This window comes from Paenibacillus sp. FSL R5-0912 (assembly GCF_000758605.1).
In the GTDB taxonomy this organism is placed as follows: domain Bacteria; phylum Bacillota; class Bacilli; order Paenibacillales; family Paenibacillaceae; genus Paenibacillus_AQ.
Genome location: NZ_CP009282.1, coordinates 6,630,707 through 6,688,377 on the forward strand (window position 1 = coordinate 6,630,707; position 57,671 = coordinate 6,688,377).

Consider the following 57,671-nt stretch of genomic DNA (forward strand, 5'->3'; position numbering starts at 1 on the left):
GATCTTTTCGTTACTCATACCGGCATTCTCACTTGTATGCTGTCCAGCGTTCCTTACGGTACACCTTCAACCTACATACAACGCTCCCCTACCCCAGATACAAAGTATCTAGCCATAGCTTCGGTGGTGTGTTTAGCCCCGTTACATTTTCGGCGCAGAGTCACTCGACCAGTGAGCTATTACGCACTCTTTCAATGGTGGCTGCTTCTAAGCCAACATCCTGGTTGTCTGTGCAACTCCACATCCTTTCCCACTTAACACACACTTGGGGACCTTAGCTGATGGTCTGGGCTGTTTCCCTTTTGACAATGGATCTTAGCACTCACTGTCTGACTCCCGGCAAGAAGTTAATGGCATTCGGAGTTTGACTGAGCTTGGTAACCCTTGCGGGCCCCGCACCCAATCAGTGCTCTACCTCCACCACTCCATTCACCGAGGCTAGCCCTAAAGCTATTTCGGGGAGAACCAGCTATCTCCGAGTTCGATTGGAATTTCTCCGCTACCCCCACCTCATCCCCGCATTTTTCAACATGCGTGGGTTCGGGCCTCCAGTGCGTGTTACCGCACCTTCACCCTGGACAGGGGTAGATCACACGGTTTCGGGTCTACGTCCACATACTCATTCGCCCTATTCAGACTCGCTTTCGCTGCGGCTCCGTCTTCTCGACTTAACCTTGCATGTTAAACGTAACTCGCCGGTTCATTCTACAAAAGGCACGCCATCACCCAGTAATAGGGCTCTGACTTTTTGTAAGCACACGGTTTCAGGTTCTATTTCACTCCCCTTCCGGGGTGCTTTTCACCTTTCCCTCACGGTACTGTTTCACTATCGGTCGCCAGGTAGTATTTAGCCTTAGCAGATGGTCCTGCTGGATTCATACGGGGTTTCACGTGCCCCGCACTACTCGGGATCCGTCTCGGAGAGAACACAGTTTAGGTTACAGGGCTTTTACCTCTATCGCGGGCCTTTCCAGACCTCTTCGCCTACCATATTCCTTTGTAACTCCATGTGAGACGTCCCACAACCCCAAGGGGCAAGCCCCTTGGTTTAGGCTGTTCCGCGTTCGCTCGCCGCTACTGACGGAATCACTATTGTTTTCTCTTCCTCAGGGTACTTAGATGTTTCAGTTCCCCTGGTCTGCCTCTGCGTATCCTATGTATTCAGATACGAGTAACTGCGAATTACCACAGCTGGGTTTCCCCATTCGGACACCCCCGGATCAAAGCTTGCTTACAGCTCCCCGAGGCAGTTTCGTTGTTCGCCACGTCCTTCGTCGGCTCCTGGCGCCTAGGCATCCTCCGTGTGCTCTTATTAGCTTAACCGTCACTCCGGTGTTTCGCTTGCCTGCTCCTCTTGTTTTGAATGCTGCTCATGGATTACTCCATTCACCAACACATTCAAAGCCAAAGGTCGCTGCACAATCGAAAACCTTCGTTCTGCACTAATAACTATTTCAACTTGCTTACACAAGTTTCAGCTAAAAGATGTTCTAAAACGCAAATTCGTTTCGGTATCCAGTTTTCAAGGATCAAGGTGCTGAAATTTCGGGACAATCACGACTGTGATGTTCGAAAATTCAGACAGTTTAAAGATGAGAGCTTAAACTCTCAAAACTGACCAACGAGTGAGTAACAGGCCTAAACCTGAGTTTTGGAAGTAATACTTCCGATTTGAATGTTTCCGTTGCAGGAAACGATTCTCCATAGAAAGGAGGTGATCCAGCCGCACCTTCCGATACGGCTACCTTGTTACGACTTCACCCCAATCATCTACCCCACCTTCGGCGGCTGGCTCCCTTGCGGGTTACCCCACCGACTTCGGGTGTTGTAAACTCTCGTGGTGTGACGGGCGGTGTGTACAAGACCCGGGAACGTATTCACCGCGGCATGCTGATCCGCGATTACTAGCAATTCCGACTTCATGCAGGCGAGTTGCAGCCTGCAATCCGAACTGAGACCGGCTTTGCTGGGATTGGCTCCACCTCGCGGTTTCGCTTCCCGTTGTACCGGCCATTGTAGTACGTGTGTAGCCCAGGTCATAAGGGGCATGATGATTTGACGTCATCCCCACCTTCCTCCGGTTTGTCACCGGCAGTCACTCTAGAGTGCCCAGCCTTACCTGCTGGCAACTAAAGTCAAGGGTTGCGCTCGTTGCGGGACTTAACCCAACATCTCACGACACGAGCTGACGACAACCATGCACCACCTGTCTCCGATGCTCCGAAGAGGGGCACTATCTCTAATGCTTTCATCGGGATGTCAAGACCTGGTAAGGTTCTTCGCGTTGCTTCGAATTAAACCACATACTCCACTGCTTGTGCGGGTCCCCGTCAATTCCTTTGAGTTTCAGTCTTGCGACCGTACTCCCCAGGCGGAGTGCTTACTGTGTTAACTTCGGCACCAAGGGTATCGAAACCCCTAACACCTAGCACTCATCGTTTACGGCGTGGACTACCAGGGTATCTAATCCTGTTTGCTCCCCACGCTTTCGCGCCTCAGCGTCAGTTACAGCCCAGAAAGTCGCCTTCGCCACTGGTGTTCCTCCACATATCTACGCATTTCACCGCTACACGTGGAATTCCACTTTCCTCTTCTGTACTCAAGTCACCCAGTTTCCAGTGCGACCCCAGGTTGAGCCCAAGGTTTAAACACCAGACTTAAATGACCGCCTGCGCGCGCTTTACGCCCAATAATTCCGGACAACGCTTGCCCCCTACGTATTACCGCGGCTGCTGGCACGTAGTTAGCCGGGGCTTTCTTCTCAGGTACCGTCACTCCGGTAGCAGTTACTCTACCGGACGTTCTTCCCTGGCAACAGAGCTTTACGATCCGAAAACCTTCATCACTCACGCGGCATTGCTCCGTCAGGCTTTCGCCCATTGCGGAAGATTCCCTACTGCTGCCTCCCGTAGGAGTCTGGGCCGTGTCTCAGTCCCAGTGTGGCCGTTCACCCTCTCAGGTCGGCTACGCATCGTCGCCTTGGTGGGCCGTTACCCCACCAACTAGCTAATGCGCCGCAGGCCCATCCCCAAGTGGCAGATTGCTCCGCCTTTCATTCTCTCTTCAGGAGAGGAAAGAAATTATCCGGTATTAGCTACCGTTTCCGGTAGTTATCCCAGTCTTGAGGGCAGGTTGCCTACGTGTTACTCACCCGTCCGCCGCTAAATTCATTTGAAAGCAAGCTTTCAAATGAACTCCGCTCGACTTGCATGTATTAGGCATGCCGCCAGCGTTCGTCCTGAGCCAGGATCAAACTCTCCAAATTGGTTTTAGAAAGAGCGATTGCTCATTTTGAAACATCTGACGAGAATTTTCATTCTCTTTTTTGGATCTCGCCGAAGCGATCTCCAGGTACTCACTCGTTGTTCAGTTTTCAAAGATCAAGCTCGTTGTCAGCGACGACTACCGCGTCACCAGCAACTCTTATAATATATCACATCCAACCGATCAATGCAAGCTCTTTTTTCAACTTCTTTTCGAGCTCGGCGTTGATGTTTCGCGGCCAGAAATAGAATATATCATGTATAGATTCTTTTTGCAAGCAGTATTTTAAAGGGACATTCATATGTCGAGTGACTCCTACAATAGCAACTCTCTTTATAGTTCATATATTTATCGAATAGCTGAGATTGAAGCCTGAAAGATCCTGCAGTAAGCATATCTATTATATCTGTATCAAACTTTAACCCTACTATCCATCGAGCTTTGCCCCTGAAACAGGAACAGACCCTGTTCATCCCGGCATCTGCCGCTAGAACAAGGTCTGTTGCATAATGCGGAAGAACCCCCTGTATAATTACACCTGTGTATATACCCTAATCTAAACTCAACTTCTGTTGGAGTAATACAACCAGATCCTCCGCTGTATCCCAGACGAGTGGACGGATCTCTTGCAGGTGTACCTGAAGGTTGTTGGCGTCACAGCTCTTAACAGCCCAGATCACCGGAATGCCCCTCCCAAGCGCGTATCCCGCTGTATAATACACTTCAGGAGATTGACCCGTTATATCTGCGATAATCAGCTTGCTGTCCGCAACGGACTCCAAAGAATACGTTTCGCTGCTATATGCTATCAATCGGGGAAGATAACCGTACTGCTCGATTTTGGGCAAAAGCTTCTCCTGCCATTCCTTGCGCAATTCCTCTTCTTCCGGCAGGAGAACGACGCATGGCTTTAATTTCTTACCTCCGCTTGTTGCAGCGGCTTCGCTCCATCCTTGTGCGGTTAATTTAAAGGTTAAGCCTTCTCTTATAAGCAGCTGGTCGCTTCCAAGCTTATCGATGATATAGACCAGCTCTTGCAGGTTGGGAGAGTATGTCAGGTTATAGCTGCTGGAAAGGGGTTGAATAACCACAGGCTCCAACGGCCCTTCGGAATGTCTATACAAATGTTGCAGCAGCCTGTTTCCTTTATCCTCAATAGTCACAGGGATGGCCGGAGAATTCACAATAGAATCCAAATCTCCGGCATTAACACTGACCTTCTCTCCACGGTCTGTCATTTCCCGGATATACGCTGATACCAAATGGAGCATGTCGCGTTTCTGTTGGTGTGATAACGAAAGTATCGACTCATAGCTGTCTCTCAGCAGCTTATAGAACCCCCCGGGTGAACAGGAGCAGTCTTCATACCGATCATAATCGCGTTCAGCTGTAATCGGGACAATCTGATCGCAGAACAAACAGTGTTTTTTGAGCATGACAATTTACCACCTCTTATGAATAGCAATTCTTCTAACCTTACCAAGATTGCCTGGAAAAGTAGACAAGCAGATATTTCCTTTAGGCCGGGAATAACATTACAGGCTTCTGCTAAATCCTCCTAAAGTATAATAATCGGCCTTTGATTCCGTACCTTCTCCAGCACTTGATAAGACTTGCGTATAAGCATTATCTTTCCGAATCTCCTCTATTACAGGTGCTAGAATTACACAAAAAAATCCTGATAATCAAGGTTATCTTGACTATCAGGACTGAAATTTGCGTGCGTATCCAAGAGGCAAACGACGCCAAAGAATCTGCTTCCTAGCTACTGCCAATTACCTCCCCGAATTCACCTCTAACTCCGACCGGATGGGAATACCCATTGCGTGAATATGGTGCTATCGAAAGTTAGTTCTTCTATGTGTTACCTTCAATCAATTCAGTTTGCGGAAAGTGATCCTTCCAGTATTCTTTCATGGTTAAAAGTACTTCAAATTTCATTTTTAAAGTTATACCATAATCAATAAAATCAGTCTTCTTCCAGTATGAATAATTCATAAAAATATATTTCCAGAATTCTTTGATTTCACAATAGAAATCCATTGAGTTGTAGTCCAATATTTCTTTCCAAATAACGAATTGTTGTGTTGGATTCTTATCTTCAAAAATGGTTGATTCAGGGGTAAGCCCTCTATAGTCATAGCCATAAAACACATTGACTAACTTAATCTGACCATCAATATTATTGTTAAGTTCGTCTATATCTTCAGCAGGATCCATAACTCATTATGATTTCTTGATCCTACAATTTGTTCTCCATATCTATCAATAAAAGGGCTGGCAACAATAAACTCTGTTACGAATCCAACGTTGCCTGAGAATTTATCCTTAACATTCCATTCCGCTGCAATCTGGTCTGCATAGGTTTGATTTAAAACTGGATAGAAAATTGGCTGCTCAGGTAACCTTGGAGGAAATCCCCTTAGGTTTAGATCTAGGATCAATTTCATTTCCGCAAGACCGACAGGTCGAAATAGAGTCTTCATATTTATTATCCCCTCAGCTGATTTTCCGATAACCAAAAGTTATGCCATGAGTTTCCTAATCCAAAATCAGTTTTGACATTAGAGCCCATTTGATAATACTAAAAAAAAATTTAAAAAGTCCTGATAAATCAAGGGTTTCTTGACCATCAGGACTAAAATGTTTGTGCCGAATATCGTTACAAATCTATACCAAACTACGATCCAAACGGTGACAAGATGACTTACAACTCACAACATGAGCTGAGTCTACTTCCCGTGACTCCCCCGCTGCCGCATCCCCTCAAACAACAAAATCGTCGCCGCCATCGCTGCATTCAGCGATTCGGCGCGGCCGGCCATCGGGATGATAATGCTCTTGTCGACGAGGGCTGCCGTCTCCGGCGAGATTCCTTTGCCCTCGCTGCCGATCAGCAGCCACTGGCTGCCATGGAAGTCATGGGTGTAGCAGGAATCTTCACCTGTCAGCGAAGTGCTGACCAGCAGCGCTCCGCGTTCCCGCGCCTGAGGCAGAATCGTGCCGAGATCTCCCTCCACCACCGGGAGATGGAACATGGAGCCCATCGTGGAACGGATGGTCTTGGGATTGAAGAGATCGGCGCAGCCTTGGCCGAGGATGACTCCATCCGCACCTGCCGCATCGGCACTGCGGATGATGGTGCCCACGTTACCGGGGTCCTGGACCCCGTCCAGCACAACAACCAGACTATCCGGCTTCGCCAGAATAATCTCCACGCCTTGCTGCTCCTTGCGCACAACGGCAAATACCGGCTGCGGTGTATTCGTGCTGCTGCACTTCGCAATCACCGCTGCCGACACGCCAATTACCTCCATGCCCTGCACGGCTTGAAGCAGAGGCTTCAGTTCGGAAGGCATGCCCTTTTCCAGATCAAAGGCCAGGCATTCCACATCCGCTTCCGCCTGCAGCGCCTCCTGCACCAGATGAATGCCCTCCACAATATATTTCCCGGATTTGTCGCGGTGTTTCTTCTCCTGCAGCCCTGCCCATTCCTTCACCCGCGTATTCTGCGGCGACATAATTTCCATGAGGTCCTACCTTTCTGGTGCTTGCAGATTCCTGATCTTAAGTATGCTAAACCAATCGAGTGTTTTAACTGTAGTTAGTACAACTAAAATTAGCGGTTGGAGTAAGATTCCGCTATTTACGTGATTTTAGTTGTACCCTATTTGCATATAACGGATTAATTCAATTAAAATAACTGCCCAAAATACAATTAACCTTGCCTGTACCTGCACTCAACCATACAGCCCTATTGATAAGCCATTTCCAGCTTCGTCAGGTTGTCCTTGCGTCCGACAATGACGAGTACATCACCTTCAGTCAGACGGTCCTCCGCTCTGGGGGAAATATTCATTTCCTCACCCCGGCGGATGGCCATCACGTTACAGCCGTATTTAGCACGAATATTAAGCTCCTGCAGATTCTTACCGAGCATCGGCCCGGAGACCTTCATGTCCAGGATGCTGTAGTCCGGCGACAGCTCTATATAATCAAGGATGTTCGGCGAGGCCAGATGATGCGCCACCCGCATGCCCATATCCCGTTCGGGGTAAATTACCTTATCCGCTCCGATTTTACTTAATACCTTGCCGTGCAGCTCGCTTTTGGCCTTAACCAGAATTGCAGGCACGCCCAGATCCTTCAGGATCAGCGTGGTTAGAATACTGGCCTGAATATCCTCGCCAATCGCGACAACTACCACATCGAAGTTACGGATTCCGAGTGCACGCAGTGCCTCTTCATCGGTCGAATCCGCGGATACGGCATGAGTAACAATATTCGAAATTTCCTGGGTGCGTTGCTCATCCGTATCAATGGCCAGTACATCAAAGCCCATACCACTGAGCGCCTTGGCTACACTTGAGCCGAAACGTCCCATTCCGATGACGGCATATTGTTTTTTTGCCATAATTGTTGTACCTCCCGCCGCATTTTGCATCTCAAACAGTATAGCATACGTTGTCATAAACTTGAATTTTCAGCGCGGCCGCAGGGCACCTTATAACAAGGCTGCTCACAAACCAAAGCCCACGCTCCCGAAGCCAGTTTTGCAATGCCGACCCAGGGAGCGAATGCTAACTAACTTAAGGAGGCCGATATGCCAGTCACCATTGATTTGCGCCAGGCTATTGTACACAAGATTCACGGACAGACCGAAGAAGGCCTGCGGGAAGTGATCGAGAATTCCGTGGACGGACCGGAAGCCGCGCTTCCAGGACTCGGCGTTGTCTTCGAGATGATCTGGAAGGATCTCGATCCCGCCAAGCAGGACCGGGTGCTCTCCATGCTGCACAGACATCTGGAGAAGCTCACACCAGGATCCATCACCTCCTAAAGAGCTTCACTCCGCCAAAAACCTCCGCAATCCACTGTGCAGCTGCACTATGGAGGCGGAGGTTTTTTATAACAAACAATTGAATAAGCGGTCAGCTTATCCTACTTCAACTGTACATTTCAAGGCGCGGTTTCGAGGAACTTGGCCGTTGGATTCTTCTCCATTGCGGTCCGCATGGCGTATTCATTCTCGAACAGCACCACAAAATTGCCCTTCTTATCAGTAACCAGGGTGGAGTTAATCCGGAATTTGCTTGCGTCCGGCTTGTTGTCATCCACAATCCAGCGCGCGAACTGGTAGCTCATCCGCTGCAGCTGGACATCTACACCATACTCGCCCTTCATCCGGTACTCGAACACCTCGAACTGCAGCTGTCCGACGACACCCAGCAGGATATCATCGAAGTTCACGGTGCGGAACACCTGGATCATCCCCTCTTCGGTCAGCTGGTCAATACCCTTCTGGAACTGCTTCGATTTCAGCGCATTCTTAATGCTCACTTTGGAGAAAATCTCCGGCGAGAAGGTCGGCAGCTCATCGAATTCAATATCCCCTGCCTGACTCAGCGTGTCGCCAATCCGGAAGATACCCGGGTCAAACAGACCGATAATATCACCCGGATACGCCTCTTCAACAATATCTCTATCCTGGGCGAGGAACTGCTGCGGCTGGGACAGCTTGATGTCTTTACCAGCCCGCACATGCTTCACGCTCATCCCGCGCTCGAACTTGCCGGACACAATGCGCAGGAAGGCAATGCGGTCACGGTGAGCCGGGTTCATGTTAGCCTGGATTTTGAAGACATAGCCGGTAAATTTCTCATTTGTCGGTTCAACAGAGCCAGCTGTACTGCGGCGTGGTTCAGGCTTCGGTGCAAGATCAAGGAAATTATCCAGGAAGGTCTGCACGCCGAAGTTGTTGATCGCACTGCCGAAGAATACCGGGGTAATCTCGCCGCGGAGTACTTTCTCATAGTCAAAAGGATCGCCCGCTACATCCAGCAGCTCCAGATCTGCGCACAACTGGTCATGCAGGTACTCTCCGGCCATCTCGCGGATAATCGGGTCACGGTAGCTTTCCACTTTTTGTACTCTGATCACGGAATGATCGTCGCCCTGGAACAGCTCGACCTGATTCTTCATCCGGTCATATACGCCGCACAGCTCACGGCCCATGCCAATCGGCCAGTTCATTGGCACAGAGCGGATACCCAGTACATTCTCCAGCTCTTCCATCAGCTCAAATGGATTGCGGCCTTCACGGTCCAGCTTGTTGATGAAGGTGAAGATCGGAATGCCGCGTTTCGCACAAACCTGGAACAGCTTGATCGTCTGTGTTTCCACGCCCTTGGCAACGTCAATCAGCATGACCGCACTGTCAGCCGCAGTAAGCGTACGGTAAGTGTCTTCACTGAAATCCTGGTGACCCGGGGTATCCAGGATATTCACCCGGTGGTCCAGATAATCAAACTGCATGACGGAAGAAGTGACGGAGATCCCGCGCTGCTTCTCAATTTCCATCCAGTCACTTGTCGCATGCTTGCTTGCCTTACGGGCTTTGACTGTACCTGCTAAGCGGATAGCGCCCCCGAAGAGGAGCAGTTTCTCGGTCAGCGTTGTTTTACCCGCATCGGGGTGGGAAATAATCGCAAAGGTTCTGCGTTTGTCTACTTCACTCTGAAGCTTGTGGTCCGGTGCCTTATTCATTACACATATCCCTTCATATATATATTCATCCATGCTTCTGCTTCAATTACCGGATTTCATCAAATCGGTGCACTACTCATTCGTCCAGATCCTTTCACGTAGAATTCATCGTTACATCGTTGAAGTACGGTTTATAGGATATTTTATGGCGCCTTGCCTAGAAATTCTTTATTTTGAAAGCATCCTTTTTAGTATAGCAAAATCCGGCAAACATTATCTACAAAAAAGCTCCGCAAGTCAAATATCTTGCAATATTATGTACAGAAACTCCGGCTTTGGTGGATATTCGGCTGACTGGTCCGCCGGAAATCCGTTATTCCGCAAAAAGATCCCCCTGCAACGTATGCAGAGGGATCTCCAACAGTTCTCTTATTCAGGGCTTAGCGGTTAACCTGCCAAACCACATTGTCTTCATCCTGGCCGTTGACCGGCCACCAGTGGAAGCCTTCGCCAGCCAGCAGCTGATCGGCTTCGACCGGCCCCCAGGAGCCGGCAGGATAGGAAGCGAGATCGTTACTCTCTTCCTTCCATGCCTTGGCGATACGGTCCACGAAGGACCAAGCCGAGGACACTTCATCCCAGCGGGTGAAGTAAGTGGAATCGCCGCGCGCAGCATCATGCAGCAGGCGCTCATAAGCTTCCGGCGAGTTGATGCCGATCATGCAGCTCTGGCAGAAATCCATCGCCAGCGGCTGAATTTCCGATTCCGAGCCCGGCTTCTTGGCATTGATCTTCACGTAGATGCCTTCCATCGGATTCACACGGATGACGAGCAGGTTCGGCTCCAGATTATGCTTCTGGCCCAGATAAACGTTGGTCGGCATTCCCTTGAACTCGACAACCACTTCCGTGGTCTTCACAGGCAGACGTTTGCCGGTACGAATGTAGAAGGGAACCCCTGCCCAGCGGAAGTTGTCTACAAATACACGGGCTGCGAAATACGTCTCTGTATTCGATTCCGGGTCCACCTTGTCTTCCTGGCGGTAAGCCGGAAGGGTCTTGCCCTTGTAGAGCCCTTGCGTGTATTGACCGCGCACCACGTTCTCGCGAACCTCTTCCGCCGTAGCGTAAGGACGCAGCGAACGAAGCACCTTCACTTTCTCATCACGGATATCTTCAGCCAGCAGACGGCTTGGCGGTTCCATAGCGATCATTGTCAGCAGCTGAAGAATATGGTTCTGGCCCATATCACGCAGTGCTCCGGCATGATCGTAATACCCACCGCGCTCTTCAACACCCACGGTTTCCCCGAGTGTGATCTGAATGTTGGCGATATGCTTGTTGTTCCACAGCGGCTCGAAGAAAGCATTAGCGAACCGGATCACTTCAATATTCTGCACCATTTCCTTACCCAGGTAATGGTCAATCCGGTAAATCTCTTCTTCCTTGAACACCTGGCGGATTTGCTCATTCAGCTGTTCAGCGGACTCCAGATTGTAGCCGAATGGTTTCTCGATCACCAGACGGTTCCAGCCCCGGGTCTGCAGCATTCCGCCAGCCTTAAGGTTGAAGGAGACACTGCCGAACAGTTCAGGTGCGAGCGCCAGATAGAACAGGCGGTTGCCCGGAATATGGAACTTCTCTTCGAGCGCTTCCGTCTGGGCATTCAGCTCACGGAAACCGTCAATATTGTTGATGTCCAGAGACTTGTATTCAAAATGCTGTACGAACTCGTTCCATTCCGCAGCATCTCCTGCCTGGTAGCGGCAGAACTCGCGGATGGACTCCTTCACATCTTCCCGGAATTCATCCTGGGTACGGGGACGCCGAGCCACGCCAATTACCGCAAAATCATGTGTCAGCTTGCCTTCACGGTACAAACTGTAAATCGCCGGGAAAAGCTTACGCCGGGCTAGATCTCCGGTTGCCCCGAAGATAAAGAATACAGCACCGGGTGTATGCAGTGCATCAAGGGTTTGATTTTCAGCCATGGCTCCTCATCTCTCTGTATGTAATATAGTTGACATTCATTCTCAGCGGCGGTCATGATATAAAATACGCATGACGGCGTGATGTCATTTTATCATAATTGCACTAAGGATGCTATCACATTCCTGACAGTTTTTCTCGGGATTTCGTAATTTTCTATTACTCTTTCTTATGCTTTCACATGCTCCCGCTTATACTACCGATATTATACCGCCCCGCCAAAGGCTCCGCAACGTGGAGCCGCTGCGGAGTAAGCCTGGAAATCCCCGGCTTCAGTATTCGATCGTGATCAGCGGGAGTCCAAGGGTCATGCGGTTTCTATCCTCATTCCCGTCTCTGTGCACCGCCAGCTGGAGCGCGAGCTCATGTCCGCCGCTGCTGACGGTGCGCTGCAGGCCGGGCACACTATATGAACGGCTGGATGTAGTCGCATCTGCGTAATTCTCCTCCGCGTGAATGCCGGGGAGCTGCGCTGCAAGGTTCTGCTCTGTGGCCAGCAGCGCAGCCTGCGGTCCGCTCTGTTCCTTGGCCGGAGCCTGGAGCGAGATATTCCACGCTGCAGCGATACCCGCCTGAATCATCGCCTTTCCCGCGTCTCCGGCTGCTGCCGGAAGCTCGGGCGAGCCCAGAAGATCCGCCGTCTCGAAGGTAACGATGCAATAACTCCGTCCGCCGCCGAGCTCGCTCCAGAACAGGGAGATCTTCGTGCCTCCACTGAGTTCCCGATAGGCGCGGGAGGTCATATGGCCATCCTCATCCGTACGGCTGATTTCACCGAGTCCGAGCTTGGCAGCCAGCTTCTGTACCGCAGCTTCAGCCGGCAATCCGCTGCTGTATTCCCCCTGCCACTTCAGCACGAGCCGGAGCGGAGCTCCAGCAGCGGAAGCCTTACTGCCGAGAGAGGCCAGCAGAGCAAGGGAATCCTGAAGTTCCCCGGAAGCCGCTGATCCGGCACCGGCAACCTGGTTCAGACTGCTGCCGGAGAATCCGGCGTCCCCCCCGGCGTTGACCGTAGCTGATACTGTAGCGGATGCGCCAGCAGCACTACCTCCCAGGGCAGTTCCCGCGCTGCGGAAACCGCTGAGCAGCATCGCCACCACACATAACCCGGCCAGCAGCAGCATTCCCTTGCCTTGTCCTCTGTTCCCCATTCCGCATCTCCCTCTCAATCCGTTCTAGTAATCTACTAGACAGGATACCCAGCTTCAGAGAAAGATATACCCCGCTGAGAGAGACTCTCTGAGACTCCCGATCCGGTAGCTGCATAGTTCACTTGGAATGCAATGAGATTCCAATCACTTCCACAGGAGTATTTATTAGTTTATATTTCCATTAATAGAATTCGCATAATATAGATAGAAGAGGTACTCATACAGCATGCTTAAAAAATGGTATCACCGAAACAGCGCTGACTTCCGTCTTGTCAACGATCTGGTTGTCCCCATGCTTTTCCTCCAGATCCTCCAGCTTCTCTTTCAACTCGGCGACCAGGCGATTATCGGCAGGCTTGGCGTTGAAGAATTTGCCGCAGTGGGCATCGCCTCATCTTTTATTTTTCTAATCACCGGAACGATCGGCATTCTATGCGCGGCCTTCAACATCATCGGCGGAAGATTCTTCGGCAACAATGAGATCCCTAAGTTTGGCCAAGCTTTTAATACAAGCATGACAATGTCCATCATTATCGGCATCCTGTTCGAACTGCTGCTGTTAGGGACTGGCAAATGGATATTGGGCACGGTCTATGATCTGAATTTCTTACCTGCCACTCATTATTTGTATATCAGCGGAATGACTATGGGCATGAATATGGTTCTGTTTAATTTCTCAGCCTATTTCAAGAACATCAACCAAGCCAAGCTGTTAACCTTCAGTTTCGTGGCAGCAGGCATCGTTAATATATTCTTCGATTATGTGCTCGTCTTCAGCAAATGGGGCTTTCCTGAGCTGGGCATGAGCGGTGCCGCTGTTGGCTCTGTCGCAGGCTATGGTGCGAGCATTATAGTCTGCATCTATTTTTTCCGCAAAAGCAGGTTATTCAGCTTCTCCCTTCAGATCAGCCGCCCCATCGCCAAGCAGCTGCTGAAGCTCTATTTCCCGATGGCCCTTCAGGACCTTATTGAATACACTTTGTTTGCAATGGGCATCATGGCGATCATCTCCAGAATGGAGTCTGAATTCATCGCGTCATACACCGTTGTGACCACTTTGCTTGAGATCATTATGATTCCGATGTACTGCTTCGCAGGCAGCTGTATGACAATTACTGCCCAGGCCTACGGCAAGCAGCAAGAAGGGTACACCAAATACTCGCATTTGTCGCTCCAGCTAATGTTAATGATCAGCATTCCGCTAACCTTGATCCTGATCTCATTCTCCTATCCGCTGATCACCATCATCACAGACAATGCTATTGTCATCTCCTTTGTCCAGCATGTTCTTCCCCTGGCGCTTGCTCTTAATCTATTGAATGGTTTACAGATGATTATGCGCTCCACCCTGCAGGCGATTGATCTGGAGAAGTGGGTGCTTGTTTACTCGGGGGTGGTGTATGCAGTATCCCTGGTAATCATATATATATTTATCTCGAAGCTTGATTTAACCTGTGTTTATCTCGGGTTTGGGGTAAGTTATCTGCTCTTATCCTTAGGTTATGTATACAAACTGCAAGGACGCGAGCCTTACGCGCACGCAAAAACACTTTCAAGATAATCCCCGTCCTTCCCAGGCCAGGGCTAATTTCTCTTGAAAGTGCGTAATGGCTTCTATGGTCTATGGCTTTATTCCGCCAGTCCATTCTTATATGCGTAAATAGCTGCCTGGGTCCGGTCTTCGACGCCCAGCTTGGCAAGAACATTCGTGACATGGAATTTCACTGTCTTGATTCCAATAATTAATTGATCGGCAATATCCTGATTGGACTTTCCCTGGGCCAGCAGCTTCAGCACTTCCATCTCGCGTTCGGTAAGCTCCTTGTAGGCCGGAGACTCACCTCTGGCATTCGAGCGGAACCGGTTCATCATTTTGGAAGCCACTTGTGATTCCAGCACGGACTGTCCTCTTGCGGCAGCCCGGATTGCATCCGCGACTTCACTGGCCCGCGAGGTTTTGAGCAGATAGCTGAACGCGCCGGCTTCAATGACCGGGTACATTTTCTCATCATCCAAATAACTGGTCAGCACTATAACTTTGCAGTCCGGGTACAGCTTCAGCAGCTGTCTTGTTGTTTCGATCCCGTCCATGCCGTCCATCACCAGATCCATGAGCACCACATCCGGATTATATTCCTGTGCCAGCCGGATTCCTTCTTCGCCGCTTCCGGCTTCACCTACAACTTCAATCCCATCCTCGGTGCCAAGCACCGCAGCAAGTCCGATCCGGACCATTTCGTGATCGTCCACCAGCAGGACCTTGATCGCTTCCGCTTCCTCCATCTCCATGGTTACCCTTGCCCCCTATTCATTGACTACCGGTACGGTAATATCAATCCGCATTCCTTTGCCGGGAGCGGTGATGAACTGGATCGAGCCTCCGATCTCTGTTATCCGCTCCTGCATATTCGAAAGTCCGTAGGATGTCTGCTTGCCCTCATCCAGCTCAAAACCGATCCCGTCATCGCGCAGCGTCAAACGGACGGTATCACCGCGGCGGTGCAGGCGGATCTCCATCTTCTCCGCTTTGGCATGACGCAGCGTGTTCGAAATCGCCTCCTGCACAATGCGGAACAAATGATTCTCGACGCCTTTGAGCAGCTGCACGCCCTGATCCATCTCGAACACAATATCGATCGGAACCTTGATCTTCAGTTCCTTGATCAGCTCCTGCAGCCCTTGCTCCAGCCCCTTACCTTCCAGATATACCGGCCGCAGGTGCAGCAGCAGTGCCCGCATCTCCGACTGGGCTACGGCAGACATCTCCTCAATCAGCGCAATTTGCCGCTGCGCCTTGTCGAAATCCTTCTCCAGCGTCCGGCCTACAGCCGTTGCCGTCATCGAGATCGCGAACAGCTGCTGGGATACGGCATCATGCAGCTCGCGTGCCAGCCGCTGACGCTCCTCGATAATTGCCGTCACCCGGGCTTGCTCGGCAAGCTTGGCATTATTGGTGGAGAGCCGCTGCAGCGTATTCACCTGATTCTCCCATTTGCCGCCGATCCGTCCGAGCTGTTCCCCTAGCCGGCCCAGCTCATCATGGCCCAGATCCGGCATCACCGGGGTGAGATTGCCCTTCTCCCAGGCTACCAGCGTCGCCCGCAGCAGTTCCAGCTTGCGCTTGCTGCGGAAGCCCTGATAGAACCCGTACCCGATGCCGAAGGCCATTGGCAGCAGAATCAGCGTCATTGCCGTTCTCACGCCGACCTTCCAGTACTCAAACGGCTGTAATAATCCATATGTATACATAATGTATGTAATAACAAGCAGCATGATCAAAGAGAACAGAGCCCCCTCGCCCATACTGCGCGTTACCATGTTACTGCTTTTTTTGCCCATGCCCGGGAGCCCTCCCTTCCATCTCTCTGCTCATATGCTGTATGCATCAGGGAAACCGTATGTCCAGATCGCCCATCAGATATGAGATATTGAATTTCACTTTATGCTCGCTGCTGTCGTAGTTGGGTGACTTCCAGTTCAGCCGGTTCAGCATCCCCGTGTCCCGGTGACTGCCGGATTCGATAGAGCCGAACAGCACGAAGGCTTCGATCTCTACCCCGTAATCCTCGGACATCAGAATGTCTACATCGCCAAAAATGCCCTGGAACAGCATAATCGTCTCTTGTTCTTCCGCCATTGCCAGCGAAAGATCCACGTCCGCCTCACCCAGCACATGCCAGGCGCTGAGGCTGCGCATGACCCACGGCGAGAGATCCCAGTCGAATCTGGAAGAGAAGCTTTGCTTCTGCATAAACCCGGCCTTACGCTGCATTCTTTTGGATTTCACAAAGAACATGCCCAGCGAAATCAGGCAGATTCCAAGCACCAGCAGCAGATGGTCCAGCAGCAGCAGCACCGCGCCGATCCCCAGAAGCTTATACCCTTGCTTCACCTTGCCTGACGTTGTCCGGTAGATCCCCAGCAGCAGGAACAGGAGTGCGACCATGGAGAAGAAGCCGATCCATTTGCCAAAAATCATTAAGCAGCCGACACCAATCAGTCCGATGGCAATCAAACGGTTCCGTTTATCCATTCCGCACCTCCTCATCTATAACCGCTTCCCGCTACAAAAGCCATACCGGTATGGAGAATCCATACCGTATGGCTTTACCTTGTTCAGCATATCATACCTGCCTATTCTTTAGGAACAGGCATTATTCTTCTTTTTTATCAAGTGAAGGAGCTGCCGGAGCAGAATTCAGCTTGCTCTTGAGTGCTGCGAGCTGTTCTTCCACTTTGAGCTGCTTCTCAGGATCTACCGGCTTAGCATATGCGGTTGCCGAAGGGCTGTACGGAGCGCGCATAACATCTGCTTCCGCTTCTAGCTGCATGATCTTTTCTTCCATGCGGTGGAATCCAAGAGATGCACTTCCGCTTTCAATGGAATGTACACTGCTGATCTGGGACATTTGCTTCTTGGCTTTAGCCATTTGAGCGCGGGAGACCAGTTCATTACGTTTGTTGCGCAGCTTGTAGAACTCATCCTTCATATCATGAAGCTGCTGCACCAGTTCCTTGGCTTGAACTTCAGCCTGGGCGTGAAGCTCGCTGTATTCAACATGCTTTTGGTCGAAATAAATCTTCTCTTCCAGCAGCTTGCGGGTAACTTCCTCCTGGCCGTTCTTAAGCGCAAGTTCCGCTTGTGCCGCACGTTGTCCGGATACCTTAGCGGCTTCGTCCACACGCTGCTTCATACGGCGTTCATTGGCCATCTGCTTTGCTACCGTTACTTCAGCCTCATGAATCTCAGCCTCCATATCGCGCAGATATTGATTCAGCATTACGATTGGGTCCTCTACCTTATCCAACATGTCGTTTACCGACGCTTTAGTCATATCTTTAATCCGTTTGAATACTCCCATGATTTACACTTCTCCCTTCTCGTATTTAGACAGTTTTTGTTTGAGCTCTTCTACTTCTTTTTGCAGTGCCTTCTTCTCAATATCCTTCATCATGGCATCCAGACCGGAATCGGGAGCCGTGTAAGCGCCCGCTTTGTCATAGCCGGGATTATAGCCCGGCTGTCCGCCGTAAGGGCCATATCCTTGCTGTCCCTGCGGTCCGCGGCCATGCTCAGGTCTTCCTGAGTAAGGACCGCCATACGGGCCGCCCGGCGCACCGGGTCCAGGTCCGAAGGGATTGTACTGGGTAGGCTCCTTGGGAATTACCATTGCTGCGATAAGGTACACCAGGATAGTAGCTCCTCCGCTAAAAGGAATGCTGACCACCAGCAGAATTCTGAACAGTGTGGAGTCGATGCCGAGTGTCTCGGACAATCCGCCTGCCAGCCCTGTCATTACCCTGTCTCTGGTTGAACGGTACAATCGGGTCATAGTACTACTCCTTTCTGCCATCATTGTTCAGCTTCTCCTTCAGGCGGGCCATTTCTCTTTCGAGCACGGTCGCCACCGTCTCACCGGCCTGCACTGCATATTCCTGTCCCATCCGGCGCAAATCGCTCAGGCTTTTGGCTTCCAGCTCCCAATCGGTCATCTTGTCTTCCAGACGGCCGAACATTTTGGGGACATCACCGCCGCCATAAGCACTCGCTCTTTGATTCATTCGCTGCTGCAGCCGAAGTGATTCCATCCGTGCTGCATAGAATTGGCGTTTGCTGTATACCGTCTGATACTCAATTTTGAGTTCATTCAACTGGCTTTCAAGCTCAAAGAGTGATTGCTGGCTGGTTTCCAGCAGCCCGCTGTATTGCTCCAGCTTTTCCTCGTGGATAATTTTCTCCTGTAGTGCCAGTTTGGCGAGATGATCTTCACCGGCCTTGAGCGCGAGGAGTGCCTGCTCTTCACGTTTGTTTCTCATGGCGGTTGCCTGATTCACCTGCTGCTGCAATTGCTTCGTATGGGAAGCGTACTGCTGATACAGCCGCTCTGCCTCCCCTATTTCTTCACGGGTTGAATGTAGAAATTGATCAATCAGCTTCACGGGATCCTGACTCTGCTCCAGGCGTTCATTCAAGTTGGCTACGGTGATATCCCTCATTCTGCGAAAAACACTCATGATTTCCTGTTCCCTCCCTGCTTCTTATTAAGTAATTGTTCTACCTCTTAGTATGTTCTGCTCCGTTTACCCCGGAGTACCGAGATGCCCCACACTACCAGCGCTACACCGAGCAGCGGTCCGATAATCCAGGAAAGCTTGGAGATCAGGGACATGATACCGATGAACAATACTACCCAGCCGATAATTTTGTGTCCGCTCTTAATTCCGTAGTATCCGAGAGCAACCAGCAATACCGGGAACAGGATGCCAAAGATGCCGTGAATCAAATTAGGCAAAATCCCTAACAGCATTACCGCTCCAATTGCAATCAGCACAATCGCAAGTCCGTTACCTTTTCTTTGCATTTTTTCTCACCGCCTTTCGTTGATCTCTTTCTTATATCCTTATTCTAGGGTAAACCGCAGATTTTCAAAACAGACTGTGGACGGTTTTATGTACTGGACCTTAGTCGGGGACTTATGCACGACCGCAGACCGCGGGGTCTTAGCAGATATTCTGCTGGGGATCAGCTTTTGTACTGTCTCTTCCAAATATGCGGCATCATACTCCCTTGCAGGATCTCCCAGTGATGGCCATAATATTGAGATAACGCTTCATCCACACAAAGGAGTTACGCCCATGAAGACACTGCTGATCGTTGAAGATGACCGAAGCCTGAACAAGGGGATCGCCCTGTCCTTGGCTCAAAACGACTTAATTATAGAGCAGGCATATACTGTGGCGATGGCTGATCAGATTATCTCGTCAACCCAGATAGATCTCATTCTGCTGGATGTGAATCTTCCGGACGGAAGCGGACTCGATTACTGCGAGAGAATCCGCAGAACCTCACAAGTGCCGATTATATTTCTGACTGCCAACGACATGGAGCCGGATATTGTTACCGGCTTTGCGCTGGGAGCTGATGACTATATTACGAAGCCATTCAGTCTGATGGTTCTGCGGGCCCGGGTAATGGCCGTCCTGAGAAGGAGCGATGCGCCTGCCAGTGACAGGATCGTTATCGGACCGCTGGAATTTGATTTTGGCAAAATGGAATATTCCAAGAACAGCCGCCCCCTGCTGCTGAGCAAATCCGAACAGAAGCTGCTGCGCATACTGGTAGCGAATAGAGGCAACATTCTGACCCGAGAGCAGCTGATCGACAAAACGTGGAGCCAGGAGGCTGTCTTCGTGGATGAGAATGCATTGACTGTAGCGATCAAAAGATTACGGGCCAAAATTGAAGATGAACCCTCCTCACCCCAATATATTAAGACCGTTTATGGTTTAGGGTATACATGGACAGAAGGGCCGACTCTATGAAGGGACAAGAACGACTGCCGCATACCCGGCTGGTAAATCTGGGGTTTGCTGCGGCTTTTATCATTCTGGTACTGGCTTATGTGACTTGTATTCTATTACTGGATACCACTGGCTCATCCCTCCTCGGACTCTCCCTTCTGTTTATACTCTGCATGCTGATCCTTGGAGGGGCCTGGTCCTGGTCGCTCAGATATCTGGTCATTTCTTTTATGGAAAAGGTAGAAACATTGGTAGACAACGCTACTCTCGGGCGTGAGCCATACTATAATTATGAAGAAACCCTTCTCTCCTCCATAGAACATAAATTAATGCGGTACATAGAGATTGCCAGAGTGAACGGACAGAATATGGAAACGGAAAAGAACAAAATTAAAGAACTGATCTCCGATATCTCTCATCAGACCAAAACACCATTATCCAATATTATGATTTACAGCCAGCTGCTTGAGGAGAATCTGGTGCATGATGAGCATGCGCTCCCGCTTGTTCTCCAAGTTAAAAAGCAGTCGGAAAAGCTCGACTGGCTGATCCAATCCCTGGTCAAGCTGTCCCGACTGGAGACGGGCATGATTTCTTTGCACATGGAGTCTTCTCCTGTGATCCGCGCCGTTTCTGAAGCAGTTTCGCAGATTTTCATCCAGGCAGAGAGCAGCTGTATCACTATCAGTATAAGCTGTGAAGCTCACATCACCGCGTACCATGACTCCAAGTGGACAACCGAGGTGTTATTCAATCTGCTGGAGAACGCCGTGAAATATACAGAGCCGGGGGGCAGCATCCATATCACCGCTGAAGCGAATGAGATGTTTGTACGCCTGGATATCGCAGATACCGGCCGGGGAATCTCCCAGGAAGAGCTGCCCCGAATCTTCAAGCGGTTCTACCGGGGAAATAATGTGCGCGATATAGATGGCGTGGGAATAGGACTATTCCTGGCGCGGGAGATTATCACTGCACAAGGCGGACATATGAAGGCTGCATCTGTGCCCGGGCAAGGCACTGTGTTCTCGATCTTCCTGCCGCTATGCTGAATATGTCCATTCCGTCAGATTTCAGACACTCTCCTGTTAGATTTGTCTGATACCTTGAAGATGTGAATAAGAACATACGCACAGGAGGAATCTAACATGCCTATTCTGCGAATAGAGAATCTCAAGAAATATTATGGAAAAGGAGCGCAGACGGTCAAGGCTCTGGATAACGTATCTATGAATGTCGAGAAAGGGGAGTTCGTGGCAATCGTCGGCACGAGCGGCAGCGGAAAAAGTACACTGCTGCATATGCTCGGGGGTCTGGACCGCGCCACCGAAGGCAAGGTGTATGTCAACGGGCATGATATTTTTCAGATGAGTGATGAGAAGTTAACCATTTTCAGGCGCCGCTCTGTCGGATTCGTCTTCCAGAGCTATAATCTGGTGCCGATCCTGAATGTGCTCGCGAATATCGTCCTGCCCATTGAGCTTGACGGAGGCCAGATCGACCAGGAGTATCTGAACCTGATTATCACGAGTCTGGGACTGCAGGAGAAGATTCGCTATCTGCCTGCTGCACTCTCCGGCGGCCAGCAGCAGCGCGTGGCCATCGCAAGAGCGCTTGCGACCAAACCTTCCATTATCCTTGCTGATGAACCCACCGGCAACCTGGACAGCAAGACCAGCCAGGAGGTGCTTATCCTGCTGAAACAGCTCAGTGTCAAATTCGACCAGACTATTGTTATGATTACGCATAACGAAGCCATCGCCCAGATGGCGGACCGGATCATCCGCATTGAGGACGGCAGGATCGCCTCAGGATTAACGCAGGCACCCGGGGAGAGCCGGTTATGATCGCTACGAACAACCGGAAGACCGTATTCAACCTGGCGATGGCCAGCCTGCGGGCCAACCGGTTGCGAAATTTGGCGGCCATCTGCGCTATTGTGCTGACTACACTGCTTATTACTTCCATTTTCACTATGGCGCTGAGTATCAACCAATCTATGCAATATGCACAGATGAAAACAGCCGGAAGTGACTTCCACGGTGGTTTCAAATACCTTACTCCGGAAGAAGCCGCTACGCTGCGCAAGCATCCTTCAATTAAATTATATGACTACTCGCTTAGTTCCGGCAGGTTGGGGAATACAGAATTTAAGCATGATCCCGTTGAGGTGCTGCAGATTGATCAGGTCTATGCGGATCACAGCTTTATCGTGTTCACAGAGGGAGGATTGCCTACTGGAGAGAATGAGGTTGCCCTGAACACCTGGATTCTGGACAAGCTGGGGGTTCAGCCGGAGCTCGGCAAGGAAATCACGCTGCAGATAGATATTGGTGAGCGGATAATCAGCCAGAAGTTCACTCTGTCAGGCTATTATGAAGCGGACAAGGAGCTTGCGATGGCGGGACTGGCCTTTGTCTCGAAAGCTTTTACCGATAAAAACCTCTCAGACATCGATCCCGTACAATCAAGGGACAGCGGCTCCTACGTTAACACCTCAAATCTGAGTGTCATGTTCAGCAATTCCTTTCATATTGAGAGCAAGCTCAACAAGGTCCTGGCAGACACGGGAATTACGGCTCCTATCGGAATCAATTGGGCTTATTCCAGTGTATCTTTGGCGGAAAATGCAGTGAATATCATTCCATACGCCGCAGTTATCTTCATCATTATGCTTAGCGGCTACCTGCTTATTTATAATATTTTTTATATATCGGTGGTCCGTGATGTGAAGTTCTATGGCCTGCTGAAAATGATTGGCACCACCCCGAGACAACTGCGGAGAATCATCGCTATTCAAGCCAGGCTGCTATACCTCATTGCCCTGCCGTTCGGCCTTGGCTTCGGCTATCTAATCGGCAGATGGGTTACACCTCTGACCACTTCACTATCGGGGGAATTTAAAGGAAGTTCGCTTTCGTCCAGTCCATGGATTTTTGCAGGCGCAGCCCTCTTCTCCTTCCTGACCGTGTGGATCGCAGCGCATAAGCCTGGACGGCTGGCAGCGGACATCGCTCCCGTGGAAGCCGTTAAATTCTCAGGCGTTCAGAATGGCGGAGTGAAGACTCTAAGGTCCTCAAACCACGGCGCCAAGCTGCACCGGATGGCGTTCTCCAATCTGTTCCGGAGTAAAAAGAAGCTGAGCCTGATGTTATCTTCCCTCTTCTTAAGCATTCTGCTGTTTAACACGATATTCACCGTGATCTCCTCCATGGATGTCAATAAGTACCTCAGCGCCTATATTCATGGAGATTATATGATTCACAACAAGGGCATTATCCAGCCGGAGGGGGAACGCTCCGTCAATGAAACAGAGCTGTCCGAGGAACTGTGCGGTCAGCTGAGTCATATAGACGGGGTGAACAGTATCGATAAAGTCTATTATAGCCTGCTCACCGTTCCTCCGGATGATATCATCAGCGCTTCACTGAAGTCGTCATCCAATCCCCAGGGCATCCCTTCCCGGGTCCACACTCAGCTCTTCGGACTGGATTCAGGCTGGTACGATCTCGCAGAACAGGATGTGCTCGAAGGGGAATTCAACCGGGAGCAATTTGATTCCGGGGACTTCATACTGGTGACCCAGACTCTTACAGAGCCAGGCGCCTATGCAAGCTACTATCATCCCGGAGATAGGATCAGCTACCCCGGATTGAAGCAGAGCTACGAAGTGATGGCCGTGCTGAAATATGACGCTTTCTTCGCGGCAACCACCCAAACGTATTTCGGCAACGGCTACAATGCCTTCCTGCCTGCAGCCAAGCTCCGCCAAGCCACTTTGGAGAGCGGGACTCCAGCAGACATCCTCTCGCTTACCCTGCATGCAGATCCCGCCAAGCTTGATGAAACGGGACAATTGCTCAGGGAGGCTATCCGCCCGCTGGATGCTCTGCAGCTGAAATCCAGAGAGGATTACAGGCAGGAGTTAAGCGATAATATCCGTATCTTTGAGATTATCGGCTATGGCCTGAGTCTCGTAATCGCCCTTATAGGTCTGCTGAATTACATTAATTCTGTCCTTACCGGGGTGATCGCCCGCAGGCATGAATTTGCCGTGCTCGAGAGCATCGGGATGACTAAGAAACAGCTCAAACGGATGCTTGTTTACGAAGGCTTGTATACTGTACTGCTCACCGCTCTGCTTACCTCTACTATAGGCGTGCTGCTGACTTACGGGATCGCCAGGAATATTGCCGCGGGCATGGCCTATATGGAATTCCGCATGATGTGGCTGCCGTTCATTCTGGTCATCCCGGTACTGGCTGTCTTGTCTTATCTCATCACAATAAGTGCCTACAGACCGCTCGCACGCAGCCCGATCGTCGAACGGCTGCGTGAAATGGAATAAAGGCATGCTAAACGGGGCTGTCCCATAAGCCATGAAATGGCTGCTTGGGACGCCCCTTGTCTTTGGAGTCAGTTAAACGGTTGTGCTTGTGAGGACGCTCCGCGAACGGACCGTTGCTCCAATCGCTGTTGTGTCCAGATTTTTTGAATTCCCCTAAGCGGTGAAAATCCGGACACAAAGGCGACCGCTACCGCTTTTCCGCAATCAGTCCGTCCTCTCCGCTGGTTTCAGCGGAAAAACCATACTCGAAATCTTCATTGAAATCACAAAAAGAAATCGCCCTTTGGTAAAATGGAAGTACCAGCAACCATTTCAAAGGAGCGATTTCTTTGTACATTCAATATACCATGGACCAACTTTGCCTACCAATGGATTAAGAAGAAGATATCCCGAGCCATCACCTTGTTCGTGTCGTCAATACCGCCGTCAACCGCCTAGACGACGCTATCTTTGCCGCAGCGTACTGTGCGGGAGAACATCCCCTTCATGTGGCTGGCGGGTCGGCAGCATCCAGATTTCCGAACCCTCAACCGGTTCTGTTCCCACACATGAAAGAGATTCTCGAAACCGTGTTTACTGCCGTGTTGCAGTTCTTGGCCGAGGAAAAGCACGTCTCCCTAGATCATTATTTTGTAGACGGGACGAAGATTGAAGCGAATGCCAATCGGTACACCTTTGTTTTGGGGAAAGCCGTTGTTAAGCACAAAGCCAAATTGCAAGAGAAGGTGCATACCCTTTTTGCTACCATTGAGGCTGACGAACAGCGGGAAGAGCAAATTCAACAAGGCAGTGACCTAGCTGAACTCGGCGAAGGAACCGAATGGACCGGCGAGAAGTTAGAAACTGCCATTCAAAAGCTGGAAGCTCAGCTCCAGGAGAAATCGAAAGATAAACCACTGAAGAATAACCGGGGATTCCGGCGTTTCCTGCTTCGAGGGTTGTCAAAAGTGACGCTCGAAATCGGGTGGCTTTTGCTTGCCCATAACCTGCTAAAGCAGGCCACTACGGATCAAAAACGAAAACGAGTCAGTCTCCAATAACCCGGAGACTGACTCGTTTTTTTTCTTTTGCAGCTTTGAAGTGTCAAAAAACCGTCTCATACGTGAACAATATCTTCTTTTGGGATAGCCCCGTTTCAGCAGTTATTTGGCGAAGGCCCTCGACACCCAATCGCCCAGAATATCCTCATCGAGGAAGGGAGCCAGCGGCAGGAGTGCTGCCGCACCTTCTTTTTGGAAGATACGCTCAGCCAGTCCGTTCAGCGCCTCTTCACTGAGGAACGGAGCCAAGGGGAGCAGCGCTCCCGAGCCTTCCTGCTCAAAGACTGCCTCTGCCAGTTCATCCAGTAGCTCTTCTTCGAGGAACGGAGCCAGCGGGGGTAGCGCTCCCGGACCTTCTTTGGTAAAAGCGAGCTTGGCGCATTCCTCCAGCCCCTCCTCACTTACAAACGGGGCAAGCGCCACAAGTGCATGTTTTCCTCCTGCGGCATAAGCTTGCTTGGCAAGCTCGTCCAGCGTTTCCTCGCTCATAAACGGGGCCAGCTTCAGCAGCGGCTGAATCCCCTCCCGCTCAAACACCTCCACGGCGCATTTATCCAGCGTCTCTTCGCTTAAGAATGGCGCCAGTGCCAACAGATCGTCTACTGCCGCACCCACCTTCACATGCTCAAACGCTTCGCCGATCTGTTCATTTTGCAGCAGCGGGGCAAGGTCCGAAAGGTCTTGTGCCGTGCCTTCCCCCCGCTGGAAATAATCCCCCGTGGTCTGATCCAGCACACTTTCGATAATCCGGGAGCTGTGCCCCTGTCCTTCACCGAGGATCTCTCCGATCCCTACGCCAAAGATTTCTGCTAGCTCCGGAAGCTTGGAGATATCCGGCATACTTGCGCCTCTCTCCCAGTTGCTGACTGCCTGATAGCTGATCCCCAGCTTATCTGCGAGCCCCATTTGCGTAAGCCCGGCAGCTCCTCTCAATCTAACGATATTCCTGCCCACCTTCAACATGTCAAACATGCTTCCACCCCTTCGGCTAAGATGACCTCAGTGTACCGACCGCTGCTGTTTTTGTATATCAAGCGCTGCTTGAGTTGCCGCCCGCTGGGGCCTGCCACGGTAAATAGTTACCAGAACGACCGCTGCAATAATGATCACGGCTGCAATCAGTGTATTCAAGGTAAGCTGTTCACCGACCAGCAGCCAGCCAAGCAGTACCGCCACCACCGGATTGACGAAGGCATAGGTTGAGACGAGAGACGCGTCGGCATTCTTAAGCAGCCAGATGTAGGCCGTGTAGCCGATGATGGAGCCGAAGACGACCAGATAACCGAGTGCCAGATACGAGCGCATAGAAATGCCGGAGACATCAAGCCGGGACCAGTCCCCGGTGAAATAGGAGAAAATCATCAACAGCGCCCCTCCCGTCAGCATCTGTGCTGCCGTTGACATCAGCGGGGAATCCGGCATTGCAGCACTGCGTGAATACATCGACCCGACTGCCCAGCTTATGGAGGCTATTAATAAGGTAATAATACCGATCAGATCGGTGGCGGTCCCCGTATCTCCCTTCCCCGGCTGGAAGACCAGCACGGCAATACCCAGCAGCCCCAGTACAATCCCGGCGATGACACCGGTATTCGGACGTTTGCCGCCGCGGCCAAACCAGCCCATCAGCATCATCCAGACGGGAACCGCTGCAACGATCAGTGAAGCGATGGATGAAGATACTCTTTGCTCGGACCAGGCCACCACACCGTTGCCTCCAAGCAGCAGCAAGGCGCCGACAATCGCCGAAGACCGCCACTCGCGCCCGGCCGGACGCTTCGCTCCGCTTAATCTGGCAATACTATAGAGCACTGCACCGGCTGCAAAAAATCTCACTCCAGCCATCAGAAAAGGCGGCATCGTCTCAATCGCAATCTTCATGCCGACATAGGTGCCTCCCCAAAACAAATAAACGCACAATAGTGCAATACCAACCATGTACACCGGATTCACTTTCTTCTTCTGCGGCATACCGCTACACCCCCTTCAATCCGTCCTCATATATAGTAGATAAAATAAAAGTGGTCGAGGTTTCCTTAACGTCAGGAATACGGAGAATCTCGTCAAGCAGGAGCGTAAGCTCCTCCGGCGAGGTCACCCTTACCTTGAGCAGCATGCACCACTCTCCCGCCAGCCGCTGGCATTCGATGATGCTCACACCGGGGATTTGGATGCGGATAATCTGTTCTGCCGCCTCCTTAAAGCCCTGGCTGACCACCTTCACGGAGATCATGACCTTAATCTTCTGGTCCAGCTTGCTCCAGTCCACAATTCCCCTATATCCCTTGATCACTCCGCTTTTCTCCAGCTTGCCGACCCTTTGATGCACAGACGGCCGGGAGATATGCAGCAGCTTGCCGATCTCTTCATGAGACAGTCTCCCGTTCTCTTCCAGCAGCTTTAGAATTCTGACATCGAGTTCATCCACAAGACCGCCTCCTGGGCAAAATTATAGCATGATTTATATGAATAATGACTAATCGTTAGTGTTCATCAGTAGATTCAAACGTTTCGTAAGAAAAACAGGCAATAATATCGTTAATCGTTATAATAACGTCTCAAATCTATCAGGAGAATAACGAATCGTAGGTACGTTGGAACACGCCAAAAGCTCAAGCCATGGACCCTCAGCCGGAGAAGCCTGCTTAGGCCGCTGCTTGAGCGGGATGATGCTCGAGGATATCTGCTGCGGAGCTCCAGATTGGGGCGAAGGCGGAGAGAGCGTACAATAACCAACTGGCTGCATGAGTAAAACAAACGAGTTTGAAAAGGCTGGGTTGTATTGAATTGGGCTGAATCGAACCCAGTTTTCAACCCCAAACTATACTTAACCGGACTGACAGGACCCTATTTTACGAAAAGGACTGCTTTGTCCGGGCAAACGGACTCAGAATCCTCTATTTACTTCCGGGCACGCCAAAACAAGGGTCTTTGAGACATTCGGTGCGACCCCCTTATCCCGGAGTCCTCCGTATAAAATCAGTACTTGTCGTAGACATGCTCTTTATTTCGCTTTTTCTCTCGGCCAGAAGAAGCTGGAGCGGTCTTCTAGAGTCAGGACCCACTCCGCAAAGGTAGCTGGCGGCATGTTACGAAGGCTCGTATGCATTCTGCGATTGTTGTAAAAGTCCATGTACCGGTCCACCGCTTCATAGGCCTCTTCGAACGTGTCGAATGCCTCTTTGCGGAACAAATCCCGATCGATATTACTGTGGAACGATTCAATAAAAGCATTTAAATCCGGCGTTCGAGGCGGAATGCGTTCATGGGTCATTTCCCAGCTTTCACACATGTCGCCAAACAGGTGGCTGACGAACTGTGGTCCGTTGTCGGTGCGAATCACCGGACGTGCGCTGTCAGGGGCGCAGTGTTGCTCCATGGCGCGTCCCAGCGTCTGGCAGGCATGCTTCGCCTCACACGACGATCCCCGGTGGTAGCCGACGATGACACGGGTAAACACATCGATAATGCTCAGGACAAAGAAGTGCCTGTCACGGCCCACCACGTAACCGTACTTAATGTCCATCTGCCAGAGTTGGCCCGCTCCGGTAATGAACCGGTTCTCCGGCAGCTTCCGGGGATGCTTAAAGCGCTTCTGACGCTGGGGCTGCAGGATATCCAGCGCCTGACACAGCCGGTAGCTTTTCTTGTGATTGAGCTTCAACCGGTGCTGGTTCCACAAGCACTTGGCCAGCAGTTTGTACCCGTACACGTGCTCTTCTCCAGCGATTAATTCCAGCAGCCATTCCTGGATTTCCTCGTCGCTAATCTTCTCGCCAGACTCGGTCAAGGAGTAGCCTGGCTGGGGCCTTCCACGCCCCCCTTGAACGGCTGTTGGGGACAGTGACCTGCGTTTCTTACGGTCGTAGTACGTGGACTCCGCTAGCCCTATGAGACGCAGCACTAAGGCCGCTGTATTCCCCTGCTTAATGAACATGTCGGCTACCTCGATTTTTTCGGATAAGCAGGGGTTGGCTTTTTTAGCAGTTCACGGAGAATCTCAATCTCTAACTCCTTTTCGCCGAGCATCTTGACGGCCTTCTCGTATTTCTGCTCCACTTCCAGCAGGCGCTTCAGTTCCTCCACCTGCTCCTGGGGATACGGATGATCTTGTTCCCCATGGGCCCCTCGGTAGTCTCTCACCCACTGATTCACCGTCGCTGGGGTCACCCCATATTTCCGGGCAACCACCGCTGCCTTTATGCCAGACAACACCTCTTGCGCTGCCTTCTCTCTTGTTCCTGTTAGGTGTCCCATTGTGCTCCTCCTCCTCTTGTATTCAGTCTACATTTTTGTGGGGGAGGACTCCAACTTCTTTAGGGGGCTGTGGAGCATTTAGCGGAATCTGAGTCCGCGTAGGCTAAATAACAGGGTATTTTCGCTAAATAGGGGATTGTCAGTCCGGTTCCCGCAGGATATCGGTCTCCCCACAGTTGTGTACCCATGTCACAGATGAACTGGAGACGCAGACCTTCATTGCTCCGTCCGCAGTGACAGTGATCAGCAGTGACAGTGATCAGCAGCTACTTCTGTCCAGCGTCGGCGGCTTACGCATCCCCCGAACTACTTCTGTCCGGGCGCCAGCGGCAACTTTTTAACCGAGCACAGCAGCTACTCCCTGCCCGGCAAGCCGCCGCCGAATACCGTTCCTTCCGCAAGCCCCGACACGAACTGCTGCAGCCAGACATAATATTCAGCCGCATGCTTCAGCTTGTCCAGATCCTTGAGGCAGGCCAGCCGTTCCTCCTCCGGAGTGTCCTCCGCATCGATTAGCGCCTGCAGTTCAGGCACCACCGTCCCCATCGCCTCCTGCATCACATCAATCTCCCGCTGAAGCTTCAGCGTGAAGAAGTTCCGGAAGGCCTGGAAGAAATCAGTCTCCGCCGCATACAGCTCCTTCCGCTCACGCTTCTCCTCCAGCTTCGTAACCATCCGCGAAGCGATCAGGGAGCGGACACCGTAGCTCATATTGCTTTTGCTCATATTCATGACCTGCTTCATTTCCTCCAGCGTCATCGGCTTGTCCTCAAAGAACATAATTCCGTACAGCTGCCCGAAGGAATAATTCGCTCCATACAAATCCATCGTCTGCGCTATCGCATCAATCATCGGGCCGAGCAGCTGCTCCCGTGGCGAACGATGCGGGTTGTCCTCGCCAAATGCGGCCTGCTTCATCAGGGTAGCACCTCATTTTCGCATAGAATCTTCTCTCTACATTACACAAAACTGAAGCTTTGCGGCAGACTTACTACAAATTTTACACAAATTCCGAAGTATGTTTACTCCCGCTTGACCACAAGCCTCGCTCATGAGTGTACAATTTTTTTTGAACAGAGGAGCTGTCCTCTGCATTATACCGCACCAAACAATGTAGATGGAATGGGGTATTGGAACGAAAATGACACGTTCAAAGCTTATTAGCGGCCTTAAGCCCGTGCTATTCACGCTGCCGGCAATGGTCCCGTTCGCCCTGTTCTGGCTGGCACCGCTGCTGTATGTACTGTATCTCAGCTTCACGGAATGGGATTTCATGAGCCCGGAGAAAACCTTTGTCGGCCTGCAAAATTATACCGACCTGCTCAGCAATCCGGCTTTTTACCAAGCACTAAGAGTAACTGCGCTCTTCTGCGCGGGCAGTGTGCTGCCGATCATCCTGCTCGGACTGGGGCTTGCCCTGCTGATGAACCGCAAGCTGAAAGGCTCCGCACTCTATCAGGTGCTGCTGTTCTCGCCATGGGTCACACCTACAGTAGCCGTCTCTATCGTCTGGTCCTGGATTTATGAGCCTGATGTCGGCCTCGCCAATACGGTGCTGAGGTTCCTCGGCCTGGAGCCCATCGGCTGGCTGCAGGATCCCAAGTGGGCGCTGATTGGCGTGCTGCTCGTAACGATCTGGAAATCAGTAGGCTGGGCGATGATCTTCTATCTGGTGGCGCTGCGGAATGTGCCTTCCGATCTGCTGGAAGCCGGGGAGCTTGACGGGGCAAGTCCGGTGCAGAAGTTCCTCCGCATCACGCTGCCGCTGATCTCGCCGACCACACTGTTTCTGTTCGTGGTACAGCTCATCTCGGCGCTTCAGGCCTACGATCAGATTAATGTGCTGACGCAGGGAGGCCCGTCCGGCTCTACCCGCACCTTACTGTATCTGTATTATCAGTCCGCCTTCGAATCGTTCCAGATCGGAGAGGCTTCCACTGTAGCTGTCGTTCTGGTCTTCCTCTGCATGCTGCTGTCGGTGTTCTCCTTCAGCATCAGCAAGCGGACCACCCATTATCAATAGTAGTTATCTTTTCTTATCTTTCGTACAAGGAGGTCTCACCGCTTGCGTATGCTCACACGGCTCAGCGGACCGGCCCGCCAGATTTTTTTCGCCGCGCTTGCTCTGCTGATGGCCTTTCCGTTCTACTGGATGGTTACCAGCGCACTCAAAACCAATGATGAAATCTGGCGTTCCCCGCCCACGCTCTGGCCAGAGGTACCACTCTGGGGGAATTTCGCTGCAGCCTGGAATGAGGCCCCCTTCGCCAGATATATGGGCAACAGCATCTTCGTGGCTGTCTCCATCGTCATCCTGCAGACGATCAATTCCGGGATGATGGCGTATGCGCTGACGCATATGAAGTTCCGCCTGAAGGGTGTTTTTGCCGGAGTTATTCTGTTCGGTTACATGGTTCCGGCTACAGCCGTCTATCTGCCCGGATATCTGGTATTGTCCGAGCTGCATCTGCTGAACTCCTATGCCGGCCTGATTCTCTCTAATTGTGTAAGTATCTTCTCCATCTTCCTGATCAGACAAGCCTTCCTGCAGGTGTCGCATGAGCTGGTGGAGGCAGGTGAAGTGGATGGCGCTTCGCATATGCGGATTCTCTGGACGGTGCTGGTCCCGGTCACTCGGTCATCCTTCGCCGTACTGGCGCTGATTACCTTCATTGATCAGTACAACAATTATTTCTGGCCGATGCTGATTACGAAGGACCCGAGCCTGCAGCTGGTATCAGCCGGTCTGCGCAGCTTCTTCGTGGAAGGAGGTGCGTACGGACTGAAATGGCCGCTCATCATGGCCGCCAGCGCCTTCACAATTGCCCCGCTGCTGCTTGTCTTCCTGCTAGCGCAGAAAACGATTATGCAAAGTGTCAACATGACCGCAGGCTCCAGTAAAGGCTGAAATCTAACACTTCCAAACAAAGAGGAGAATGATGATGAACGTATTCAAAAGGTTGTCTGCAGTATCCATGATCGCCGGACTTTCCATACTCACCGCCTGTGGCGGTAATTCTGCTTCGGGAAATGCTACGGCGGCTAACGGTGCAGCTACAGTACCTGCTGCCAATGCTGCTCCAGCCTCAAGCGCTGCTCCGGTCTCAAACGAACCGGTAACCATTGAATTCTGGTATGGACTCGGCGGCAAGCTAGGTGAAAATATGGAATCGCTCATTCAGAAATTCAATGCCTCCCAGCATGAGGTCATCGTCAAGGGCATTGTGCAGGCAGATTATACAGAAACCGAACAGAAGCTTCAGGCAGCGATCGCTACCGGGCAGGTTCCGGCAGCCGTGCTCTCCTCCAATATAGACTGGGCCCGCAAAGGCTACTTCGCAGCGATGGATGAGCTGATTGCCGGGCAGCCGGATTTCAATCAGGCGGATTTCGTCCAGACCTTCCTGAGCCAGGGCCAGGTTGACGGCAAGCAGTACTTCCTTCCGATGTATGGAACGACGCAGGTGATGTACTACCGTAAGGATGCTTTTGAGAAAGCCGGCATTGATGCCAGCCAGATTAAGACCTGGGAAGACCTCGCTGCAGCTGCCAAGAAAATGACCGTCACAGAAGGCGGCAAAACCAGCTTCTACGGCTGGGAGCCAATGTGGGGCTCCGGCAATATGATTGACGCTGTCCTCAGTAAGGGCGGCAATATTCTCAGTGAGGATGGCAAGTCAGTGACGATCGACTCTCCTGAATGGATCGAGACCTGGGACTTCTTCCGCCAGTCGATTCATGAAGACAAGACTATGCGTATTCACTCCGGTGGACAAGGCTGGGAGTACTGGTACAAGACGATTGACGATGTAATGAAAGGCCAGGCGGCCGGATACACCGGCTCCAGCGGCGACCAGGGCGATCTCGACTTCAGCATCGTCTCCGCGATGGAGCAGCCGGGCTGGGCCGGAGTCGGCGAAGGCAAACCTGTAGCCCAGGCGATCATGGCCGGTATTCCTGCCAAGGCCGGAGATGCCGAGCAGCAGGCCGCTATGAAGTGGCTGGCCTACTTCACAAACTCCGAGAATACCGCCTTCTGGTCAATTAATACCGGATATATTTCCGTACGCCAGTCCGCACTCGAAGATCCGGCATTCGTCACCTTCAGTGAGACTAATCCGCAGATCAAAATCCCGTTACAGCAGGCATCCCACGCCTCCGCTCCTTTCCAGGACCCTACCGGCGGCAAAATCAACGATGCCCTGACGATCGCTGCGGACAAGGTGCAGATTGAGAATATTCCGGCGGCTGAAGCTCTTAAAGAAGCGCAGCAAACCGCCCAGGCGGCGCTGGATAAACTGAAATAACCGGCAATTCAGGCTCTAAACACTTCAGGCAATGAACTATCAGATACAGGAGGACAGCAGCATGCCTACGCTCATCACCCCGCACGGGGAGCATTCCATATCCGCCATCCTGTTCGACAAGGATGGCACCCTCCTGGAGTTCGTCTCCCTCTGGGGCAGCTGGGGCGAGTGTTTCCTCGCCCGGTTCTCCCGGCAGCTCCAGCAGCGCGGCCTTGAATTTCCGGCGCAGCACCTGGCCTCGCTGCTCGGGACCGTTCACGATGTTAACGGCAGAATTATTGATTATGACCGTAACGGCCCCTTGGCCATGGGCACCATGAGCGATCTCTATGCCATTCTGTCCTGGCAGGGTTATCTGCTTGGCTTATCCTGGGCAGAGTCGATGGAACTGACTGACCGCTGCCGCCAGGAGGCGGATGCATTAATGGAGCAGAGCAAGCCAGTGCTCCCGCTCCCCGGCCTGCTGCATTTCCTTGACGAGTGCGCAGCCGAAGGAATTCCGCTGGCCGTAGTCACTGCCGATGAAACCGCAGCGGCGGAGAATCATCTCCGCTGGCTCGGCATCCGCGGGTATTTCAGCGCCGTGATCGGCACAGACCAGGTGGAGCGCGGCAAGCCCTTCCCCGACATGGCGCTGCTGGCCTGCGAACGGCTGGGGATACAGCCGGCCGAAGCTGCCGTGATCGGCGACACGAACGGCGATATGCGGATGGCCAAGGCTGCCGGGGCAGCTGTGGCCATCGGGATTGCCGGCAATGCGGCAGCCGGGACGGCAGCTGCTGCAGCTACGGCCAGAGTAGGTGCAGCCACCAGCCCGGCTGGCGCGAATGCAGCGGCAATAGACCGGGCTGCTGGCAGTAGCCGTGCGGCAGATACACGGCCTGTACGTACTCTTTTGCCGGATGCAGATTGTTTGGTGCAATCTTATGCGGAGCTTGGTATAGGAAGGATAGTTCGATGAGGGCCGAGGGGGCCTTAGCCTGGGTGTTTCTCGCAATGGCAATTGTGTTCGAGCTCTCCGGAACCCTCTCCATGAAACTATCCCACGGCTTCACCCGGCCCTGGCCCTCCGTGCTGATGTTCCTGTTCTACGGGATCAGCTTCACCTCGCTCAATGTTGCCCTTACCTCCATCAAAGTTGGAGTGGCTTATGCGGTATGGTCGGGGGCAGGCATCATCCTGATCTCCGTGGCGGGCGCGCTTTTTTTTGAAGAACGGCTGACCTTCTCCTCACTCTTGTGGGTGACCGTAATCGTAGCCGGCATTGTGGGCCTAAACATCAGTGCCAAAGGGCATTAGGAAGATATTCACACATCATCAAAGGAGGCTCACCCTGCGAATGAACACAAGCGGACATGGCGGACAACCGCCGCTGTTAACCTTCCAGATTATTACCGACACCCACGTCACGGCCGATCCGGCACATGAATACAATCTGAATTTCCAACGGGCACTGCAGGATTTGGCCGTACATGCGCAGGGCAGCAGCGGAATTATGCATATCGGGGATATCACGGATCATGGTTTCGTGGAGGAATATGCAGAGGTCCACCGTATTCTTCAGCTGCATCAGGCATCGCTGTCGGAGATCCGCTACACCTTGGGCAATCATGATGTGGGCCTCGGCCACTGGGAATCCCGCCTGGCGATGTACACCTCCCGTATGGGTATGCCTGGTCCCTATCATGACCATTGGACCGGCGGGTATCATTTCATCTTCCTTGGAACGGAGGAGGGTCTGCCCACGTTCTGTAATCTGTCGGACGAACAGCTTAAGTGGCTGGACCGTAAACTCGGAGAACGGGCACCGGACAATCAGCAGCCTGACGGGCAGATGGAGCTGGAGCTCGGTGCAGCCGCGCCGCCGGATCAGCCGGTCTTTCTCTTCCTGCATCAGCCGCTGAAGGATACGGTGGCCGGTTCACTGGAGTCACAGGAGTGGTATGGCGTTACTCAAGACAAAGAGCTGCGCTCCATTCTGGCGAAGTATCCACAGACGCTGCTCTTCACCGGACATACCCACTGGGAGCTGGAGGCCGGCAATACGATGTACCCCGGCAACGGGGAGATAGCTACCATGTTCAACGCCGCTTCTGTCGCCTACCTCTGGACGAATGCGGATGAGCACAAGACGGGCAGCCAGGGCTTCTATGTGGAGGTCTACGCTGACAAGGTGCTTGTACGGGGACGCGACTTCACTACGGGAACCTGGGTGGAAGCGGCGCAGTATGAAGTTGTTAACACTGTTAATGTACACCGTTAACTCGGAGTATACAGGTACATTGACAATAAGCTATAAAAAAGCAGCCTTCTCCCGTTAGTGGATTAGGCTGTTTGCGTATCCGCATTTATTTTCGGTACATGTCCTCGAGATAGATTCTCTCAAAAAATTTTCTAATCTGTTATTTTTGCAATCAAAACTCAGTAAATATACACTTTTTTCCATATATTTGGATTGAAATGGAACGAAGAAGAGCTATGATTTATTGTACAAATGGAAAAAGAAGGTGATAACCCAAGTTAAACATTGTATCTTTCTTGTACATTGGTTCCCCCAACAATTCAATATTTCAAAGGAGAAATAATGATGAGTATTAAACAGGCAGCAAGAGCAGTAGTTTTATCTGTGATGCTGTTATCTAATGCCTCTCTAGTTTATGGACAGTCTTCACAACCTTTTAAAATTGACCCTTCATTTATAAACACCAAAACGATAGACACCTCTCAGGGCTTTCAAAAGAAAACTAACTCTTTAGATATTCCCGTGTTGAATAAATCTAACACGCTTCCCTACGAAAACCCTAACGATGTTGTTGAAAGAACTAATAAAATATTTTTCAATTCTGATGAAGAATTCACAAAAGCCCGGAATGAGAACAAAACAACTATCTCCATCGAAGCTATTGCAGAAGATAAACAGTCAACGATTCAATTAAACGAAGAAGAATTTGAAAATCAACTTAACATTCTTTTTAAAAGCGAATTAACATATCAAAAAGTTAGTAACCGAACTTATCATATGGATGTTACTAAAGAACAACTGGATATTTTGAAGGGAATGAAGGAATTAAAGTTTGTCATTATTCAATCCAAAAGTGATAAAGGCTCATTTATTGCAGAATCCGCAGGGGAACAGATCATTACTCCTTATTTAAATGCAGCCAGTGAGATTCGGGAGTTACAAAAGCCCGCAGTGATTTCAAAGTAACCGGGGCCTTAGACGGCATGGAGACCACTTATACTAAAAGTGATGTTGTAATTGCTGTTGTCGACACTGGTATTGATGCCAATCATGTAGATTTAGATGGAGGCAAAGTAATAGGATGGTACGACTCCGTTAATGACAAATCCCAACCTTATGATGATCATGGGCATGGTACACACGTAGCAAGTATTGTAGCAGGTACAGGTGAAGGAGATCCTAATATTCAGACTGGTGTAGCCCCAGGTGCTGCTTTAGTAGGCGTTAAAGTTCTCGACAGTAGTGGCCACGGTTCTAACGCCGATATTATTGAAGGATTGTAATGGCTCTACAACAACATAAATTCCTATAATGTAAAAGCTGTTAATTTTAGTATAGGGACTCTAAAATCATATCAAGACGTATCCGATGTAATTACCTGGATCAAAAAAATTGAGAATGCAGGCGTTCCTGTATTCGTTGCGGCTGGAAATTCAGGTCATGGCTATAATGGTACGGTATTTTTAGGTAGATATTACGATACACTTAGCACATACGCCAAATATACATTTACATCCATAGCCAGTATAAAAGACCCTTATGAAGACGGTTGGGGTTTAAGCGTCTTTTCATCCAGAGGTACAGGTAGTACTGGTCCTTATCTTTCTGCACCAGGAGAGAGTATTAGGGCCGCTAAGGCAAACTCTGGAAGTGAATATATCACTATGAGCGGGACCTCTATGGCTACCCCTTTTGTAGCGGGAACCTACGCACTGATGTATGATGCAGCTTATTCAAGAGGAATATCAAGCTCTATTAGTTTTTCTGCATTTGACATGGGTACTCAGGGATATGATAAGTTGTACGGTAATGGTATATTAAATGCCTATGAGTCCATTAAAAATGCTGCCCAAGGACAAGGTAGTTTCAATACTTATCGTTCTTTGATTTCTGTACCCAATGGACATGTGGCTAAAGATTATATCGATGTATATGCAATTAAACAGAATGCAACAAATGCAGATCTTAATGCTACATTGTTGATCATAAACGAGAATAAAGAAAATCTGGATTTAGCAATATGGGAACCGGGGGCTGATCCATACCAAGGTGCTCCTGCAACCTATTACATCGGAGACAACACAGACCTCCCTCAAGAAAATATCAACATAAAGTCTCCTAAGCAGGGTACTTATTATTTGGGAGTGTTCGGGAAAGATCATAGTGCTGACCACACAATGTAAATAACTGGTAATAACATTACTCCTTGATTTTATTAAACGTAAAAATACTCATATTCCACAATGGTATGAAAAAATAATTTTCAAAAAAAAACAAAGCAGCCTCTTCCCATCGAATCATTAGTGGGGAAGGCTGCTTTGTGTATCGGTTATCTATTGCTTTCTCTAATGCATTCTATTCAAAAAGCAGGCAGCGCGATATCCGCGTAATTATCCTCAAGGAACTTCTTCACTTCCGGGCCGCTGATCGCCTTAGCCAGCTTCTGGATCGCCTCGGAATCCTTGTTGTCCTCACGGGCAACGAGCGTGATCGTAAATGCGGAATCCTCACCTTCGGTGATCAGCGCATCCTTCTTCGGGGTCAGGCCGAGCGGGCTGGCATAAGCAGGCGTCATCGCTACCAGATCTGCATCATCCAGCATACGCGCCAGCATCAGCAGATCAACCTCTTCGAACTTAAAGTTCTTGGTATTAGCGGTAATGTCCGCCTGGGTCGCCTGAATGCCTACGCCTTCCTTCAGCGTAATCAGTCCGGCATCAGCGAACATTTGCAGGGAGCGTCCGATATTCGAAGGATCATTCGCCATTACGAGGGTTGCTCCATCAGGCAGTTCATCAATGCTCTTATAGCGTTTGGAGTAACCGCCATAGATGGCATCATATACTGGCTGAACCGCAACGAGCTTCGCATCTTTGCTGGCATTGAACTGCTCCATGTATGGCACATGCTGGAAGAAGTTCGCGTCCACCTCTTTGTTCGCCAGCGCTTCGTTCGGCTGCACATTATCGGACAGCACCACAACCTCCATGTCCACGCCTTCTTCCTTCAGGATCGGCTTCACGATATCAAGGATATCCGTCATTGGCGGAATCAGCGAGGCTACCTTGATCTTCACAGATTCAGTGCTGGTGGCAGCCGGTGTCTCTTCTGCTTCTTTGTTGTTTCCGCAGCCCGCAAGGGCAAGTACCAATACGAGCAGTGTTAATCCGAAGGCAGCTTTCATTCTTGTTGCGGCTCTCTTAACCGTTCCGTTTCCTGCAATTATCGACTTCTTCATTATTATCTCCAGCCCCCATTGTTATATAGTTACTCAGCGTTTATCCAGCAGTCTTGCCAGTGTACTTCCTGTGAACTGAATCAATTGCACCAGCACAATCATGACGAGTATGGCGTAGATCATCACTTCTGTCTCGAACCGCTGATACCCGTAGCGGATCGCGAAATCGCCAACCCCGCCGCCGCCGACCACACCCATTACTGTTGAAAAAGAAATGAAGCTGATCGTAGAGGCAGTCAATCCCAGCACCAGTCCGGAACGGGCCTCCACATACAGAAACTTAAAGATCACTCCCAGTCTGGATGCCCCCATGGATAACGCCGCTTCTATCGTTCCTCTGGGAACCTCCAGCAGAGACTGCTCCACCAGCCGTGAATAATAGGCAATAGCGACGATAGACAGCGGCACCGTTGCCGCCAGCGTGCCAATCGCCGTTCCCACTACCAGGCGGGTGAACGGAATCAGAGCCACTACCAGCAGCAGGAACGGAAACGAACGCACCACATTTACGATGCTGTTCAGTATGAGCGACAAGCTTCTATTCTCATACAATTGGCCTTTGCGGCAAAAATACAGCAGTGTCCCCAGCGGAAGCCCCAGCAGCAGCGCAGACCCCACGGAGATTCCGACCATCACAAAGGTCTCTCCGATCGACTGCCACATCTGATCCTGATACTTCAGCATGCTCTCAAACATAGGGTTCCCCCGTTCTTCCCGTAATCCTCTCCCGGTAGGAGCCCAAATGGCTCCCCGGCGGAAGAAAGCCGACCTCATCCCGGGAAAAGAAATCAACCATCCGCCCGCTCTCCATTACAGATACCTCTGAGCAGATGCTCCGGACGACATCCAGCTCATGGGTAACTATAATGACAGTAACACCGAGCGAATCATTGATGTGGCGGAGTACACCCAGGATATCCGCCGTGGTGCCCGGATCAAGCGCGGAGGTCGGCTCATCGCACAGCAGCAGCTTCGGATTGTTCGCCAGCGCCCGGGCAATCGCTACCCGCTGGAGCTGGCCGCCGCTGAGCTGTGCCGGATACTGATTAGCTTTGTCTGCAAGCCCGACAAACTGCAGACATTCCAGCGCCCGCTTCATCCGTCCGGCACGCGGCACTCCGGCAAGCTCCAGCGGAATCGCCACATTGCGGCTGACGGTGGCATTGCCGACAAGATTGAACTGCTGAAAGATCATGCCGATTCTTTGCCGCTGCCGCCGCAGCTCCTTGTCCGGCAGCTCTGTAAGCAGCTTGCCGTCTACAGTAACCGTTCCCCTATCGGGCCGCTCCAGCAGATTAATCAGCCGCAGAAGTGTAGATTTGCCGGCACCGCTTGCCCCGATAATGCCGTGTATAGCACCCGTCTTCACTTCAAGCGATACATTGTCCACAGCAGTATAAGGGCCGGCCTTCAGAGCGAAGCTTTTGCTAACCTGACTCAGTGATAAAATATGAAGCCCTCCTCAATAGACTGCCTGACCTACAGCTCTCCACCTTCGGCTGTATTGTACTATAATTATTTAAAATCTGTTTTGTTAAAAATCTCTTTAAATAATAAGGCATTTCTTCCGCTGTGTCATCATTTTTCTCAAAATGATTGTTAAGCGCTCCGGAAGAGAAACCCATTATAAGGATGCCCCTGGTCCGTTTGGGATTATTCTTATATATAGCAAAAAAGGATGCGGCCCTAATAGGACCACATCCTTTTTTGCTATTTTACAAGTAAAATCTCCTCCGCTCAGCCAGAAACACGGCTTCATAGCGCTCTGCCTGCAGCTCAAGCAGTTCCGGTAGTCGGATCAGGTAGAGCAGCGCCGTTCTGTCCGCCTATTCCTTCACACTGCCGACATTCAAGCCCACTACAAAGTACTTCTGCATAAACGGATACACCAGCAGGATAGGCACAGAGGCCACGACTGTGATAGCTGCCCGTATAGAGAGTGGTGTCACCATCGCTCTTGCCGAATTCTGATCCATCCCCACCCCATTCTGTACGGTTGGGTTACCGTTGGAATTCATCGTTGAGGACAGCAGCTTCATCAGCTCATATTGCAGCGTACTGAGATTCTGTCTGGATGAGGTATAGATAAAGGCATCGAACCAGGAGTTCCACGCGCCGACAGCCACGAACAGGGCGATGGTCGCCAGCACCGGCTTGCAGAGCGGAAACACCACCCGCATGAATATTCTGAAATCCCCGGCGCCGTCTATCTTCGCCGATTCCAAGAGGCTCTCCGGAATGGTTCCGATATAGGTACGGATGACGATCATATTGAATGCGCTGATCATCGAAGGGAAAATATACACCCAGAAGCTGTTTAACAGGTGCAGATCCTTGATCAGGAAATAGTTCGGGATCAGACCGGCGCTGAAATACATCGTAAGCACAAAGATAACAGTAATCGGCTGACGGAATACATATTCCCTGCGGCTTAAGGTGTATGCAAGCATGGTGGTCAGAAAAATATTGAGTATCGTAGAAATCACTGTACGGGCTACTGAAACCAGGAAAGCGTCAAAAATAGTTCCCGTGGCAAAAATTGCCCTGTAATTCTGAAAAGTCCATTCTCTCGGCCATAAGTAAATACCGCCGCGGATTGTATCGTTCCCTTCATTAAACGAAACAGCTATCGTGTTGATGAATGGATATAATGTCACAACCACCAGACAGACCATAAAGAGCGTATTGAAGGAAGTGAACAGAATCGGCTCAAGCCTTCCGGTACCTAGACTCCTTTTCACCGTATAGCCTGCATTTGGCCCAGGGCTAATGTGTCGGTTATCCATCATTATAACAACCTCTCTTCCCCAAGCCGCTTGGAAATCCCATTAGCCATAAGCAGCAAGGTTACACTGACAACTGTTTTGAAAATCCCGCCCGCAGTGGCGAGTGAATAATTCCCTTGGGCAAGCCCGTATTTAAGCACGAAGATATCTATCGTCTCCGCCCAGTCCACTACCAGCCCGTTGCCGAGCAGATACTGCACTTCAAAGCCTGCTTCCAGGACATGTCCTATGGACATAATCATCAGAATTACAATCGTTGCTTTGATACCAGGCAGGGTTACAAACATCATCTTCTTGTAACGGTTCGCACCGTCAATTTCGGCAGCTTCATAAAGGGCAGGGTCAATGGAGGCAATGGCCGCCAGATAAATAATGGTATTCCATCCTACTTCCTTCCACACATGCGAAGCCCCTACGATTCCCCAGAAATACTTTCCTTCACTAAGCCATAGAATCGGCTCTTTAATCAGATGCAGCTTCATCAGAACGATATTTACAATCCCGTCGTTAATGGAGAGCGAGGTGGCCACAATGCCGGTAACGATAATCCATGACAGGAAGTGGGGCAGATAAGAGATTGTCTGCACAGTCCTTTTCCAGAAGACCTTCTTGATTTCATTCAGCAGCAGCGCAAGCACTATGGCTGTAACAAAACCGAGGATCAGATTGATAAGCCCCATCGCCAGCGTGTTGCGCAGTACACGAATAAAGTTATCATCTGTAAACAGAAACCTGAATTGCTTGAGTCCCACCCATTCCTGTTCACCGAAGGACTTCGCGGGCTTGTAATTCTGAAACGCCATGGTCCAGCCCCAAACGGGAACATAGGCAAAAAGAATAATGTAGAGCATCAAGGGCACAGACATCCAAATAAGCTGATTCTGGTTTCTGATCAAGCGCCAGGTAATCGGCTGTTTTTTCTTCTTTCGGTTCTTCGGATGCCGGACGACAGTATCTATTTCTAGGGTCTCATCCATATTCGTTGTCTCCTACTCCATGAAATTAATTTAGCAAGTGGAAGGCCCTGATCGGCCCTCCACCTTCTGATCCCGGAAACAGCGTTCCGTTATTTACTCCAGTTCTCAATTCTCCACTTAATCTGCTCATTGATCTTGTCTTCATATGCCTTCACATTAGCCTTTTCGATCTGTCCGGTGTAATCGGTCCATACGGAATCGAAATCTGCCGGGTCGGCAAGGATGGCTTTAGGCAGGAACTTGGTCTGCAGTTCATTCAGCTTGGTACTGGCTATTTTGGCATCCGATCCTTCAATTAAGTCGATGGACCAGGCAGGATAATAGACCGGATTGGCAGGAGGCTCACTGAAGAAGTCCACGTAAGAGTCAAAGCCATAGGCATCAAGCACTTCCTTGTCGAAAGGCTTCAGACCTGCTTTGTATTCTTCCGGCTGTGCAGCAGCATCCGTTGAGTTGCCGTCACTGAAGCTTCCTTCTGTTTTGGGCAGGTAATCAAACATCGCTTTGGCTTTGTTGGCCAGCTGCCAGGTGGCATCGGCTGCATTGTCACGCTGTTCCTGGGTTCTCATAAATCTGCCGTTCTCCACGATATAATCTTCGCCTTCCACACCCCAGGAGAACATTTTCTGCCAGTCTTCCTGGATCAGAGTGTCGAGCAGCTTGATGATCTGCACGGCATTTTTGGCATTGATACTGATACCGAAGCCGTTGTTAAGGTTAAGAACGGCAAGATCGCGGTAGTAGTCTTTGGTCGCCTCTTCGTATACGAGCGGAAGACCAACATAGGTGCGTTCAATTTTACCTTGGGTCGTCAGAGAATCCTCAGCAGCGTTGAAGTTCCAGTGCTGGTCGAACATCCCCAGTACGGTACCACTGGATATTTTCGCCATATACTGGTCATAGTTCTGTACAAAGGTCTCTTTATCGATCAGACCCTTCTGGTTGATTTCATTCAGCTTCTGGTAGTATTGCTTCGCATAATCTTTATTTGCAAACACTTCAGCTACGCCGTCATTGACAACCACACCGCCATCATTTGGATGGCCGATCAGATGCTGCGGCGCATTGAACAGACCCCAGTTTTTCCAGTCATAGTTCAGAATTTCGAACCCGATCGTCGGGCTTCCGTCGATTTTAGGATATTTCGCCTTATACTGCTCAATCAGGTCAAAGTATTGATCCAGTGTCTTCACCTGCGGATAATTGAATTCCTTGAGGACAGCTTTTTGAATCCAGAAGGCAGGTCCCGAATACCAGGAGCTGTTGACCTTACCATTGTATACACCGTAGTTAGGCAGGATATAAATATGGCCGTCGTTCGGGTCCTTCATCATGTTCCAGTATTCGGCATAATGCGCTTTCAAATTTGGCGCATGCTCCTCAATCAGGTCTTCCAGCGGAATATATGCCCCTGCTGCTGTAAGCTTGGTATTCCCGGTCATGAGGTCCGGGTAATCCTGGCCGGCAATCATGACGCCCAGCTTCTGGTTAATGTCACCTGCCAGGAATTCCATATCGAAGCTGGCTCCGGTTTCTTCCTTGATCTTCTTGTAAATCTTATTGTCCGGTGTCGGCTGTTGTCCAGCTGCGCCGATAAATACGCTTACCTTAAATGGTTCTATCTTTCCTCCTGTGTTAGCTGAAGCCGTTCCTGCCGCAGTTGTCTCTTCAGCTTTGCCCGCAGTATTGTTGTTGTTGCCCCCGCAGCCGGATAGCGTAAAGCTTAGGGATAACAGAACAATCAGGGAAAACTTGTACATCGCTTTCGACTTGCCCCCCATAAAGCACCTCCATAATGTGTTGGTCTTTAATTTGTAAGCACTTACATGTATGAATTATAGAGGTGATCCGCCGGCTAAAATACGACCGAATTAAAGGTATACCCCCATAAAAGTTTAGAACTTTGCATGGCGGTATTCATTCGGGCCCATGTGCATCTCCTTTTCAAACCGTTTCAAAAACTGACCGTAATTGACATAACCCACACGTTCAGCTATCTCCGAGAGCTTCAGCTTGCTGCCGCGCAGCAGAACCGCCGCCTCCTGAATCCGCAGATGATGCAGCTGCTCATTGAAGGTCATGCCGTTCTTCTTAATCAGCAATTGCCCCAGATAGACGGGATGCAGGAAGAAGACCTCTGCCAGCTTCTGAATGCTCAGACTCTCCTGAAAATGCGCACCGATATACTCATTAATCTCCTGCACAATGCCATGCGACTTTTGATTCTGCTCACGCATCAGGAGATCAATTGCCATTTCACCGCACATTAATAAGCGGCTGAGCAATTCATCCAGCGGGATCATGGCCTGCTGGATCTCCGCGATTCCAGACCCAGCCGTCACCTGCTCCCCGCCTCCGTCCTCCGCCCCGGGCGCGAGCTCGGTGATCCGGTACATGAGATGAATCACAATTTTCCGAACCACCTCCGGCGCCACCTGCTGTGCACGGAAGCTGCAGTCCGCTTCCTCCAGCGCTCTGCGGTAACCGTCCGCATCGAGCAGATTAACAGAATCAAGCAGGGCATCCATTAGCCGGATATGATCATAATGATAGCTGAAGGGATGGCCCTGTATCCCGCGGTAAGCCAGAATCCCGGCATACTCAGGATTATAGAAAAAATGCTGCAAAGCCTCTTTGGCGCTGCGGTAACTCTCAGCAATTCCCGGCAGGGAGTTCTCCGGAGCTCCAATGGCCATATAGATCTGTCTTCTGCCGTATTCCTGCCGGAGGAAATTCAGCCCCTCTTCTATTGCTCCGCCTTCAGGGCTATCTGCCGGCATACCGTATACAATCCCGAGAATGCCCGCCTCCAGATCCATCATCACCATGGCCGGATAGGCAGCCAACTGGGTAGCCGCCCTTCCCCGCAGCTCTGTATACAGCTCCGGGACAGTCTGAATCAGACAAAGATTCCAGAGCCCGACCCCCTGAAAGCCAGGCAGACGATCCAGCAGCTCCTGAAGCGCCGGGTCTGCTTTTTTCCCGTACAGCAGTCCTCTAATCAAGGCCACCGCCTCTTCTTCAGAGGCAATCTCATGAATCATTCTGCGGTTCGCTTCCTGTTCCAGCTCCTGATGAATTTCCCGCAATTCCTCAGCGGCCTCCTCCGGAAAGACCGGCTTCAGCAGATAATGGCTGATTCCGTAGCTGATGGCCGTACGGGCATATTCAAATTCACTGTAGCCGCTCAGAATCACGAACTTGGGTCTGCCGGCATCCTGCTCTTGCCAGGCCTCTATCATCTCCAAACCATTCATGAGCGGCATGTTCACATCTGTAATCACCAGGTCCGGCTCCAGCAGCTTCATCAGCCGCAGCCCCTCCCGGCCGTTGCCGCAGGTTCCGCACAGCTCGAAGCCGAGTTCCTCCCAATCGATCCACAGCTGCATGCCTTCGAGGGCGCTCGGCTCATCATCAACTAATAATACTTTGTATTTCACAGGTTACACCTCGCCTTCCAAGGGATGATTCAACTCCAGCAGCCTGAGCGGAATGCCGAAGGTGACCAAGGTCCCCAGACCCGGTGTGCTGGATATCTCGAAGCGCACCTGATCGGCATAATATAGTTCAAGCCTGCGGTAGACGTTGCGGATTCCGATATTGGTCCCGGAGGAGTCCTCCTTGCGGATGGCATACAGCAGCTCTTTAAGCTTATCCGGCTCTATGCCTTTGCCGTTATCCGATACGCTAATCTGCAGCCGGTTATCCAGCACTGCCGTGCTCACCCGGATAATGCCAAGCCCTTCAATCGTCTGCAATCCATGCTTACAGGAGTTCTCGACCAGCGGCTGCATGCTCAGCTTCGGAATTTTATATTTCAGTGACTGCTCATCAATCTCAAACACATAGTCGAATTTATCCCTGAACCTGAATTTCTCAATTTTGAGATACATCTCGATGAATGTGATCTCCTCCTGCACCGACACCAGGTCTTCCTTCCAGCTGAGCAGCCTGCGCAGCAGCTTCGACAGGCTTTTCACAATATCCGTAACATCGGAATATTTATTCTTGGTGCAGACCACCAGAATCGCATTCAGCGTATTGAACAGAAAATGGGGGTTCATCTGGCTCTGCAGGAAGTTCAGCTCCGCCCTGACGCGCTCCATCTCCAGATTCTTGCTCTGGATCTCCAGCTTATACACATCGTTGATCAGCGAGTGGATTCTGGAGGTCATCCGGTTGAAATTGTGAATTAAGCCGCCAATCTCATCCCGCCCCTCATCGATGGTGATCAGCTCAAACTTCTCGTTAGACACCTTTTGCATATGGCGGGACAGGCGTTTCACCCGGTAATTGTAAGAGCGCAGCATAATATAGATGAACCCGCTGGTCAGCAGCGTAAGCGTTGTTGCCAGCACAGCCGCGTACAGACGTATATCCAGAATCGCTTTAGAAATCCGCTCACCCTGGGTGATCCCGGCAATTCTCCAGCCTTTGAGATAGTTAGCCGTGCCTACAGGTACTATCTGAACATCCTCCTCTTGACCGCTACCCAGCTGATTGAATACAGGATAGGGCTCTTTGGTGAGCCGCTGATAGCCGCTGTCCGCTGACATGACAATCTTGTTCTGCTCATTGATGAGGTAGAGACTTAAGTAATCCTTCTCCCGGACAATAATGTCGTAGATCTCATTAAGATCCAGATCAATGCGCAGCACTTTCTCATACTTATTCAAGTTTCTGTAATTATCCATCGTTTGAACTACACTTAGCGTAGGGATTGACGATGCCAGATTCTTATTCTCACTCGTCCGGTAGGCGGTAACAAACACCTGGGTACTCGCATTCTTCGCCTGTCTATACCAATCGCTGGCCCACACCTTGTCATTCATGACCTGATAATTCCCGCCGGATACAATGGTGCGGTTGTCCGTGTAAATGCTAATCCGCTCCAACTGGTTGTTAACAGGCATGTAGCTGTTCATCCGGTCCCTCAGCTGTTCGTCGAACATACTATAGAATTCTATGGAGTCCGTGTAGGTGCGTTCCAGCATCTCGTACAGATTCTTATCCGTAGACAATGCATAACCGACGGAGACCCCCCCTTCGATGAAATCAAGAATATCCTTACGCGCCCGTTCCAGAGAAATCTCCAGATTCTGCTGTTCTCTGGATTTGATAAGATCCGTAATGCGGTCCAGAAATACAAGATTAAGCACCATGATAGGCAGGAGTACACCGACAATATAAATCAGGTAGAACTTGTAATTGAGCGGGATATCGTTAACAATCGTCGTGAATTTGAATCTTTTTCTCCACATGCCTTATGCACCCGGCTTTCTTATCATTATAAAATTTATAAGATCTCGGGGTCCCCGCAAAGTACCTGAGTAACCTTCGAAGCCAAAGCCCCACTTTGTGGGGTTATCTCATAGCTGCTTGTTCTTATTGGCATTCTTGTAGACTGAAGGTGAAGACCCAACCCTCCCCTTGAACTTGTCGATAAAATAATCCGTATTCGAAAAGCCCACCTGCAGTGCGATATCCGATATCTTGAGCTGGGTGCGCTTAAGCAGGCTCTTGGCCGCTTCAATTCGTTTCTCATTCAGATAATCGCTGAAGCTCCGGCCCGTTTCCTTACGGAACAGTTGGCCCAAATAAGCCGAATTCATATGAAACTGTTTGGCAATATCCTGAAGCTGCAGCTTACTCCGGAATTCAAGATCCACGTACTGAATGACATTATAGATCGTATCCCCCTCATTATCCGCCCGTAATTCAGCCAGATAAGCCGCTGCCTGCAGGCAGAGCTTGTCCACATACAGACTCAGCCTGTAATAATCGGCGAGTCCGCCCAGATCGCCATACTCCGTCCGCATCGCATTCATGATTCGGTCGGGATCTCCCTGCATTTCTGCGATGCTCCGGCATAAGGTCATCTCCAGATGGGCCACCTCGGCCTGGGCTGCATCAATCCTCAGCGGCTTGGCCGTAATGGCAGCGAATGCTTCCCTGACACAACTCTGAATCTGCCCAGTCTCGCCTGCCTTGACCTTCTCCAGCACACAGGTGAAGTGCCCTTCAGCTAATTCCAGGGACTGGCCCTTTGCTCCCAGGTCATTATAGTAGAAGATCCCCCCCTTCTCCCGGCGGCACTTCAATCCCCAGACCTCAAGGCTCTGTGTGTACAGTTCCTGGATAGAGCCCGCCCCTCTCCGCTTGCCGCTGATCAGTACGGCCACAGGTACGCCAAGCTTCTCCGACTGTGCCCTCTGCACCTGGGCGGCGGCTGCCTCAATGGCTTCGGAGGACATCCCCGCACACCGCACAATAAGACCCGGCCTGCCCGCTGGGTCCTGAAAGACATAGCCAAGCTCACCCGGGAATCCTTCCCCATCCCCTTCATTCAGGCTTATTGTGCTTGATACAGCAGCAGTAAGGATACACTGCAGCTCTGTCTCAGGCTGAAGATCCATCAGCCTATCCGCTGCGCGCTCCAGCTCTTCGCTCCATTCCCCCTGAATGAACCGGTTGATCAGATTATGGACCAGGAAGTTCTGCTTCTTGCGGTTCTCACTTCTGGAAGCGATTTCATTTTGGATGATGGCTTTGATCTTCAAGAGCAGCGTCCCGATCTCTTCATCATCGACCGGCTTCAGCAGATAGCCATCCACCTTCTGGCGCAGCGCAGTTCGGGCATAGTTGAAGTCGTCATATCCGCTCAGAATAACGAATCTGGGCGGGTGGTCCATCACTTCCTTCACGGCAGCAATCAGCTCGAGTCCGTTCATTACGGGAAGGTTGATATCCGTAAGCAGCAGGTCCGGCTTATGCTCCTGAATTAACCGGAGGGCCTCCACAGCGCTAAGCGCTTCGGCGCATACTTTGTAACCGGATTTCTCCCAGTCGACCATCGTCCTAAGTCCTTCAAGCACCCACGGTTCATCGTCAACAATCATGACTTTCAGCATGAGCCTCGCTCCAATCCCCGAATCTAAATTTTGTCAGTAAATGAATTACAAATAATGCTAACATACAAGTTCAATGATGTGAATTACAACTTAATCAGATACCGGAGTCATATAAAGTAACATTGATCATTTACTTTTTGCGGATATTCTCTATAATTAGGGTTAATTTTATTGATTATCCGGCATTATCTCACACAGGGAAGTGATATGCTTGACGGTAAACAGTCTTCTATCCTCCAATGAATTCAAGAAGCGCCTCTCCCGCTGCTACAATGAAGTGCATAGGGAACTGTATGGGGTAGGTGTCACACAGCTGAGAATTGATGCCGCCGGCGAATCGATGATCCTCTTTCTGGTGAAGCATCAGCGGGTAACTGCGCTGCGGGCACTGGAAGAGAACTATCCCGAGCTGAAGCAGTCGGTGGATGCTGCGCTCCATCAGGAGTTCAAGCGGATCTTCCGGAAGAAGCTAGCCGATGAGCTGGATTTGCCTGTCACCGGTGTACTCCGGGATTATGATCCGGGCACAGGGTGGGCCAGCACGATCATTATCAGTGAATAACAAGATCCCCCACAAAGTGGGGCTTTGGCTTCGATGAAGCGAAGCATGTACCTTCTTATCCTATAACCGGCTGCATCCGGATTGTATCCTGATGCGCTGACTACGCCTATGGCTCGCCAGATTTCTGTTTACAGACTGAAGGAAGCCGTTGATTAGAGGATCCCCTCTATTTCAGCGGCTTCTTTTCATTTCAAAGGAGCATACGCCATGAAAATTATTGTCGGCATTACCGGAGCCAGCGGCTCCATTTACGCCTACTCCCTGATCCGCAGCCTGCACCGGCTTGGGATCGAAACCTATGTCATCGCCACAGGTGCCGGAGAGAATGTGATGAAATACGAGTGTGGTGCGGATATGCAGGAATTGGCCGGATATGCCACTGTGCTGTCCAATACAGATCTGTTCGCTCCTGTAGCCAGCGGCTCCTTCAAGACAGATGGGATGGTGATTATTCCCTGTTCAATGAATACGCTGGGAGCTATCGCTAACGGCATGGGGGATACACTGCTTAGCCGGGCAGCCAGTGTGGTGCTCAAGGAGAAGCGGCGGCTGCTTATCGTTCCGCGCGAAACCCCGCTCCATCTGATTCATCTGGAGAATATGGTGCGGATTGCCCGGGCGGGAGCGGATATCATGCCCGCTTCGCCGGGCTTTTACAATCATCCGACCGAGATCTGGGAGCTGGTGAACTTCATGAATGCCCGTGTTCTAGACGCGCTGGGGATTGATCATCAGCTGATGAAGCGCTGGGGGGAAGCTTAGGAGGGCTGTGCTGGCCTTCTGCCGAAACAGGGAAGCCCGCAGCCTGTGTGGCATGGCTGCGGGCTTCCCTGTTTTTTTGAGATACAATATTGTAAGAAATAATCCTATTCTCCCAGCTCTGCCCGGATCTTCAGGAACACCTGATAGCTCCGCTCGGCAACCTCCGAAATCGCAATCGGGTGGAAGCCCGGCAGATCCGCGTACAGCAGATCATTCAGCGGTGCGGTCCAACTGGCGGGAAGCCGGGCTGCGCCCAGCTTCGCTCCCATAATGGAGCCGACTGTGGCACCGTTGCAGTCTGTATCCATCCCGGCAGAGACAGAGGTAACCACGGCTTTCTCGAAGTCATTGCCGCCGTATATAAGCGAAGCTGCAACGATAGCGGCGTTGTTATTGGTATGCACCGGGTCATAATGGCTGAACTCGTTCCATAGTGTGCTAACCAGCTCGCGCTCACTGCCTGCCTGCTGTGCGATCTCCATACCCCGCCGCACATCCCGGGTCAGCCTGCTGGTCTGCGGTATCTCGCTCAGCCCAATCTCTACAATCTCTTCATTATCCAGGCCCGCGAACGCAGCAGAGATCATTGCAGCATTGAACATTTCGCCGTAGATCCCGTTCTTCACATGGGAGAAGGAGGCATCCCGCCAGCCCAGCTCCGCCGCAAGCTCGGGGTTCCCGGCCGCGCCATAGGCCAAGGCGTCCGCACGGATGGCCGCCCCGATCCATTCCCGGTACGGATTCAGATGCATGCGCACCCGCTCCTGCCGCAGCGGCCAATCCTCCGGCTTCTCACCGTGCAGATGGGAGGTTTCGCCGGCAAAGTTCATATAGGCCTGTGTTTCTGCTGTACATACCTGGCTGTAGGTCAGATGCCCGTGCCACAGCTTGCCGATATCCCAGGAGTCCCAGTCCAGCCCCTTTTGCTCCAGCAGCATCAGGCCAAGGACGGTATAACGGATATCGTCGTCACTCTCCATGTAGCTGATCTTCTCGCGTGTACTGGTGAAGGACCAGTCGCTCAAGCCCAGGCCGTATTCAGCCTGTGCCGTAGAGTACTCAGGTGTATACCCTGTAATCGGCCAGGCATCGGCACCGCGGAACCACAGCTCGATGTTCTCCCAGCCGGTACGGCCGTCCTTTCCGTACAGATAATCCCAATACTCCAGCGGCTTGCCCAGCGCGCAGCCTACACTCCGGCCAAGCCAGGCTCCATAGAACCTGTCCCTCCACTCTTCCGGTGTCCAATTCACCGCAAGCTTACGCGGACCTCCGGGGCGCAGCCGTCTGATCGATGCCAGATCCGAAGGCTCCTCGTAAGGAAAGTCGGCGCCCACCGGAAGGGCCATCAGCTCCCGGTATACCTCCATGAGCTTGCCCTCATCACTTCCGGCAGCAGCCAGCTTCTCTGCCAGACTCCCTGGCTGGCAGCCTTCCTCTATCCGCTGCTGCAGCTCCAGCCGCACCGTCTCCTGCAGGCGTTCCCAGCCTGCCATCCGCTACAATTCTCCCGCCGCAGGCAGGGACCCGCGGTCTAACCGCTCCAGTGAATCAAACAGCAGCTTGATAAAAGCTTCACGGTCTACACCGAGCAGCACCTCTGTATTGGCAGGCTGCTCCGGCTTCTTGCGCCGGTCAGCTACAGTCATCCCCCGGGTCAGCTTCCCTTCGGTTTCCACTGTTACATGCAGATGCTCCGATTCGAAGAGCTCCGGATGCAGCAGCCAGGCAATCGCGCACGGGTCATGCAGCGCATTGCCGATATAACCCATCTTTTTGCCGTAGATCGAATAGAAATCCAGCAGCTCTCCGACCATTACGGATACGGGTCCACGGGTTTTCAGCTCCTGAATCTCCTCTTCAAATATCGCCGCCTTATCCGTTACATCCAGTCCGCTCATTACAATGGGAATTCCGGATTCAAAGACAATCCGTGCCGCCTCCGGGTCGACATATATGTTGAACTCCGCCGTCCGGGTCACATTGCCATAGGCGAGCCCGCCTCCCATCAGGGAGATCTTCTCAATTCTGTCCTTCACTTCCGGATAAGCAGTAATCAGGAGGGCGATGTTCGTCAGCGGGGCTGTAGGCACCAGGGTAATCTTCTCTTCAGAAGACCGTATAATATCCAGCATGAATTCTACCGCTCCCTGTTCCACCGGCTTGAAGCGGCTCGCCGGAAGCGCGGGGCCATCCATGCCGGACTCCCCATGTGCTGCTTCTCCGGTTACCAGCTTGCCGAGCAGCGGTGCCGCCGCTCCTTTGGCAACGGGAATATCGGCATTTACAAAGCTGAGCACCTTGAGTGCATTATCGGTGATTTTATCCAGAACCTGGTTGCCACCAACCGTGGTAATGCCCCGGATCTCCAGCTGCCCGGGATGAGCCAGCGCAAGCAGAATGGCAATCGCGTCATCATGCCCCGGATCGCAGTCGATTATGATAGGTGTTGGCATCGTTGTCGCTCCCTTGTAAGTTGATTTCTAATCTAAAACGAAATTGAAACTGCTCCTATTGTGGTTGATAGTAACTAGGCTGCCCTCATAGCCTCAACTATTTGGTCGTAGTAGTCTTAAGCTTCTTGTTCTTCTTCCGGGTCTCCGAGACCGCGTATATAATCAGCCCCACTACCGTCGCCACGTAAGGAAGCGTAGCGATCAGCTCCGCCGGAATCTTCAGCACCTGCAGGGCATTGGAGAGCGCATCGGCGGCGCCGAAGAGCAGCGAGGTCAGCGCTGTTCCTACGGTGGTGCTCCGGCCCATGGATTCTGCAGCAATCGCAATCCAGCCCCGGCCGGCCACCATATCACGGGTAAACAGCGACAAATAGCCCATCGACATGTAGGCTCCGCCCAGACTGGCGAAGAAGCCGCTGAGCAGCAGCGCCGTGTACTGGATCCGGACCACGCTGACTCCAACCGACTGGGCCGCATGCGGATTCTCGCCTACCGAGCGGATACGCAGCCCCAGCGGGGTGCGGTTCAGCAGATAATAGACCACAAGCACAGACAGAATCGAGAAGTAGGTCAGAATGTGGTGTCCCGACAGAATCGGACCTAGCACCGGAATATCCTTCAGCAGCGGAATCTGCACACTCGGCAGCACTTTACTCGCCAGGGAGGTCGATGAACCCTTGTCCCCGCTGAGCAGATACAGAATAAACACCGTTCCGCCTGAGGCGAACATATTAATCGCCACACCGCCTAGAATGATATGCGTCTTGAATTTCAAGGTGAAAAAGGCCAAAATCCCGGCAATCAGCGTTCCCGACAATACCGCACCCAGCAGCCCGACCCAGGCGCTATGCGTATAGGCGCTGACAATAACACCGGCCAGAGCCGAGACCAGCATAATCCCTTCCATCCCGATGTTGATGATTCCGGCACGGTTCGAGATGAGTGCTCCCAGTGCAGCGAACAGGATAGGTGTGGTCACACGCAGTACAGAGAAGGCAAAATCCGTCGTCAGAATGACATCCAGCAGACTGTTCATGCTTCCTTCGCCTCCTTCAGCAGCATGCGGTTCTTCCAGAACTTGAGGAACTGCTCAGCCGAAATCAGCAGGATAATCACAGCCTGAATGATCGAGATCATCTCGGAGGGTACGTCGGACAGCCGCGCCATCAGATCGGCTCCAATACGGATATAGGCCAGGAAGAGCGCAGAGACAATGACAGACAGCGGATTGTTCTTGGCCAGCATCGCCACCAGGGCACCATCGAGGCCGTAGCCCGGCAAAGACGTCCACTGAAAGCGGCTGTACATCCCGAGTACTTCCACCGAGCCGCCCATCCCGGCAATAAACCCGGCGATCAGATGCACGAGAATGATAACCTTGGCAGTCTTCATGCCAGAGTACCGGGCAAACTCCCGGTTGACGCCTGTCATCCGCAGCTCATAGCCCCATTTGGTCCGGTAGAGGAACAGATGGGCCAGTACAATCAGCACCAATACAATAATAAGTCCGGTATGAATCCGTGTGCCTGCAAAAAGCTTGCTCAGCTGCGCAGTTTTCTCGAATTTAAACGAGACGTTGGCGAAGGCCTTGGCATCCCGCAGATGATAGTTCAGCAGGTATAGCCCCACTCCGAACAGGATATTATTGAACATCAGCGAAGTCACCAGTTCATTGGCGTTCCACTTCGCTTTGAGAATTCCGGGAATGGCTGACAGCAGCGCCCCTGTGATAGAACCTGCTAATATCGCCACCAACGGATGCAGCCAACTGTTCAGGCTGAGATGAATCGCTAGTACAGAGGCCACGACACCGGAGAAATAAAAGATTCCCTCTGCCCCCAGGTTGAACATATTGGCCCGGAACAGCAGCGAGACGGCAAGGCCGGTGAACATCAGCGGAATGGCCATCTCAATGACATTGCCGATATGCCCCTTGGTGGAGAACGGCTCCAGCAGGAAAATGCCAATCGTCTTGAGCGGCTGGTCACTGACCAGCGAGATGATCAGGAATGCGATAATCAGCGCAATGACAATAACCGCTGCCGTCCGGACCGCCTCAAAGTATTTTGCTCTAAACATGATTTAATGCCCTCCCGGTCTGCTCTTTGTCCTGCCGGTTAATGCCCAGCATATAGAGTCCCAGCTCTTCCTCACTCACGGCAGAAGGATTATCGAAATACGCAACGATCTGCCCCTCGTACATCACAAGGAGACTGTCGCTCAGCTCCAGAATTTCATTCAGATCGGCAGATACCAGAACTATGGCGCATTTGTCCGAGCGCAGCTCCAGCAGCTTCTGATGGATGAATTGTGCAGCACCGATATCGACACCCCGTGTCGGCTGCTCGGCGATCAGCAGCTGCGGATTCGTAGAGCACTCTCTTGCAACGACTACCTTCTGCATATTCCCGCCCGACAGCATGCCGATCGGCTGCTGAGGACCGGAGCAGCGCACTTTGAATTCTTCCACCAGCGAAGACGCCAGAGCAGCAATTCTGGAGCTGTGGAGAAAAAGCCCCTTATTCATGTCCTTCGAACGGTACCGCGTAGAGATCAGGTTGTCGGCAATACTGGCTTCTCCGGCGGAGCCCTGCCGCATCCGGTCCTCCGGGATATAAGATACGCCCAGGCTGCGGATGCCCAGAATATCCAGCCCGCGGATATCCGTCCCTTTTACACTTACCGCCCCACTGCCGGAGACGCCGCGCAGACCGCCGGTCAGCGCTTCAATCAGCTGCGTCTGTCCGTTCCCCTCAACACCGGCAATGCCGACAATCTGTCCTTCACGGACCGAGAAGCTAATCTCTGCGAGGAGTGCTTTGCCCAGACTGTCGGATACACTCAGCCCATCCACCGTAAGCACCGGCTTGCCATGTGGGATAGTGCTCTTGTCGTACTTCAGTACAACATCCCGGCCGACCATCAGCCGTGATATTTCCTGCTCTGTCACCTCGCGGGTCTCGAAGACCCCTTCGCTTCTGCCGCCTCGCATGATGGTGATCCGGTCACATATTGCTTTGACCTCCTTCAGTTTGTGCGAGATGAACACAATCGTGTGCCCCTGCTCCTTCAGCTGCTGAAGCTCGCGGAACAGCTCCTCTGTCTCCTGCGGAGTCAGCACAGCGGTCGGCTCGTCGAGGATGAGGATTTTGGCCCCGCGAACCAGCGCCTTCAGAATTTCCACCTTCTGCTTCATGCCGACCGACAGATCCTCCACCTTAGCCCTGGCGTTTACCGAGAGGTTATATTTGCGCGCCGTTTCCTCCGTCAGACGCACCGCTTCGCCAGCATTGAAGCCCACACCTTTTCGCGGCTCCATGCCCAGCACCATATTTTCGGCCACAGTAAAAGAAGGCACCAGCATGAAATGCTGATGAACCATGCCGATGCCGCGGTCAATTGCGTCCTGCGGGGACTGCAGCTTCACTTGTTCTCCCCGGATATAGACCGCGCCTTCACTCGGCTCCTCCATGCCGAACATGATCTTCATCAGAGTCGATTTCCCGGCTCCGTTCTCACCCGCAATCGCATGGATTTCGCCCTCCCGCAGGGAGAATTCGACATCCTTATTGGCAACAACGCCGTTCGGGTAT

50 protein-coding genes, 2 rRNA genes and 2 pseudogenes (2 of these 54 running past the window's edge) are annotated in these 57,671 nt (G+C 51.5%); 17 read left to right on the forward strand and 37 right to left on the reverse strand.

Annotated elements, in window-relative coordinates:
* The 7 genes from R50912_RS27920 to R50912_RS27945 all read right to left on the reverse strand — a co-directional run.
* Positions 1-1,323 (reverse strand): 23S ribosomal RNA (locus R50912_RS27920); it reaches 1,606 nt to the left of the window's first position.
* A gap of 384 nt (positions 1,324-1,707) precedes the next feature.
* Positions 1,708-3,265, reverse strand: a 16S ribosomal RNA gene (locus R50912_RS27925).
* The 16S and 23S rRNA genes sit together here, the layout of an rRNA operon.
* 550 nt (positions 3,266-3,815) lie before the next feature.
* Positions 3,816-4,700: a hypothetical protein gene (locus R50912_RS35765; RefSeq protein WP_042239572.1), complete on the reverse strand. Its 885-nt coding sequence runs from the start codon at positions 4,698-4,700 to the stop codon at positions 3,816-3,818.
* A 421-nt stretch (positions 4,701-5,121) separates the two neighbouring features.
* A complete protein-coding gene (locus tag R50912_RS35770; RefSeq protein WP_063840084.1) occupies positions 5,122-5,484 on the reverse strand; it encodes a hypothetical protein in 363 nt (120 codons plus the stop codon).
* Entirely contained in the window at positions 5,463-5,750 is a 288-nt protein-coding gene (locus R50912_RS27935) for a hypothetical protein (RefSeq protein WP_063840085.1), read from the reverse strand. The genes R50912_RS35770 and R50912_RS27935 overlap by 22 nt, the downstream gene beginning before the upstream one ends.
* Positions 5,751-5,996: 246 nt before the next feature.
* Complete coding sequence (locus tag R50912_RS27940) at positions 5,997-6,794, reverse strand: TrmH family RNA methyltransferase (protein WP_042239574.1); 798 nt, start codon at positions 6,792-6,794, stop codon at positions 5,997-5,999.
* 224 nt (positions 6,795-7,018) lie between these two features.
* A complete protein-coding gene (locus R50912_RS27945; protein ID WP_156123503.1) occupies positions 7,019-7,708 on the reverse strand; it encodes a potassium channel family protein in 690 nt (229 codons plus the stop codon).
* 159 nt (positions 7,709-7,867) lie between these two features.
* On the opposite strand from R50912_RS27945, the gene R50912_RS27950 reads away from it, so the two are divergent.
* On the forward strand, positions 7,868-8,104 hold the full coding sequence (locus R50912_RS27950) for a small acid-soluble spore protein SspI (protein WP_042139923.1): 237 nt from the start codon (positions 7,868-7,870) through the stop codon (positions 8,102-8,104).
* Positions 8,105-8,223: 119 nt separating this feature from the next.
* Here the strand turns inward: R50912_RS27950 and R50912_RS27955 are convergent, their stop codons facing one another.
* The 3 genes from R50912_RS27955 to R50912_RS27965 all read right to left on the reverse strand — a co-directional run bounded on the left by R50912_RS27955 (position 8,224) and on the right by R50912_RS27965 (position 12,890).
* The gene (locus tag R50912_RS27955; RefSeq protein WP_042243479.1) at positions 8,224-9,810 is read right to left on the reverse strand and encodes a peptide chain release factor 3; all 1,587 of its coding nucleotides are present in this window, start codon (positions 9,808-9,810) and stop codon (positions 8,224-8,226) included.
* A 380-nt stretch (positions 9,811-10,190) separates the two neighbouring features.
* Entirely contained in the window at positions 10,191-11,741 is a 1,551-nt protein-coding gene (gene zwf, locus R50912_RS27960) for a glucose-6-phosphate dehydrogenase (protein ID WP_039307355.1), read from the reverse strand.
* A 270-nt stretch (positions 11,742-12,011) separates the two neighbouring features.
* A complete protein-coding gene (locus R50912_RS27965) occupies positions 12,012-12,890 on the reverse strand; it encodes a YwmB family TATA-box binding protein (RefSeq protein ID WP_042239579.1) in 879 nt (292 codons plus the stop codon).
* Positions 12,891-13,116: 226 nt separating this feature from the next.
* On the opposite strand from R50912_RS27965, the gene R50912_RS27970 reads away from it, so the two are divergent.
* Positions 13,117-14,451: an MATE family efflux transporter gene (locus tag R50912_RS27970; protein ID WP_042239580.1), complete on the forward strand. Its 1,335-nt coding sequence runs from the start codon at positions 13,117-13,119 to the stop codon at positions 14,449-14,451.
* A gap of 68 nt (positions 14,452-14,519) precedes the next feature.
* On the opposite strand, the gene R50912_RS27975 is transcribed toward R50912_RS27970, so the two are convergent.
* From R50912_RS27975 to R50912_RS28005, 7 genes are all read right to left on the reverse strand, one after another.
* Complete coding sequence (locus R50912_RS27975; RefSeq protein WP_042243482.1) at positions 14,520-15,173, reverse strand: response regulator; 654 nt, start codon at positions 15,171-15,173, stop codon at positions 14,520-14,522.
* A 21-nt stretch (positions 15,174-15,194) separates the two neighbouring features.
* Positions 15,195-16,229 carry a sensor histidine kinase gene (locus tag R50912_RS27980; RefSeq protein WP_042239582.1) on the reverse strand — a complete coding sequence of 345 codons (1,035 nt, stop codon included), beginning with the start codon at positions 16,227-16,229 and terminating at the stop codon, positions 15,195-15,197.
* Between the two features lie 46 nt (positions 16,230-16,275).
* Positions 16,276-16,923: a cell wall-active antibiotics response protein LiaF gene (gene liaF / locus R50912_RS27985; RefSeq protein WP_042239586.1), complete on the reverse strand. Its 648-nt coding sequence runs from the start codon at positions 16,921-16,923 to the stop codon at positions 16,276-16,278.
* Between the two features lie 121 nt (positions 16,924-17,044).
* Entirely contained in the window at positions 17,045-17,752 is a 708-nt protein-coding gene (locus tag R50912_RS27990; protein WP_039307345.1) for a PspA/IM30 family protein, read from the reverse strand.
* Positions 17,753-17,755: 3 nt separating this feature from the next.
* A complete protein-coding gene (locus tag R50912_RS27995) occupies positions 17,756-18,223 on the reverse strand; it encodes a PspC domain-containing protein (protein WP_042239587.1) in 468 nt (155 codons plus the stop codon).
* Positions 18,224-18,227: 4 nt separating this feature from the next.
* The gene (locus R50912_RS28000) at positions 18,228-18,905 is read right to left on the reverse strand and encodes a PspA/IM30 family protein (RefSeq protein ID WP_042239590.1); all 678 of its coding nucleotides are present in this window, start codon (positions 18,903-18,905) and stop codon (positions 18,228-18,230) included.
* A gap of 47 nt (positions 18,906-18,952) precedes the next feature.
* On the reverse strand, positions 18,953-19,252 hold the full coding sequence (locus R50912_RS28005) for a LiaF transmembrane domain-containing protein (protein WP_042239592.1): 300 nt from the start codon (positions 19,250-19,252) through the stop codon (positions 18,953-18,955).
* Positions 19,253-19,526: 274 nt separating this feature from the next.
* On the opposite strand from R50912_RS28005, the gene R50912_RS28010 reads away from it, so the two are divergent.
* The 5 genes and pseudogenes from R50912_RS28010 to R50912_RS36090 form a co-directional block, all read left to right on the forward strand.
* The gene (locus tag R50912_RS28010; RefSeq protein ID WP_042239594.1) at positions 19,527-20,213 is read left to right on the forward strand and encodes a response regulator transcription factor; all 687 of its coding nucleotides are present in this window, start codon (positions 19,527-19,529) and stop codon (positions 20,211-20,213) included.
* Entirely contained in the window at positions 20,210-21,244 is a 1,035-nt protein-coding gene (locus tag R50912_RS28015; RefSeq protein WP_042239597.1) for a sensor histidine kinase, read from the forward strand. The genes R50912_RS28010 and R50912_RS28015 overlap by 4 nt, the downstream gene beginning before the upstream one ends.
* 96 nt (positions 21,245-21,340) lie before the next feature.
* Entirely contained in the window at positions 21,341-22,039 is a 699-nt protein-coding gene (locus R50912_RS28020) for an ABC transporter ATP-binding protein (RefSeq protein WP_042239600.1), read from the forward strand.
* Positions 22,036-24,540, forward strand: coding sequence for an ABC transporter permease (locus R50912_RS28025; RefSeq protein ID WP_042239602.1), 2,505 nt, complete (start codon positions 22,036-22,038; stop codon positions 24,538-24,540). Before R50912_RS28020 ends, R50912_RS28025 begins: the two co-directional genes overlap by 4 nt.
* Before the next feature lie 386 nt (positions 24,541-24,926).
* Positions 24,927-25,487: pseudogene (locus R50912_RS36090) on the forward strand (transposase); the annotation flags it as partial.
* A 195-nt stretch (positions 25,488-25,682) separates the two neighbouring features.
* Here R50912_RS36090 and R50912_RS33645 read toward each other — a convergent pair.
* From R50912_RS33645 to R50912_RS28060, 6 genes are all read right to left on the reverse strand, one after another.
* Positions 25,683-26,552: a helix-turn-helix domain-containing protein gene (locus tag R50912_RS33645; protein WP_052416734.1), complete on the reverse strand. Its 870-nt coding sequence runs from the start codon at positions 26,550-26,552 to the stop codon at positions 25,683-25,685.
* 27 nt (positions 26,553-26,579) lie between these two features.
* The gene (gene yedA, locus R50912_RS28040; RefSeq protein ID WP_042239604.1) at positions 26,580-27,551 is read right to left on the reverse strand and encodes a drug/metabolite exporter YedA; all 972 of its coding nucleotides are present in this window, start codon (positions 27,549-27,551) and stop codon (positions 26,580-26,582) included.
* A 4-nt stretch (positions 27,552-27,555) separates the two neighbouring features.
* Positions 27,556-28,008 carry an Lrp/AsnC family transcriptional regulator gene (locus R50912_RS28045; RefSeq protein WP_042239606.1) on the reverse strand — a complete coding sequence of 151 codons (453 nt, stop codon included), beginning with the start codon at positions 28,006-28,008 and terminating at the stop codon, positions 27,556-27,558.
* 576 nt (positions 28,009-28,584) lie between these two features.
* The gene (locus R50912_RS28050; protein ID WP_081956694.1) at positions 28,585-29,517 is read right to left on the reverse strand and encodes an IS3 family transposase; all 933 of its coding nucleotides are present in this window, start codon (positions 29,515-29,517) and stop codon (positions 28,585-28,587) included.
* 5 nt (positions 29,518-29,522) lie between these two features.
* On the reverse strand, positions 29,523-29,837 hold the full coding sequence (locus tag R50912_RS28055; protein ID WP_052416735.1) for a helix-turn-helix domain-containing protein: 315 nt from the start codon (positions 29,835-29,837) through the stop codon (positions 29,523-29,525).
* Positions 29,838-30,191: 354 nt separating this feature from the next.
* A complete protein-coding gene (locus R50912_RS28060) occupies positions 30,192-30,755 on the reverse strand; it encodes a GbsR/MarR family transcriptional regulator (RefSeq protein WP_042239608.1) in 564 nt (187 codons plus the stop codon).
* Positions 30,756-30,978: 223 nt separating this feature from the next.
* Here R50912_RS28060 and R50912_RS28065 point away from each other — a divergent pair, with 223 nt between their 5' ends.
* From R50912_RS28065 to R50912_RS36295, 8 genes and pseudogenes are all read left to right on the forward strand, one after another.
* Positions 30,979-31,860 carry a carbohydrate ABC transporter permease gene (locus R50912_RS28065; RefSeq protein ID WP_042243491.1) on the forward strand — a complete coding sequence of 294 codons (882 nt, stop codon included), beginning with the start codon at positions 30,979-30,981 and terminating at the stop codon, positions 31,858-31,860.
* Positions 31,861-31,908: 48 nt separating this feature from the next.
* A complete protein-coding gene (locus R50912_RS28070) occupies positions 31,909-32,745 on the forward strand; it encodes a carbohydrate ABC transporter permease (protein WP_039307391.1) in 837 nt (278 codons plus the stop codon).
* A 34-nt stretch (positions 32,746-32,779) separates the two neighbouring features.
* Complete coding sequence (locus R50912_RS28075; RefSeq protein WP_042239609.1) at positions 32,780-34,144, forward strand: ABC transporter substrate-binding protein; 1,365 nt, start codon at positions 32,780-32,782, stop codon at positions 34,142-34,144.
* A gap of 61 nt (positions 34,145-34,205) precedes the next feature.
* Positions 34,206-35,105, forward strand: a complete 900-nt coding sequence (locus R50912_RS28080) for an HAD family hydrolase (protein WP_052416736.1) — start codon at positions 34,206-34,208, stop codon at positions 35,103-35,105.
* A complete protein-coding gene (locus R50912_RS28090; protein ID WP_039307319.1) occupies positions 35,102-35,443 on the forward strand; it encodes a DMT family transporter in 342 nt (113 codons plus the stop codon). Before R50912_RS28080 ends, R50912_RS28090 begins: the two co-directional genes overlap by 4 nt.
* Before the next feature lie 40 nt (positions 35,444-35,483).
* Positions 35,484-36,407, forward strand: coding sequence for a metallophosphoesterase family protein (locus R50912_RS28095; RefSeq protein WP_042239612.1), 924 nt, complete (start codon positions 35,484-35,486; stop codon positions 36,405-36,407).
* Positions 36,408-36,731: 324 nt separating this feature from the next.
* On the forward strand, positions 36,732-37,352 hold the full coding sequence (locus R50912_RS28100) for a hypothetical protein (protein WP_042239613.1): 621 nt from the start codon (positions 36,732-36,734) through the stop codon (positions 37,350-37,352).
* 17 nt (positions 37,353-37,369) lie between these two features.
* Positions 37,370-38,569: pseudogene (locus tag R50912_RS36295) on the forward strand (S8 family serine peptidase).
* Between the two features lie 176 nt (positions 38,570-38,745).
* Here R50912_RS36295 and R50912_RS28110 read toward each other — a convergent pair.
* The 9 genes from R50912_RS28110 to R50912_RS28150 form a co-directional block, all read right to left on the reverse strand.
* Positions 38,746-39,570, reverse strand: a complete 825-nt coding sequence (locus R50912_RS28110) for a MetQ/NlpA family ABC transporter substrate-binding protein (RefSeq protein WP_042243497.1) — start codon at positions 39,568-39,570, stop codon at positions 38,746-38,748.
* 87 nt (positions 39,571-39,657) lie between these two features.
* Positions 39,658-40,320 carry a methionine ABC transporter permease gene (locus tag R50912_RS28115; RefSeq protein ID WP_042239616.1) on the reverse strand — a complete coding sequence of 221 codons (663 nt, stop codon included), beginning with the start codon at positions 40,318-40,320 and terminating at the stop codon, positions 39,658-39,660.
* The gene (locus R50912_RS28120) at positions 40,313-41,074 is read right to left on the reverse strand and encodes a methionine ABC transporter ATP-binding protein (protein WP_042239618.1); all 762 of its coding nucleotides are present in this window, start codon (positions 41,072-41,074) and stop codon (positions 40,313-40,315) included. Before R50912_RS28120 ends, R50912_RS28115 begins: the two co-directional genes overlap by 8 nt.
* Positions 41,075-41,450: 376 nt before the next feature.
* Entirely contained in the window at positions 41,451-42,410 is a 960-nt protein-coding gene (locus R50912_RS28125) for a carbohydrate ABC transporter permease (RefSeq protein ID WP_081956826.1), read from the reverse strand.
* Between the two features lie 2 nt (positions 42,411-42,412).
* A complete protein-coding gene (locus tag R50912_RS28130; protein ID WP_042239620.1) occupies positions 42,413-43,387 on the reverse strand; it encodes an ABC transporter permease in 975 nt (324 codons plus the stop codon).
* A gap of 89 nt (positions 43,388-43,476) precedes the next feature.
* On the reverse strand, positions 43,477-45,168 hold the full coding sequence (locus R50912_RS28135) for a type 2 periplasmic-binding domain-containing protein (protein WP_042239621.1): 1,692 nt from the start codon (positions 45,166-45,168) through the stop codon (positions 43,477-43,479).
* Between the two features lie 114 nt (positions 45,169-45,282).
* Complete coding sequence (locus tag R50912_RS28140) at positions 45,283-46,827, reverse strand: response regulator (RefSeq protein ID WP_042239622.1); 1,545 nt, start codon at positions 46,825-46,827, stop codon at positions 45,283-45,285.
* A 3-nt stretch (positions 46,828-46,830) separates the two neighbouring features.
* Positions 46,831-48,648: a sensor histidine kinase gene (locus R50912_RS28145; RefSeq protein ID WP_042239624.1), complete on the reverse strand. Its 1,818-nt coding sequence runs from the start codon at positions 48,646-48,648 to the stop codon at positions 46,831-46,833.
* A 108-nt stretch (positions 48,649-48,756) separates the two neighbouring features.
* Positions 48,757-50,298, reverse strand: a complete 1,542-nt coding sequence (locus tag R50912_RS28150) for a response regulator (protein ID WP_042239626.1) — start codon at positions 50,296-50,298, stop codon at positions 48,757-48,759.
* A gap of 211 nt (positions 50,299-50,509) precedes the next feature.
* Here R50912_RS28150 and R50912_RS28155 point away from each other — a divergent pair, with 211 nt between their 5' ends.
* Together R50912_RS28155 and R50912_RS28160 are read left to right on the forward strand one after the other, a co-directional pair.
* A complete protein-coding gene (locus R50912_RS28155) occupies positions 50,510-50,860 on the forward strand; it encodes a hypothetical protein (RefSeq protein WP_042239628.1) in 351 nt (116 codons plus the stop codon).
* Between the two features lie 207 nt (positions 50,861-51,067).
* A complete protein-coding gene (locus R50912_RS28160) occupies positions 51,068-51,622 on the forward strand; it encodes a UbiX family flavin prenyltransferase (protein WP_042239629.1) in 555 nt (184 codons plus the stop codon).
* Between the two features lie 104 nt (positions 51,623-51,726).
* Here the strand turns inward: R50912_RS28160 and R50912_RS28165 are convergent, their stop codons facing one another.
* The 5 genes from R50912_RS28165 to R50912_RS28185 all read right to left on the reverse strand — a co-directional run.
* Positions 51,727-53,118, reverse strand: a complete 1,392-nt coding sequence (locus tag R50912_RS28165; protein WP_042239630.1) for an ADP-ribosylglycohydrolase family protein — start codon at positions 53,116-53,118, stop codon at positions 51,727-51,729.
* Positions 53,119-53,121: 3 nt separating this feature from the next.
* Positions 53,122-54,078, reverse strand: a complete 957-nt coding sequence (locus R50912_RS28170; protein WP_042239632.1) for a nucleoside hydrolase — start codon at positions 54,076-54,078, stop codon at positions 53,122-53,124.
* 97 nt (positions 54,079-54,175) lie between these two features.
* A complete protein-coding gene (locus R50912_RS28175) occupies positions 54,176-55,114 on the reverse strand; it encodes an ABC transporter permease (protein WP_042239634.1) in 939 nt (312 codons plus the stop codon).
* Positions 55,111-56,157: an ABC transporter permease gene (locus R50912_RS28180; protein WP_042239635.1), complete on the reverse strand. Its 1,047-nt coding sequence runs from the start codon at positions 56,155-56,157 to the stop codon at positions 55,111-55,113. The genes R50912_RS28175 and R50912_RS28180 overlap by 4 nt, the downstream gene beginning before the upstream one ends.
* Positions 56,150-57,671 carry the 3' portion of an ABC transporter ATP-binding protein gene (locus R50912_RS28185; RefSeq protein ID WP_042239637.1) on the reverse strand. The gene runs 41 nt beyond the window's last position, so only the last 1,522 of its 1,563 coding nucleotides appear in the window; the start codon falls outside the window, past its right edge; the stop codon is at positions 56,150-56,152. The genes R50912_RS28180 and R50912_RS28185 overlap by 8 nt, the downstream gene beginning before the upstream one ends.

Bases quoted from the DNA above. Each gene is read 5' to 3' on its own strand.
- R50912_RS35765 (WP_042239572.1), bottom strand. From the start codon at position 4,700: ATGCTCAAAAAACACTGTTTGTTCTGCGATCAGATTGTCCCGATTACA.
- R50912_RS35770 (WP_063840084.1), bottom strand. From the start codon at position 5,484: ATGGATCCTGCTGAAGATATAGACGAACTTAACAATAATATTGATGGT.
- R50912_RS27935 (WP_063840085.1), bottom strand. From the start codon at position 5,750: ATGAAGACTCTATTTCGACCTGTCGGTCTTGCGGAAATGAAATTGATC.
- R50912_RS27940 (WP_042239574.1), bottom strand. From the start codon at position 6,794: ATGGAAATTATGTCGCCGCAGAATACGCGGGTGAAGGAATGGGCAGGG.
- R50912_RS27945 (WP_156123503.1), bottom strand. From the start codon at position 7,708: ATGCAAAATGCGGCGGGAGGTACAACAATTATGGCAAAAAAACAATAT.
- R50912_RS27950 (WP_042139923.1), top strand. From the start codon at position 7,868: ATGCCAGTCACCATTGATTTGCGCCAGGCTATTGTACACAAGATTCAC.
- R50912_RS27955 (WP_042243479.1), bottom strand. From the start codon at position 9,810: ATGAATAAGGCACCGGACCACAAGCTTCAGAGTGAAGTAGACAAACGC.
- zwf (WP_039307355.1), bottom strand. From the start codon at position 11,741: ATGGCTGAAAATCAAACCCTTGATGCACTGCATACACCCGGTGCTGTA.
- R50912_RS27965 (WP_042239579.1), bottom strand. From the start codon at position 12,890: ATGGGGAACAGAGGACAAGGCAAGGGAATGCTGCTGCTGGCCGGGTTA.
- R50912_RS27970 (WP_042239580.1), top strand. From the start codon at position 13,117: ATGCTTAAAAAATGGTATCACCGAAACAGCGCTGACTTCCGTCTTGTC.
- R50912_RS27975 (WP_042243482.1), bottom strand. From the start codon at position 15,173: ATGGAGGAAGCGGAAGCGATCAAGGTCCTGCTGGTGGACGATCACGAA.
- R50912_RS27980 (WP_042239582.1), bottom strand. From the start codon at position 16,229: ATGGGCAAAAAAAGCAGTAACATGGTAACGCGCAGTATGGGCGAGGGG.
- liaF (WP_042239586.1), bottom strand. From the start codon at position 16,923: ATGGATAAACGGAACCGTTTGATTGCCATCGGACTGATTGGTGTCGGC.
- R50912_RS27990 (WP_039307345.1), bottom strand. From the start codon at position 17,752: ATGGGAGTATTCAAACGGATTAAAGATATGACTAAAGCGTCGGTAAAC.
- R50912_RS27995 (WP_042239587.1), bottom strand. From the start codon at position 18,223: ATGACCCGATTGTACCGTTCAACCAGAGACAGGGTAATGACAGGGCTG.
- R50912_RS28000 (WP_042239590.1), bottom strand. From the start codon at position 18,905: ATGAGTGTTTTTCGCAGAATGAGGGATATCACCGTAGCCAACTTGAAT.
- R50912_RS28005 (WP_042239592.1), bottom strand. From the start codon at position 19,252: ATGCAAAGAAAAGGTAACGGACTTGCGATTGTGCTGATTGCAATTGGA.
- R50912_RS28010 (WP_042239594.1), top strand. From the start codon at position 19,527: ATGAAGACACTGCTGATCGTTGAAGATGACCGAAGCCTGAACAAGGGG.
- R50912_RS28015 (WP_042239597.1), top strand. From the start codon at position 20,210: ATGAAGGGACAAGAACGACTGCCGCATACCCGGCTGGTAAATCTGGGG.
- R50912_RS28020 (WP_042239600.1), top strand. From the start codon at position 21,341: ATGCCTATTCTGCGAATAGAGAATCTCAAGAAATATTATGGAAAAGGA.
- R50912_RS28025 (WP_042239602.1), top strand. From the start codon at position 22,036: ATGATCGCTACGAACAACCGGAAGACCGTATTCAACCTGGCGATGGCC.
- R50912_RS33645 (WP_052416734.1), bottom strand. From the start codon at position 26,552: ATGTTTGACATGTTGAAGGTGGGCAGGAATATCGTTAGATTGAGAGGA.
- yedA (WP_042239604.1), bottom strand. From the start codon at position 27,551: ATGCCGCAGAAGAAGAAAGTGAATCCGGTGTACATGGTTGGTATTGCA.
- R50912_RS28050 (WP_081956694.1), bottom strand. From the start codon at position 29,517: ATGTTCATTAAGCAGGGGAATACAGCGGCCTTAGTGCTGCGTCTCATA.
- R50912_RS28055 (WP_052416735.1), bottom strand. From the start codon at position 29,837: ATGGGACACCTAACAGGAACAAGAGAGAAGGCAGCGCAAGAGGTGTTG.
- R50912_RS28060 (WP_042239608.1), bottom strand. From the start codon at position 30,755: ATGAAGCAGGCCGCATTTGGCGAGGACAACCCGCATCGTTCGCCACGG.
- R50912_RS28065 (WP_042243491.1), top strand. From the start codon at position 30,979: ATGACACGTTCAAAGCTTATTAGCGGCCTTAAGCCCGTGCTATTCACG.
- R50912_RS28070 (WP_039307391.1), top strand. From the start codon at position 31,909: ATGCTCACACGGCTCAGCGGACCGGCCCGCCAGATTTTTTTCGCCGCG.
- R50912_RS28075 (WP_042239609.1), top strand. From the start codon at position 32,780: ATGAACGTATTCAAAAGGTTGTCTGCAGTATCCATGATCGCCGGACTT.
- R50912_RS28080 (WP_052416736.1), top strand. From the start codon at position 34,206: ATGCCTACGCTCATCACCCCGCACGGGGAGCATTCCATATCCGCCATC.
- R50912_RS28090 (WP_039307319.1), top strand. From the start codon at position 35,102: ATGAGGGCCGAGGGGGCCTTAGCCTGGGTGTTTCTCGCAATGGCAATT.
- R50912_RS28095 (WP_042239612.1), top strand. From the start codon at position 35,484: ATGAACACAAGCGGACATGGCGGACAACCGCCGCTGTTAACCTTCCAG.
- R50912_RS28100 (WP_042239613.1), top strand. From the start codon at position 36,732: ATGAGTATTAAACAGGCAGCAAGAGCAGTAGTTTTATCTGTGATGCTG.
- R50912_RS28110 (WP_042243497.1), bottom strand. From the start codon at position 39,570: ATGAAAGCTGCCTTCGGATTAACACTGCTCGTATTGGTACTTGCCCTT.
- R50912_RS28115 (WP_042239616.1), bottom strand. From the start codon at position 40,320: ATGTTTGAGAGCATGCTGAAGTATCAGGATCAGATGTGGCAGTCGATC.
- R50912_RS28125 (WP_081956826.1), bottom strand. From the start codon at position 42,410: ATGGATAACCGACACATTAGCCCTGGGCCAAATGCAGGCTATACGGTG.
- R50912_RS28130 (WP_042239620.1), bottom strand. From the start codon at position 43,387: ATGGATGAGACCCTAGAAATAGATACTGTCGTCCGGCATCCGAAGAAC.
- R50912_RS28135 (WP_042239621.1), bottom strand. From the start codon at position 45,168: ATGGGGGGCAAGTCGAAAGCGATGTACAAGTTTTCCCTGATTGTTCTG.
- R50912_RS28145 (WP_042239624.1), bottom strand. From the start codon at position 48,648: ATGTGGAGAAAAAGATTCAAATTCACGACGATTGTTAACGATATCCCG.
- R50912_RS28150 (WP_042239626.1), bottom strand. From the start codon at position 50,298: ATGCTGAAAGTCATGATTGTTGACGATGAACCGTGGGTGCTTGAAGGA.
- R50912_RS28160 (WP_042239629.1), top strand. From the start codon at position 51,068: ATGAAAATTATTGTCGGCATTACCGGAGCCAGCGGCTCCATTTACGCC.
- R50912_RS28165 (WP_042239630.1), bottom strand. From the start codon at position 53,118: ATGGCAGGCTGGGAACGCCTGCAGGAGACGGTGCGGCTGGAGCTGCAG.
- R50912_RS28170 (WP_042239632.1), bottom strand. From the start codon at position 54,078: ATGCCAACACCTATCATAATCGACTGCGATCCGGGGCATGATGACGCG.
- R50912_RS28175 (WP_042239634.1), bottom strand. From the start codon at position 55,114: ATGAACAGTCTGCTGGATGTCATTCTGACGACGGATTTTGCCTTCTCT.
- R50912_RS28180 (WP_042239635.1), bottom strand. From the start codon at position 56,157: ATGTTTAGAGCAAAATACTTTGAGGCGGTCCGGACGGCAGCGGTTATT.